The sequence below is a fragment of the Blastococcus sp. SYSU DS0619 genome (assembly GCF_054051035.1).
Window position 1 is genome coordinate 115,344 of sequence record NZ_JBJHAM010000005.1, and the last position, 55,250, is coordinate 170,593.

Sequence of the window (55,250 nt, forward strand, 5' to 3'; positions counted from 1 at the left end):
GGCAGTGCGGCGTTCGTCGCGCTCGGCTGGCAGGCCGAGTGGAACCCGCTCACCGCGGTGCCGCTGCTGGCGCTCATGGCCGCCGTCGTCGTCGTGACCGTGGCGGCGCTCGACCTGCTGGTCCGGCTGGCGGGCTCCGTCGCGCCCCGGCTGCTCGGCGCCGCACCCGAGCAGCGGATCGCCGCGCTGCAGCAGAGCAGCCGGCGGCTGGCCGACCGGAACAAGCTGGCCCGCGACCTGCACGACACGATCGGCCACGCGCTGACCGCCAGCCTGCTGCAGGCCACCGCCGCGCGCCGCACGCTGACGCCGGCCGACGACCGGCCGCTGCAGCCGGAGTTCGCCCGCCAGGCGCTCGGGCACATCGAGACCAACACCCGCACCGCGCTCGCCGAGCTCGACCGGGTGCTGACGGTGCTGCGGGACGAGGACGGCGGCCGTGACCCCGCCCCGTTCGCGGCACCCGGGCTCGCCGACCTCGACGACCTGCTGGCCGGCCTGCGGGACGGCGGCCTGCCGGTGGCGCTCGTCGTGGACGGCGACGTCGACGACGTGCCGCCGGGGGTGCAGGAGCTCGCCTACCGGGTGGTCCAGGAGGGGACGACGAACGTGCTCCGGCACGCCGGGACCCCGCTCACCGTCGCCCAGGTGGTGCGCAGCGGCGACACCCTCGACGTCCGGGTCTGCAACGAGCGGGCATCCCAGCTGGACAGCCGCCCCGGCCCCGGCGGCGGTCGCGGGCTGGCCGGCCTGCGGGAGCGGACGGCGGCCGCCGGCGGCACGCTCTCCGCCGAGCCGTCGCCGTCCGGCGGCTTCGACCTGTGCGTCACCCTGCCGTTGTCGGGCGCCGCGTGAGCGTCCTGCGGCTGATGCTCGTCGACGACGACGTCCTCGTCCGCTCCGGGCTGCGGGTGATCCTGGAGAGCGAGCCCGACCTGACCGTGGTGGGGGAGGCCGGCACCGGGCGGCAGGCGCTGGAGGTGGCCGCCCGGACCGATCCCGACGTCGTGCTCATGGACGTGCGGATGCCCGACATGGACGGCATCGCGGCCACCGGGGAGCTGGTCGCCCGTGATCCGCAGCGGCCGCGGGTGCTGGTGCTGACCACCTTCGAGGACGACGACTACCTGTACCGCTCGCTGCAGGCCGGCGCCAGCGGCTTCGCGCTGAAGCGGGCCGACCCCGACGAGCTCGTCGACGCCATCCGGGTGGTCGCCCGCGGCAGCTCGCTGGTGCTGCCCGACCTCACCCGCCGGCTGATCGCCGCGCACGCGCCCTCGCGCGCCCGGGGCAGCGCCGCGCTGCCCGAGCTGACCGGCCGCGAGGCCGACGTGCTGCGGCTGGTGGCCGGCGGGCTGTCCAACGCCGAGATCGCCACCGAGCTGTTCCTCAGCCGCGAGACGGTGAAGACCCACGTCAGCAGCGTGCTGCTCAAGCTGAGAGCCCGGGACCGCACCCAGGCGGTCATCGCCGCCTACGAGAGCGGCTTCATGACCGCCTGAGCGGGCTCGCGCGGGTCGAGCCGGGCCGGTGAGGCTTGAGCCGCGGCGGCACGCGGCTCAACCCTCCGTGGGGCGGCCGGACATGCCCGTTGCCGACCCGATGACGCCGGAGCGGCCCCGAGCTGTCGGTCTCAGGTGGCCTCAGACCAGGAAGCGGTAGGCCGTCGAGCCGGGGGCGACCAGCTGGATGCGCAGCGGGCTGGCCTCGATCCGGGCCATCAGCTCGGGCAGCCCGTCGGCGCGGCCCAGCTCGATGCCGGTCAGCGCGGCGCCGGTCTCGCGGTTGTCCCGCTTGACGTACTCGAACAGCACGATGTCGTCGTCGGGGCCGAGCACCTCGTCCAGGAAGCGGCGTAGCGCACCGGGCTCCTGCGGGAACTCGACCAGGAAATAGTGCTTGAGCCCGCGGTGCACCAGCGAGCGCTCGACCACCTCGGCGTACCGGCTGACGTCGTTGTTGCCGCCGGACAGCAGGCAGACCACCGTCTCCCCGGGCCGCACGGTCGCCAGCCCGCCGCTGAGCGCCGCCGTCGCCAGCGCGCCCGCGGGCTCGGCGATGATCCCGTCGGCCTGGTAGAGGTCGAGCATCTCGGTGCAGATCTGCCCCTCGGGCACGGCGACCAGCTCCGCGCCGGAGTCGCGCACCAGGGGATAGGTGACCGCGCCCGCCCGGCGCACCGCCGCGCCGTCGACGAACGTGTCGATCTCGGCCAGCTCCACCGGCTCGCCGGCCGCCAGCGCGGCCGCCATGTTCGCCGCGCCGGCCGGCTCAGCGCCGACCAGCCGGGTGGTGGGGGAGTGCAGTCGCAGCCAGGTACCGGCGCCGGCGAGCAGTCCGCCGCCGCCCACCGGCAGGACGACGACGTCGGGCGCGCAGCCGAGCTGCTCGAGGATCTCCACCGCGACCGTCGCCTGTCCGGCCACCGTCGACGGCGCGTCGAAGGCCGGCACCAGCGTCGCGCCGGTCGACCGGGCGGACTCCGCGGCCGCGGCCGCCGCCTCGTCGTAGGAGTCGCCGACGACGACGAGCTCCACCATGTCGCCACCGAGCACCGCGATCCGTTCCCGCTTCTGCCGCGGGGTGGTGCCCGGCACGAACACCCGGCCGTGCACCTGAAGCGCCCGGCAGGCGTAGGCGACGCCCTGGCCGTGGTTGCCGGCGCTGGCGCAGACCACCCCGGCGGACCGCGCGGCGGTGTCCAGCCGGCTGATCGTCGTGTACGCGCCGCGGATCTTGTAGGAGCGGCCGACCTGGAGGTCCTCGCGCTTGAGCCACACGTCCGCGCCGGTCAGCCCGGACAGCCGGGCGTTGCGCTGCAGCGGCGTCCGCTCGGCCACGCCGTCGAGCCGGCGGACGGCGTCGCGCACCTGGGCGGTGAAGTCGTCGGTCAGCGCGTCGTCGCCGGGAGTGGTGCTCACGAGGCCCATCGTCGACGACGTGGCCGGCCGGGCGCGCAGCAGGTCATCGATCGCGCCGTGATCTGCCCCACGTCGGCCGATCCGGGCCTACCGTCGTCGGCCCGGAAGCAGCGCGCGAGGCGGTGAACGGTCCATGGCCGGAGCCCTGGTCGTCTACGAGTCGGTGTTCGGTGACGCGAAGCGGATCGCGATGGCGGTGGCGCACGGGCTGTGCACCCGGATGCCGGTCGACGTCGCATGCGCGCGGGAGGCGCCCACCCAGGTGCCGGCCGACGTGCGGCTGCTGGTGGTGGGCGGGCCGACGCACGCCTTCGGCATGCCGCGGCCGGCCACCCGCGGGGACGCGGCCCGGCGGCACCTCGCCGTCGTCCCGGATCCGGCGTTCGGTCTGCACGAGTGGCTGGACTCGGTGAAGCTGCCGCGCGGCATCGACGCGGCCGCCTTCGACACCCGGATGGACCATCCGGCGCTGGTGACGAAGCTGGACCACGCGGCCCGGACCGAGGAGACGCTGCTGCGCCGGCTGGGCGCGACGCTGGCCGCGCCCGCCGAGCACTTCCTCGTCACCGACGTCGCCGGCCCGCTCGTCGACGGGGAGGAGGAGCGGGCCCGCCGGTGGGGGCAGGCGCTGGCCGAGCTGGTGGCACCGCACGCGATCCCGGTGCGCGGCTGACCGGTCAGTTCGGGTCGAGCAGCCGCAGATGCGGCTGGGTGGCCAGCCGCTTCTCGAAGGTCACCCGGTGCCGGCCGTCGTCGTCCTGCACGAACTGCAGCCGGTCGACCAGGGCCTGCATGAGCACCAGCCCGCGCCCCCGGTCGTCCAGCGGGAAGACCTCCGGCACGGTGGCGGCGTCGACGTCGAAGCCGGGGCCGTCGTCGAGCACGCTGATCCGGCACAGCTCGTCGTCGATCGCGACGTCGACCTGGTAGGCGGCGTGACCGGCGGCGTGGTCGACGACGTTCGCGCAGGCCTCGGTCAGCGCGAGCGTGATCTCCTCCACGACCTGCTGCGGGACGTCCAGCCGGTCGAGCGCCTCGCGGAGCAACCCGCGGACCAGCGGCACGCTGTCCGCATCGGTGGGCAGTCGCACGCTGAAGTCGATGTTCACGGCCCATCCGCCCCCTCCGGCACGGTGGCCTACCCTCGGACGCCGGGACGACGCAGCGAGGGAGGTGAACGGTGCTCTTCGACGTGGAACGTTCGACGGTCGCCGGGCGCCCGGCCCTCACCGTACGGGGCGAGCTGGACATCGCCACGGCGCCGCAGCTCGCCGACGCCGCCCAGGCGCTGCTGTCCTCCTCGCCGGAAGCGATCGTCGTCGACCTGACGCCCACGGTGTTCCTGGACTCCTCGGGCGCCCACACGCTCGTCACCATCGCCCGCCGGGCCGCCGCGGCCGGCGCCCTGCTGCACGTCGTGGCACCGCGGAACAACTGTCCCGTCCGGCTGCCGATCGACCTGCTGCAGCTGGACTCGGTGGTGCCGATCGTGGACTCGGCCGGCGAGATCCCGAGCATCGCCGCCGACCACGACGCCACCTGACGTCGCGCCGATGACCAGCCGGCCCGCCGACCCAGCGACCGCCGATCACGGGGCCGCCGACCCTGCGACCGTCGTCGATGCGGCGGTCCTGGCCCGCTGCGCCGACGAGCCGATCGCCGTCCCGGGCGCGGTCCAGCCGCACGGCGTGCTGCTGGCCGTCTCCGAGCCCGACCTGGCCGTCGTCGTCGCGTCGGCGAACGCCGCCGCCCTCTTCGGCCGGCCGATCACCGGCGCCTGCCTGGACGAGCTGCTCCCGCGGGACGACGCGGCCCGGCTGCGGACCGGGCTGCGCGGCGACCTGGCGGAGGTCAACCCGCTGCGCGTCCGCGTGGGCGGCACCGACGTCGACGTGGTGCTGCACCGGGCCGACGGGCTGCTGGTCACCGAGTGGGAGCCGGTCCCGAGCGCCGAGCAGGCCGGCGCCGCCTGGCACCGCCGCCTGCCCACGGTGCTCCAGCGGCTCTCGGCCGCCGCCACGCTCGACGAGCTGAGCGGCGTGCTGGCCCGGGACGTCCGGGCGCTGACCGGCTTCGACCGGGTGATGGTCTACCGCTTCGACGCCGACTGGAACGGCGAGGTGATCGGCGAGGACCGGCGCGCGGATCTCGAGCCCTTCCTCGGTCTCCGATACCCGGCCGGCGACATCCCGCCCCAGGCCCGCGCCCTGTACACCACCAACTGGATGCGCCTGATCCCCGACGCCGGGTACGAGCGCGTGCCGCTGGAGCCGGCGGTGACCCCCGCGACCGGCCGGCCGCTGGACCTCGCCGGCGCGATGCTGCGCAGCGTCTCCCCGGTGCACCTGGAGTACCTGGCGAACATGGGCGTGGTCGCCTCGATGTCGATCTCGCTGATCGACCGCGGGAAGCTGTGGGGCCTCATCGCCTGCCACCACTACGCCGGCCCCCATCGGCCTTCCTACTCCGACCGGATCGCCGCGGAGTTCCTCGGCCGCACCGCCTCGCTGCTGCTGCCCACGCTGGTGTCCGCCGGTGAGCAGCGCGGGGTGGTCGAGGTCGCCCAGCGGCAGGCCGAGCTCGCCGCCGCCGTCGGCAGCAGCCCACGTGCCCTCGCCGCGGCCCTCACCGAGAGCGGGACCACGGCGCTGGACCTGCTGCCCGCCGCCGGAGCCGCCGTCCGGCTGAGCGGCGAGCTGCGCCTGCTCGGCAGCACCCCGCCGGCCGAGCGGGTCGTCCCGCTCGTCCGTGCGCTGCTGGACGCCGGCACGCCGGTCACCGACGCCGTCGGCCGGGTCGTGCCGGCGGCGGCCGACCTCGCCGCCACCGCCAGCGGGGTGCTCGCCGCGGAGGTCGTCGGCGGCGGAGGCGACTTCGTCGCCTGGTTCCGGCCCGAGACGCTCCGCGAGATCACTTGGGGCGGCAACCCGTACACCGCGAAGACGGCGCCGACCGCGACCGGCCCGCGGCTGAGCCCCCGGCGGTCCTTCGCCGCCTGGAGCGAGACCGTCCGCGGGACCTCGCGGCCCTGGCGGGCGCACGAGGTGGCTGCCTCGCGCAGCCTGGCCGCCCTGCTCACCGAGACGCAGGTCAACCGGGCGGCGGAGGACAACCGGCTGGCCACCGCGCTGCAGCGCACCCTGCTGCTCGAGCAGCTGCCCGAGGTGCCCGGCGTGGAGCTCGCCGCCCGCTACCTGCCCAGCGAGCACGACGTCGTCGGTGGGGACTGGTACGACCTGGTCCCGCTGCCGGGCGGGCGGGTCTCGATCGTGCTGGGCGACGTCGCCGGCCACGGCCTGGCCGCCGCGGCGATCACCGCCCAGCTCCGGCACGCGCTGCGCGCCCACCTGCTCCGCGCGCCCGGGCCGGGTGCCGCGCTGGACGGGCTGAACCAGGTCATCGCGGCGTTGCTGCCCGGTGAGCTGGCGACCGCCGTCGTCGCCGAGCTCGACCCGGCGACCGGCGAGGTGGTCGTCGCCAACGCCGGCCACCCGCCGGTGCTGCACGCCTCGGCCGGGGACGCGAGCTACCTGCAGGAGGGACGCGGGCCGGCGCTGGGGCTGCTGGGCGTCGCCGGCTACCGCGAGACCCGGCTGACCCTCGCCGGCGACGACCGGCTGTTGCTGTTCAGCGACGGGCTGGTCGAGCGCGGCGCCGGCGGCCTGACCGCCGGGCTGGCCGAGCTGCGGGACGCCGTCGCCGCCGGGCCGGTGGCACCGCACGCCCTGATCGACGCCGTCCTCGGTGCGCTGGACCCGCCGAGCACCGACGACGTGACGCTGCTCGGGGTCGCCCGCACCTGAGCGCGGCGTGTTCCTCCCGCGCACCAGGGACATCACGACATCCTGCGGAGATGCGGACGGGGACGGCGGGACGCCGGTCACGGATGGTCCGGCCCGGTTTCCTGCCGGGAGCCGCACTGCTCCTGCTGGGCGCGCTGATCGCCGTGGGCACGTACGCCGCCGCCTGGGCGCCGGCGCTCGGCGACGGCCGCCACGAGGCCTGCACGTCACGCGGCGCGCCGTACCACCCGCCCTACGAGTCGTGGCGGGTGGCGGTCACCGCGTCCGCGGGGCCGATCGGCGTGGTCTGCACCTGGACCGACCCGGACACCGGGCACGTCGTCCGGCAGGAGCCGCCCTGGGTGCCCACGCTCGTCGCCGGGACGACTGCGCTGTTCGGCTGCGGGTGGCTCGCCGCCGCCGGCCGGAGCCGGGTAACAGGCGCGGCACGAAGCGCCAGGGGATCGGAGCGGCGGCCCGGTCCCGGCTCCGTGTCGCCCTAGCGTCGGCGGGCGGCCCCGCCCGGGACCCGCAGCGGACCCGACCCGGGAGCGTGCACGTGACCCCCAACGCCCGACGGGCCGCCGGCCGCCGTGTCCGCCGTCTCGGCGCCGCCCTGCTCGTCGCCACCGCGCTGGCCGCCTGCGGCACCGGCGCGGCGCCGACCCCGGCCGCCGCCCCATCGACGACGACCACTCCGCCGCCGCCGCCGCCGCCCCCGCCGGTGCTGTGGCCGCTGACCGGAGTGGACAGCGCCGGCGCCGGCATCGGTCACCCGGCCCTGGCCGTGAAGATCGAGAACTCGGTCACCGCCCGGCCGCAGACCGGTCTCAACGCCGCCGACATGGTGTGGGAGCAGGTCGTCGAAGGCGGCATCACCCGCTACGTCGCCGTCTACCACTCCACGGTGCCGGGCGAGATCGGGCCGGTGCGCTCGGTCCGGCCCATGGATGCGGCGATCGCCGCGCCGCTGGGCGGGCTCTTCGCCTTCTCCGGCGGGCAGCGGGCGTACGTCGACGCCGTGGCCGGGGCCGGCATGCAGGTGATCAGCCGCGACGCCGGCGCCGGCGGCTTCCACCGGCTGAGCACCCGCCGGGCGCCGCACGACGTCTACGCCGACCCGCACGCCCTCCTGGCGCAGGCCGACGCCGCGCACGCGGCGCCCCCGCCCGCCCAGTTCGCCATGGCCGCCGCGCCCGAGCAGGCCGCCGCCGTGGTCGCCGGCGCCCCCGCAGGGTTCGTGGACCTGACGCTCTCGGGCATCAGCCACCCGCGCTGGACGTGGAGCCCGCCCGACGGCCACTGGGTCCGCGCCGAGGCAGGCATGCCCGCGGTCGAGGCCGACGGCACGCCGGTGCGCGCCACCAACGTCGTCGTCCTGCGGGTCGATGTCGTGAACACCAGCGCGCTGGACCCGGCCGGCAACCCGGTGCCCGAGACGGTGATGGTCGGCGGGGGAGAGGCCCTGGTGGCCACCGGCGGGAAGACGCTGGCCGCCACGTGGGCCAAGCCGGCAATCGGCGCGCCGGTCGCCCTCACCGCCGGCGACGGCAGCCCGGTCACCCTCGCGCCCGGCACGACCTGGGTCGAGCTGGTGCCCAACCGGAACGGGTCGGTCACCGTCGGCTGAGTACGGACGTGGTCAGGCCACGCCGCGGGGTCAGGCCGTGCCGCGAGGTCAGGCGGCGTCGCGGGAGTGCACCCGGGCGTGCACCCACCCCGCGAGGCAGTGCAGCGCGGAGTGCTGCTCGGCCGAGGCGTAGCCCTGCTCGAAGGCCACGGCCTCGAGCAGGTCGGCGCTGTCGACGTCGCCGCCGCGGAAGAACCGCTCCATCACCTGGCCGGAGTCGGTGCTGCTGACGAAGAACCCGGCGATGCCCAGGGCGACGGTGTCGGGCACCGCCAGGCTGACCGGGGCGTGGGGCATGGACCCCCGGCGGTCCAGGGTCTCCTGGACGGAGGCGACGACCTGGCTCTCCGTGGCGGGCACGGCGGCCCGGCACATGATGCGCACTGCTCTCTCCTCTGCTCGGAACTCTCTGCACAGAAGAGAACGGCCGATCCTGTTCCGGACTGAACCCCCCGTCCGGGTCAGCCGGTCAGCAGGCCGGTCGGCTGCTCGGTGAGCCGGCCGCCGTCCAGGGCGAACGCCAGGGCCTTCTCGAGCACCGGGGTGACCGATGCCGCCCGGCGCTTGTAGCCGAAGACCGTGGCGGTGGCGGTCAGCAGCTCCTCGCGCCGCATCCCCGCCGCGGCCCGGCACAGCGCCGCCATCGCGTTCGCGATCTCCTCCGGCGCCACGTGCTCGATCGGCCGGTCGGTGCTCGACACCTGCCGGCGGAACCCGGTCCAGCCGGCGCGGTCGACGCCCTCGGGCCACAGGTGGTCGCCGTCGACGGCCGACGGCGGCAGCAGCGACAGGAGCATCTGCTTGCGCGCCTCGGTCGACCGGCTGAGCCCGAACGCGCCGACGGTCAGCTTGGCCAGCCGGTCGACGTGGATGGGCCCCTCCGCCTTGACACCGGCCGCCATCACCCGGCGAACCACGCGGGCGGCCTTCGACGCCGGCAGCTCGTCGAGCACCGACTTCTCACCGGCGGTCTTCGGGATCCACGGCACGAACGGCGTCTCGCCCTCCAGCGCTGCCGGGCCGGCCGGCTTCGTCGCGGCGGCCGCCTTCGGCGCCGGGCGGGCGGGGGTCGCCGGCACGGCCATCGACGTCACCGACGAGCGCAGCGCGGCGACGCCCTTGAACGACTCCACGGCCGCCGTCGGCAGCTGCAGGGGTGCGGGCACGGGGGTCGACGGGACCGGAGCGGCGTCCACCGCGGCGACCAGCCGGTCGACGACGGCGGCGGGGCCGGCCAGCCACGTGGGCAGCCAGACCCGCTCCACGACCGGCCAGCGCAGCAGGTCGCCGAGCACCTCGACCGGCACCGCGTCGCGGTCGCCGACCGTGCCGCGGCGCGCCCACGCCGGACCGTCCAGCAGCACGGCCACGAGCGGGGTCTCCGGGTCGGCGGCCCGGCTCACCGACAGGTCGATCCGGAACTCCGAGAGGCCGACGTCGGTGCGCACGACCAGCCCGCGCTCGCGCAGCGCGGCGGCGATCTGCTCCCGGTGCCGGTCGACGACGGCGGCCGACCGCGGCGAGCGCGGCAGGACGTCGGTGCCCTGCTCGGCCATGTCGAGGTAGGCGCGCAGGTGCTTGATGCCGACCGAGGAGGTCTCCTCGGCCCGCAGCTGCGCCGGGTCGAACGAGGAGAAGACGACGACCTGACGGCGCGCGCGGGTGATCGCCACGTTGAGCCGCCGCTCGCCGCCCTGCCGGTTGAGCGGGCCGAAGTTCAGCGGCAGCGTGCCGTCGGCGGTGGGGGAGAAGTTGGTGGAGAAGAGGACGACGTCGCGCTCGTCGCCCTGCACGTTCTCCAGGTTCTTGACGAACAGCCCCTCGCCGTCGGTGCGGTCGAGCGCGGCCGACAGCCGGTCGTCGTCGGCGTCGCGCAGCAGCGTCTCGATGTAGGAACGCTGCTGGGCGTTGAAGGTGACCACGCCGATCGAGGGCACGACGTCCATGCCGTCCCACTTCGACACCGCGTCGAACCGCCGGCGGATCTCGGCCACGATCGCCTTCGCCTCGACGGGGTTGGTGCGGAGCAGGCGGCCGGCGCCCGAGCGGTGGAACGTGCCCGGCACCCGCACCAGCGACACCCCGCGGCCGTCGGGCTCGGACGAGGCCCGCCCGTGCGTCGGCGCCGGGAACGACGACAGCCGGTTCTCGTAGTACTGGGCGTTGGAGAAGGCGATCAGCGACTCGTCCTGGCTGCGGTAGTGCCACGACAGCCAGTGCCGGGGCACCCGCGCCTGCACGCACTCGCTGAGGATCGACTCCTCGTCCTCGACCGCGGTCTCCACGACCTCCACGGAGTCGTCGGAGGTCGCCGGGGTCGGCTCCAGGAACGACGTCGGCGGCATCTGCCTGGAGTCACCGACGACGACGGCAGCCTTGGCCCGGCCCAGCGCGCCGACGGCGTCGGCCACCCGGATCTGCGAGGCCTCGTCGAAGACCACGAGGTCGAACTGGTCGGCCTTCGCGGGGAAGAACCGGGCCACCGAGTCCGGGGACACGAGCACGCACGGCATCACCGCGGTGATCAGCTCCCCGTACTGCGCCAGCAGCTGCCGGACGCCCAGCCCGCGGCGCTGCTTGGCCAGCTCCCGCTGCAGGGCGCCCACCTGGCCGGTGCCCATGGCGGCGTCGAACGGGCGGGAGCCCAGCACCGCGGCCGGCAGGGCCTGGGTCAGGTGCTCGCGCACCGCGCGGGAGGCGGCGGTGAACCGGGCGATGGCACGCTCGTGGGCCTCGTCGTCGAAGCCGTCCAGCCCGGTGGCGTCCAGCCGCTCGGCGACCGACGCCTCCGCCAGCCCGCGGTCGAGGGCGCGCACCGCGTCGTCGGCGGCGACGGCGCCGGTGATCAGCAGCGTCCGGGCGTCGAACAGGCCCGCGTAGCGCAGCGGCTCCAGGGTGTCGAGGAAGGACACCCAGCGGCGCAGCGACATCAGCACCGTGCCCTCGACCCCGCGCTCCGGGCGGGTCATCGACCAGCGCAGCACGAAGCCGTCGTCCCCGGCCCAGGTGGCGAGCTGGTCGGAGGAGCTGCGGCAGACCTGCAGCAGCGCGGTCACCGCGTCGCGCAGCCGCGCCACCGCAGCGGCGGTCTCCCGTGCCGACGGCATCCCGGCGACGATCAGCTTGCGCAGCGCGACGTGGAAGGCCGACGAGCCGTCGACGGCGGTGCCGGCGCGGCGCAGCCACTCGACCTCGCGCTCGAGGAGGCCGGGGTCGGTGAACGGGTTCCAGGTCTCCGGTGCGGACAGGCCGGGCACGGAGCGCACCCGGCCGGCGATGGCGGAGACCGCCGTCTGCACCCGCCAGAGGTTCTCCACCAGTGGCGGCACGTCCCTGGGCCGGACCTTCGCGCCCGGCCGCAGGCAGGAGGTCAGCTGGTCGCGGACGGCGATCAGCCGGCGCCGGCGCCCCCACCAGCCGGAGGCGGCCGCGGTCTGCGCGGACACGTAGATCTCGGCCAGGGGCAGGCCGAGGACCTCGGGCGTGGCGACGTCGAGGCCCGGGTGCCGGAAGGCGGTGAAGGCCGCCACTTCGCCGAGGACCGCGCCGGACGCCGTCGTCCACCGGCCGCTGAACGTCTCGTCCAGCACGTCGAGGCCGATCGGCGGGCCGGACAGCAGGTGCACCAGCGCGTCGAGGTCCTCGGGCGTGCGGGCGTGCCGCAGCACCCCGCCGAGCTCGGGGAAGCCGGCCAGCTCGCGCACCGCCGTGTCGACGGCGGAGGCGGCCTCGCGCGCCGCGGGCAGGTCGATCTCCGGCGAGTCGACGAACGCCCACGGGTGCCGCGGCGACGGGCGGGTGAGGTCGGCGATGTCGGGCAGCAGCGCCAGGGCCCGGCGGACCGCGGTCAGCACCTCGGCCGGGGCGTTGGCGACGAACGGCAACGGGACCGGCAGCGCGCGCACGTCGGTGCCGGCGGTCAGCTCGGCGGTGCGGGCGGTGTAGAGCGACAGGCCGGCGGCGTTCTCGGTGTGCAGCCGGTCGGCGTAGCGGGCCAGCTGGCGGCGGGCCGAGCGCAGCGTCTCGGAGTCGGCGGCCAGGCCCTGCTCGTCGACGGCGACGGCGTGCTCCAGGGCCAGCCGGACCTGTGCCCGCACCATCGAGGCGCGTGATCCCTTGTCGTGCAGGTCGAGGGCGAACATGCCCATCCCGACGGCGTCCAGCCGCCGGGCCACGACGTCCAGCGCCGCGCGCTTCTCCGCCACGAACAGCACCCGCTTGCCGTCGGCGACCGCGCGGGTGAGCAGGTTGGTGATCGTCTGCGACTTGCCGGTGCCGGGCGGGCCCTCGAGCACGAACGTGCGCCCGGCGCCCGCCTCCGCGATCGCCCGCAGCTGCGAGGCGTCGGCCGGCACGGGCAGCTCGGCGGCCAGCTCGTCGAGGTCGACGTAGGTGCCCGGGTCGCGGGCCGGGTCGACGAAGGGCTCGGTCGGCTCGTGCACCAGGTGGTGCACCAGCGGGTTCCCCGCGAAGTCGCCCCAGTGCTCGTCGAGGTCCTTCCACAGCCGGTACTTGGCGAACTGCAGGATCGCCAGGTCCGCCGTCGCCTCGACCAGATAGGGCAGGCCGTGGCCGACCAGCCCGACCCGCATGGCCTCCAGGGCCCGCTCCAGCTCGGGGGTGCTCTCCGCGGTGTCGCTCAGCGCCGGGACGACCAGGCCGTGCAGCTGGCGGAGCTTCTCCAGCAGGCAGTAGTTGGGGGTGCTGGCGCCCGACTCGTCCAGGGCCAGCCGGTAGGAGCCGGTGCGCCCGACCGGGGTGAGGACAACCGGCACCAGCAGCAGCGGCGAGCGCAGCGGCCGCCCGTCGAGCTCCCAGACCAGCGAGCCCAGGGCCAGGTAGAGGTTGTTGGCGCCGGTCTCCTCCTGCACGGTCTTCGCGCGGTAGGCGAGGTTGCGCAGGCGGGGCAGGTAGCCGCCGGAGGTGACGTCGGCGTGCACCTCGCGCCGCTCCACCAGCAGCTCGGTCAGCTGCTCGGCCGGGAGCTCCTTGGCGGTGGTGAGCCCGCGCTCCTGCTGGACGGCGGCCAGCTGGTCGCCGGGCAGCAGGGTGAGCGGGGTGCCGTCGTGGACGAAGTTGTCCAGGATCGGCAGCGCGGTGTCCGGCACGGTCAGCGGCAGGCCGGCGCGCTCGCTGTAGTTGATCAGCCGGTTCCGCAGGCTCAGGTCCAGCAGCGCGTTCTTCCACTGCTGCACCCGGGGCGGTGCCTCGGGGCGGCTAGACGGGTGCGCCGGCGCCGACGCGGTCGGGAGGGCCGGGGCGCTGTGCTCGGCCGGCCGGTACTCGACGACCTGCAGCAGCCCCTCCGGCGTCCGCGCGCGGGCGGGCAGGGGCAGGATGCCGTCGCGCCGGGCGCGGTGGACGTCGGTCACGCCGAGGATGCGCTCGAGCTCGCCGGTGAGCCACTCCGCGTAGGCGGGGCGGTGCAGGTCCTCGCCGGGCCGGTCGGCGCCGGTGAGCATCGTCGTCTCCACCAGGCCGATCAGCCCGAGGTCGACCAGGTTCACCAGCGGCGCGGCGTCGGTGGTGGCGGCGCTCTCGGAGCTGCGCTCCTCCCGCCAGTAACCCAGGAACGCGTGACCGTCGGCCAGCCACAGCAGCGGCCGGATGCCGGCCTGCTCGAGCGCCGCGGCGAGCACGACGACGGTGTCCAGCGGGGTGGCCACCCGCCAGGTGAGGACGTCGCCGGGCGAGCGCACCTGCTGGCCGAGGTCGGCCCAGCGGGCCGGCGGCTCCGAGTAGCGGACGCCCCGGCGCCGGAGGGCCTCGGCGAGCGCCTGCACGACCTCGTCCACGCGCTCGGCGGTGGCCGCGTAGCCGACCATCGCGCCGCTGCCGGTCTTCTGCTCCAGCAGCTCGGCGGCCTCGGCGACCAGCCCGGTGACCGCCGGGTGGTTGGGCATGACGTGCGCGGCGAGCATCTCCAGCGCCAGCGGCAGGGGAGTGGCCAGCCACTGGTTGGCCGCGAGGACCTGCACCGGGGCGGTGGTCTCGCCGAGCAGCTCGCCGTCCAGCTCCACCTCGACGTCGACGACGCCGGGGCGCTGCTCCTCGACGTGCAGCATCGCGGCGGGGTCCATCACCAGGCCGATGCCGGTGAGCACCGTGGTGCGGCCGGCGTCGACGTCGGCCAGCAGCTCGACGGCCTGGGCGATCGGCCCCTCCGCGTCGCGCACAGACAGGCGCACGGTCACCCCGCGCAGGGTCCGGTCGGCGGTCAGCGCCAGCCGGGAGACGACCGGCAGGCGGTTGTGCGCCAGCGCGTAGCTGAGCACCGGGGTCGAGGTGAGGTCGATGGAGACGACGGCCGGTGGCGCGACGACATCACCGAGCTCGATGTCGGCAGTGGTCTCCATGGTCACCTGTCTACCGGGTCGGACGGACTGGTCCGCCCATGGTCCCCGACGGATGGGGCGGATGTGACGGGTGCGCTCGATCGTTGCCCGGGATCACAGACCCGACCTCGTCCGGCGGTTCCGGCACCGCGGGGTCCTGCCGATGGCTCCGGGCGCGACAGGTCATCCGCGCACGCTCCGACTCTGCCCAGCCGGCCCGGGCAGAGTCGGACCGTGCGTGCGCAAGGTCGGCTGCTGCCCCCACCCTGGGGCAGCAGCCGCCTGCCGGGGCAGCTCCGTCCCGCCCGGGTTGCCGACCGGTCGTCGGCGACGCAGGTTGCAGGCATGACCGATGCGCAGCGACACGGATCCGGCCTGGTCGTCGAGGACCGCGGGCACGTCCGCGTGCTGACCCTGGACCGGCCCGATCGGCGCAACGCGCTCTCCACCGAGCTGCAGGCCGACCTGGTCGAGCAGTTCCTGCGGGTCGTCGAGGACGGTGTCCGGGCCGTGGTGCTCACCGGCACCGGCCCGGCGTTCTGCGCCGGCTTCGACCTCAAGGAGATCCGCGCGGCCGACGAGCGGGGGGAGCGGTTCCGCCCGCCGATGAACCGGCCCGCGCGGGCGGTGTTCGAGGTGGTCACCGAGACGCCGGTCCCGGTGGTCGCGGCCCTCAACGGGCCGGCGGTCGCGGGTGGCTTCGAGCTGGCGCTCGCCTGCGACCTGCGGGTCGCCTCGCCGGGGGTGCACTTCGCGTTGCCCGAGGCGGCGATCGGCATGGGCGCCAACTTCGGCTCGGTCGTGCTGCCCAAGCGCATCCCGGTGGGCATCGCGATGGAGCTGCTGTTCACCGGCGACCGGCTCGACGCGACGGAGGCGCAGCAGTGGGGGTTGCTCAACCGGCTGGTGTCGGCCGACGAGGTGCTGCCGACGGCGCTCGGGCTGGCCGACCGGATCGCCGCCAACGCCCCCGTCTCGGTACGCCGGATGAAGGAGACCGCCGTCAAGGCCCTGGAGCTGCCGCTGTGGCAGGGCCTGCGCCTGGACGTCGGGCCCAACCCCTACCTGAGCGAGGACCGCAAGGAGGGCATCGCCGCCCGCCTGGAGAAGCGGGCCCCCCGCTGGACCGGGCGCTGACCTCGGGGGAACGAGGTCAGCGGAAGCGCTGCTCCAGGTCCTGGACCTCGGGCAGGCCCACCAGGTCGGTGAACTCGCCGAAGGTCGGCACCGCGTCCAGCGCCGCGGTGGGGACGCGGTCCCGCTTGAGGGTGTCCAGCAGCGAGCGCATGCCCGCGGTCGCCGCCAGCAGGGTGCCGATCGGGTAGATCACCAGCGAGAAGCCCAGCTCGGTGATCCGCTCGTAGCTCAGCGGCGGGGTCTTGCCGCCCTCGGCCCAGTTGAAGACCAGCGGAGCGGTGCCGCGCAGCTCGCCGGCCACCCGCGCGATGTCCTCCTCCGACGTCGGCGCCTCGACGAACAGGATGTCCGCCCCGGCCTCGGCGAACGCGCGCGCCCGGGCGATGGCGTCGTCCACCCCGGACACGGCGACCGCGTCGGTGCGGGCGATCACCAGCAGGTCGGGGTCGCGCCGGGCGGCGACGGCGGCGCGGATCTTGCCGACCATCTCGTCGGTTCCGATGACCGCCTTGCCGGTCATGTGCCCGCACTTCTTCGGCGAGACCTGGTCCTCCAGCTGGAGCGCGGCGACGCCGGCCTGCTCGTACAGCTGCACGGTGCGGACGACGTTGACCGCGTTGCCGTAGCCGGTGTCGGCGTCGGCGATCACCGGGACGTCGACGGCGGAGACGATGCGCCGGGCGTTGTCGACCATCTCCGCACCGGTCAGCAGCCCCACGTCCGGCCGGCCGATGAGCGACGCCGTCGTGCCGAACCCGGTCATGTAGACGGTGCTGAAGCCGGCCTGCTCGACCAGCCGCGCGGAGAGCGCGTCGTAGGCACCGGGGGCGAGGAGCGGTTCCGGCCCGGCCAGCAGTTCGCGCAGCCGCGCCCTCGGTGCCCGTCCGTTGCTCAGCAGCTCCGCCACGTCGCCTCCTCGTTGTATGCAGTCACACGGAATTTACCGGGAGCCATTGCCTCCCGGAACGTGACGGCCCTAGGTTTGCACACAATTTACGAGAGGGTGTGACGGGTGACACGGTCCGCGACGTCGGCCGAACGGGTGCTGCAGGAGCTCCGCGAGCTGATCCTCGCCGCTTCCCTCGCCCCGGGCGCGCGGCTCGGGGAGGTGGAGCTCGCGGAGCGGCTGGCGGTGAGCCGGACCCCGGTCCGCGAGGCCCTCACCCGGCTGGCCGCCGAGGGCCTGGTCGAGGTCGTGCCCAACCGCGGCGCCCGCGTCGCCACCTGGACCGTCGCCGAGCTGGAGGGCGTCTTCGACCTCCGGCTCTCCCTGGAGCCGCAGCTCACCGGTTTCGCGGTCCCCGCCGCGAGCGCGCAGGACGTCGAGGAGCTCGACGAGCTGGCCTCCCGGATGCTCGCCGTCGGCAGCCCCGGCCCGGCGCAGGACCTCGACGCGCTGGTCCCGCTCAACCGCGCCTTCCACGACCGCCTGGTCGCGCTCGCCGGCCACCCCACGCTGGCCGCCGCCCTCGCCGCCGCCATCCACCCGCCGATCGTCCGGCGCAACTTCCACGCCTACGACGCCGAGTCGCTGCGCCGCAGCCTCGCCCACCACCTGGAGATCGTCGCCGCGCTGCGCGCCCGCGACCCCGGCTGGGCCCGCGCGGTGATGACCGCGCACATCTGCAACGCCCGCACCGTCATGGTCCGGGCCGCGACCGAGCAGGCCGGGCGAGCAGCGGCCGGTCCGCACCCCCAGGAGAAGGAGGCCTCATGAGCTACCGGCTCGGAGTCGACGTCGGAGGCACGTTCACCGACGTCCTGCTGGTGGAGGAGGGGACCGGCAGCACCTGGCGCGCCAAGACCGCCTCCACCCCGGCCGACCAGGCCGTCGGCGTCCTCACCGGCGTGGCCAAGGTCTGCGCCGAGGCGGGCATCGAGCTCGCCGAGGTCGCGCAGGTCCTGCACGGCACCACCGTGGCGACCAACGCCATCCTCGAGGGCAAGGGGGCGCGGGTCGGGCTGGTGACCACCAAGGGCTTCCGCCAGGTGCTGCAGATCGCCCGCTCCTTCGTGCCGGGCGGCCTGGCCGGATGGATCATCTGGCCCAAGCCGGAGCCGCTGGCCGCGCTGGAGAACACCGTCGAGATCGACGAGCGCATCGCCAGCGACGGCTCGGTGATCCGGAAGCTGGACGAGGACGACGTCCGCGCCCAGCTCGCCAAGCTCCAGGACGCCGGCATCCAGGCGCTGGCGGTCAGCCTGATCAACTCCTTCGCCGACCCGGCCCACGAGCAGCGGGTCGCCGCGATCGCCGCCGAGCTCCTGCCCGGCATCCCGGTGTCGCTCTCCTCCGACGTGCTGCCCGAGCTGCGGGAGTACGAGCGCACGCTCACCACGGTGGCCAACGGCTACGTCCAGCCGCAGGTGCAGAAGTACGTGCAGAACCTCGCCGGGCAGCTGCGCGAGGGCGGGGTCGCCGGCGAGCTGGCCATCCTGCGCAGCGACGGCGGGCTCTCCTCCGCCCGCAAGGCGATCGACTCCCCGGTGACGCTGCTGCTCTCGGGCCCCGCGGGCGGGGTGACCGGCGCGGTGTGGGCGGCCGAGCAGGCCGGCCACCGCGACGTGATCACCTTCGACATGGGTGGGACGTCGACCGACGTGGGGCTGGTCCAGGACCTGAGCCCGCGGATCGGCCGGGAGACGAAGGTCGGGGACCTCGTCGTCCGGTCCTCCAGCGTCGACGTGCGCACGGTGGGCGCCGGCGGCGGCTCGATCGCGCACGTGCCCGAGCTGACCCGTGCGCTGCGCGTCGGCCCGCAGTCGGCCGGCGCCGACCCCGGCCCCGCCGCCTACGGCAAGGGCGGTGCCGAACCGACGGTGACCGACGCCAACGTCGTGCTCGGCCACCTGCCCACGTCCCTGGCCGGCGGCGAGATCGGCCTGGACGTCGAGGCGGCACGGGCCGCGGTCGCCACGGTGGCCGAGGCGATGGGGCTGGAGTCGGTGGAGGCCGCGGCCGCCGGGATCGTCGACATCGTGAACGAGAACATGCTCGGTGGACTCCGGCTGGTCTCGGTGCAGCAGGGCTTCGACCCCCGCGACTTCGCCCTGGTCGCCTTCGGTGGCGCCGGCCCGCTGCACGCCAACGCGCTGGGGAAGCTGACCGGTGCCTGGCCGGTGATCGTGCCGCCCGCGCCCGGCATCCTCAACGCCCTCGGCGACGCGACCACCAGCCGGCGCGACGAGTCCGCGCGCACGGTGCTGCGCCGGTTCGCCGAGCTCTCCGGCGGCGACGTCGTCGGGATCCTCCGCGGGCTCGCCGAGGACGCCGGCCGACGGCTGACCGAGCAGGGGCTGCCGCCCGAGGAGCAGACCGTCGGCTACCAGGTCGACGTCCGGTACCACGGGCAGGGCTTCGAGATCCCGGTCGACGTCGACCCGGCCTGGCTCGACGACACCGACGGCGCGCTGGACGCCGTCGCCCGCACCTTCGACGCCGAGCACGAGCGGCTGTTCAGCTTCCTGCTCGACGTCGACCACGAGATCGTCAACGCGCGGGCCACGGTCACCGGACCGAAGCCCGACGTGGCGCCGGTGACGTTGCCGGAGGGGGACGGCGACCCGGCCGGCGCCCTCGTCCAGGAGCACCGGATCTACGTCGGCGGCGAGTACCTGCCCGCCGGCGTCTACGACCGGGCGAAGCTGCGCGCCGGTGACGTGGTGACCGGTCCCGCGATCGTCACCGAGATGGACTCCACCACCCTCGTCCTGCCCGGCCACGTCGCCACCGTGCACCCGGCCGGCAGCCTGCTGATCACCCCCCTGGAGGGCTGAGCCATGGCGACGATCGTCGAGACCGCGACCGGCACCGTCGAGAAGGTCGACGTCGACCCGGTCACCCTCGATCTCATCGAGAACGGGCTGCGCAACGCCCGCTTCGAGATGGACGAGGTGCTCTTCCGCACCGCGCTGTCGCCGGGCATCCGCGAGCAGCACGACGAGTTCCCGCTGATCGCCGACCCCGACGGGAAGATGGTCGTCGGCCAGTTCGGCCTGTCGATCCCCGACTTCCTCGAGGGCTTCTCGGACACCGTCGAGGAGGGCGACGTCCTGCTGACCAGCGACCCGTACTCGTGCGGCGCCGCGATCAGCCACGCCAACGACTGGCTGGTCGTCGTCCCGATCTTCCACGAGGGCCGGCTGGTCGGGTGGTCGTCGATGTTCGGGCACATGTCCGACGTCGGCGGCAAGACGCCGTCGTCCATGCCGACGGACGCCACCACGATCTTCGAGGAGGGCGTGATCATCCCGCCCTTCAAGCTCTACCGGGCGGGCGTGCTCAACGACGACGCGCTGCGCATCGTGCTCAACCAGGTGCGCAAGCCCGACTGGAACCGCGCCGACCTCAACGGGCTGGTGGCCGCATGCCGCACCGCTGCCCGGCGGGTGGTGGAGATGTGCGAGCGGTTCGGCACCGACACCTACCTGTCGGCCCTGGACGCGCTGCTGCAGCGCAACTACGACGCCATGAAGGTGCTGCTGGCGGCGGTGTTCGAGGAGGGTCGCACGCTCTCGTTCACCGACTACATCTGCGACGACGGCGTGGGGTACGGGCCGTACCAGCTGACGATGTCGCTGACCCGCACCGGCGACAAGGTGCACATCGACTTCACCGGCTCCTCGCCCCAGGCGGTCGGGCCGATCAACTACTTCATCAACGAGAACCTCACGCGGATGTTCTTCGGGATCTACATGATCACCGTGGCCGATCCGCAGATCCTCTGGAACGACGGCTTCTACCCGCTGGTCGACGTCACGATCCCGGAGGGCTCGTACTGGCGGCCGAAGTTCCCCGCCGCGCTCAACGGCCGCAACCACGGCATCGGCCGGGTCTTCGACCTGTTCGGCGGGCTGCTCGGCCAGACCAACCCGGCGCTGCTCAACGCCGCCGGCTTCTCCTCCTCGCCACACTTCATGTACTCCGGCACCTACTCCTCCGGCGAGCGGAAGGGCGAGTGGTTCCAGCTGTACTCGATCGGCTTCGGCGGGATCCCCGGGCGGCCGCTGGGCGACGGCCCGGACGGGCACTCGCTGTGGCCCAGCTTCACCAACATCCCGTGCGAGTACCTGGAGTCCTACTACCCGCTGCGGATCGAGCAGTGGGTGACCGTGCCGGACACCGGGGGCGCCGGGCTGCACCGCGGGGGCAACGGCGTCGACGTCGCCTACGTCTTCGAGGAGCCGAGCACGATCGCCATCCACGACGACCGCTGGCTCACCTACCCGTGGGGCGTGAACGGCGGCCACCCCGGTGCCCGGGGCACCAAGTGGATCGAGCGCGCCGACGGCACCCGCTCGGTGCTGCCCAGCAAGTGCCACGACGTCCCGGTGCAGCCGGGGGACGTGCTGCACTTCGTCACCTGGGGCGGCGGCGGGTGGGGCGACCCGCTGGAGCGGGAGCCCGAGCTGGTGGCCCTGGAGGTGCGGCGCGGGCTGGTGACGCCGAAGGGTGCCGAGCGGTACGGCGTCTGCGTCGACGAGGACGGCACGGTGGACGCCGCGGCGACCGCGGAGCTGCGGGACCGGATGCGCGTCGACCGGCCCGCCGAACTCCCCGTCTTCGACATGGGCCCGCCGGTCGAGGAGCTGCTGGCCCGGTGCGAGGAGGAGACCGGGCTGCCCGCGCCGAAGCGGCCGGTGTGGGCCGGGTGAGCGAGCCGGAACCGGCGCCCGGCCCGCACGGGTCCGCCTTCTCCGGCCGGGTCGGCTGGGGCAGGCGGCCCGCGGTGCTGGTCATCGACCTGGTCCGGGCCTACACCGAGCCGGAGGGGCCCTTCGCGCTGCCGGAGCCGGCGACGGCGGTCGTGGCGGTCACCGCGCTGGTGGACGCGGCCCGCGCCGCCGGCTACCCGGTGCTGTGGACCGGGGTCCGGTACGGCGCCGACCTCGCCGACGGCGGGTTGTTCGTGCGCAAGGTGCCGGCGCTGGCCGCGTTCGCCGCCGGGGCCGAGGGGCGCTGGGGCGACCTCGCGCTGGAGCCGGGGCCGGGCGAGCCGGTGCTGTTCAAGCAGTACGCGTCGGCGTTCTTCGGCACTCCGCTGGCCACCACCCTGCACACCCTGGGCGTGGACACCCTGGTGATCGGCGGGGTGTCCACGTCCGGCTGCGTCCGGGCGACCGCGATGGACGCGCTGAACAGCGGGTTCCGGCCCCAGGTGGTGCGGGAGGCCTGCGCCGACCGGACGGCGCAGGTGCACGCGGCCAACCTCGCCGACCTGGACGCCAAGTACGCCGACGTGGTCGAACTGGACGAGGCGCTCGCCCGGCTCGGCGGACCGGTTGCGGAACGCAATAGTTCATGACGGTCGGGTAACGGCTCGTCACTCCCGCCCGATCGGCTCCAGCCGGCGGCCGGCGCCTGGCAGGGTCCGGCTGACCGTGTCGTCGGACCCCGAGGAGTCGTCATGAACTGCGCGCACTGCGGAGCCGTGCACCAGCGAGGCCGCTACTGCGTCGGCTGCGGCAAGACCATGCCGCCGTCCCCGCTGCCGCCCCGCCCGGTCCGCCTGGCCCCCCGCCCGCCGTACGAGGTCACCGACGACATGACCCAGCCGGTGCTGCGCTTCGACGTCCGCCCGCGCCGGGCGCACGAGGCGGTGCCGGCCGAGGTCGGCTGAGACGTGGCACGAGCCTGGTCACCCGAACGGGTGACCAGGCTCACTGCTAGCAATCTGCTTGCAGGAGTTAGCACTCCCGGTGTGCGGGGCATGTAATGGAGCGACAGATCATCCCCGATCTCTGGAGCTGCACCCCCATGAGCGACAACGCCAAGATGATCAACCAGCTGCGCGCCCTCGTCCTCCTCACGCAGACCGAGGAGCAGGTCGCACGGACCCGCATCAGCCAGGCTCGCACCGACGCCGTCCGTCGGGAGCTCACGCAGAACGCCGACAACGCCGCTGCCCGCACCATCGAGATCACCGAGCAGCTGCGCTCGCTCGGTGGCGTGCCCGACGTCGTCACCCCGGCCGTCGGCCGGCTCTCCGCGGTCCTCAAGGCCACCTTCGAGCAGGCCACCCCGCTGGAGGAGGCGCTGCTCACCGACCTGCAGCTCGAGCACCAGCTGCTCGACCGCGCCACCTACCTCAAGGTGCTCGCCCAGACCGCCGGTCAGGCCAAGACGCGGCAGCTGGCCGAGAAGCTCATCGACGCCCACAAGGCCACCGTCGAGTGGCTGACCGTGGTCCTCGCCGAGGAGGCCCTGGGTGGCCCCGCCGCCCTGCAGCCCACCCCGGTGCAGAAGGTCGCCGGCGGCGTCGCCCGCGCGGTCAACGCGCCGGTCCGCTTCTGGGCCAACACGGTGAACAACGCCGTCGACTCGGTGCGCCACGCCGGCGAGGAGACCTCCGAGCGTGTCTCCGCCGCAGGTGACCGCGCGTCCGCACTCGGCGACGCCGTCCGCGAGACCTTCACGGTCGGGCGCGCCGCCTCGCTGCGCCGCGCCGAGCGGATCGCCCAGCGCGAGGGCAACAAGGACGCGGCCGAGGTCGCCCGCGACGCCCGCGAGGAGCTCGGCGACGTCAACGCCGACGAGCTGCCCATCAAGGGCTTCGACTCGCTGACGAACCAGGACGCCATCAAGGCGATCAAGCAGCTGAAGACCCCGCACGACATCAACGTGATCATCCGCTACGAGGAGACCCACAAGAACCGGGCGAACGTGGTCAGCGCCGCGCAGACCCAGTTCGCCGCCCTGGCCAAGGAAGCGGTCGGCGTCGACAGCTGATCGCACCGGCCCCGATCCGGGGTCCGTCCACGCGGAGGGCCCGCATCCCCACGGGGGTGCGGGCCCTCCGCGTGTGCGATATCGCGCCGCGGCCGGGTTTGGCGCGCCGACGAGGAAGGGGAAGCTGGTACCCATGACCATCACACCCGAGGTCCTCGAGGCGGAGTTCTCGCTGACGACGGCCGCCACCCGGCTGGACTTCCTCAGTCGCCGCGACAACGGCGACACCGCCCTGAACACCGTCCAGGACGTCGACCCCGACTCGTGGGCCTCCCTCCGCGCCACCGAGACCCAGCTCGACGTCTACGAATCGCTGGAGCTGCTGGCCCTCGGTGAGGTCGTCGCGCGGAAGGCGCACGACAGCCAGCTGGTCGGCATCCGGGCCGCGCTGCGCGGCGGAGCCGACTGGGAGCAGATCGCCGCCGCCCTGGGCACGACCCCGGAGCAGGCGTGGGACTCCTTCAACGCCTCCGTCGCCCGCCAGCTCGACGACGACGCCGCCGCCTCGGCGCGCGAGCTCGCCGGCAGCCGCCCCGGCCGCTGACCGCGGCCGGTCAGCGGACCTCGACGCCCTTCCAGAAGGCGACCCGCCCGGTGATCTCCCGGGCCGCGTCCTTCGGCTCCGGGTAGTACCAGGCGGCGTCCGGGTTCGCCTGGCCGTCGACCTCCAGGGTGAAGTACGAGGCCGTGCCCTTCCACGGGCAGACCGTGTGCGTGTCCGAGGGGCGCAGGACGTCGTCGCGGACGGCGTCCCGCGGGAAGTAGGCGTTGCCCTCGACGGTGACGATGTCGTCGGACTCCGCGACGACGGTGCCGTTCCAGGTGGCAGTGGTCATGCCCCGATGGTCCTCGCCGGCGGACGCCCGCGCCGCCCGGAGCGGCCGGACCGGGCGTGGCTCCCGGCCCGTCTGGGCATGGAGCGGAGAGGCGGCCGCCCGGCCGCCACCCCGTCCGGACCCAGGAGGCCGCACAGATGGCGCACCCCCACGACGACCGCGAGCAGGACCCGGCGAACGCGGAGGGAACCCCCAAGGGCCGGCGCCTCGGCCGCATCCTGATCCCGCTGGTGCTCCTGCTGATCGCCGCGGCGGTCATCACCTACATGCTGGTGATCGGCTCGATCGGGACCGACGACTCGACGACCGAGGACATCGAGGGTGCGGCGGCCGCCGTCATCGGGACGTCGGCTCCGGCGCAGGTCTGACCCCCGGCCCGCGGACGGGCGTCAGCGGTCCAGCAGGGCGAACGTCGCAACCGCGTGGGCCAGGGCCTTGCCGCTCTGCTCGACGTCCGCCTCGCACACCGTGAGGTGCTCACCGCGGGTGCGCAGGCGGGCCGTCACCTCCAGCGGCCCGGGCTTCCCCGGCCGCAGGTAGGTCACCGTCAGCTGGCTCGTGGCGGGCACCTCGCCCTCGCCGGTGGTGGTCCGCACCGCGAGGCCCATGGCGGTGTCGACCAGCGTGGCCAGGACGCCGCCGTGCAGCGTGCCGGCCGGGTTGAGGTGCTCCTCGGTCACCTCGAAGCTCATCCGCGCCGAACCGTCCTCGGCCGTCTCGGGGCGCGCCCCCAGCCGACCGGCGAACCCACCCGTGCTTCCCTCGTCGCTCATCGCCCGCCCCTACCCCTGTGCGAACGCGGGCACGCCCCTGGGCCGGCTGTAGGGGCGGCCGGGGCTGCTGGGGTGGGCGCAGCGGTTCGTTGCGCACCGGCAGCGAGGCGGGCGGCCCCAGGGGCGTGGCACGTCGGCCGGGTGCGACAGGATCGCCGGCGACGCACGACGCCCCGCGACGCACAGGAGCTGCCATGAGCCACCCCGGACCCGACGGCACGCCGGAGGGCCAGCAGCCCGGCCAGCCCGGTCCCCACGGCCAGGTCGGTCAGCCCGGTGCCTACGGCCAGCAGCCCGGTCAGGCGGGGCCGTACCAGCCGTTCGACCAGCAGCCGGGTCAGCCGGCCGGTGGCTGGGTTCCGCCGCAGGGCGGCGCCACGCCCGTGGGGCAGCCGGAGCAGAAGGGTGGCGCCGCGAAGAAGGTGCTGCTCGCCGTCGGTGGCGTCCTGGTCGCGCTCGTCGTGGTCGGGCTGCTCGTCAGCATGCTGGGCCGGACCGAGCCGGAGGTCGGCGACTGCCTGCGGAACGCCGTCGGCGAGAACGTCGAGTTCGTCGACTGCGACTCGGCGGACGCCGAGGCCCGGATCGTCGGCATCGACGAGCAGGAGCTGGACTACGCCGAGTTCAACAACCCGGAGACGCTGGTCTGCGCCGATTTCCCGGAGGCGCTGGACGCCGTCTGGGTCGGTGAGGACCAGGAGGAGCCCGGCACGGTCTACTGCGCCGCGCCGGTCTGACCCCACCCCCCTCCGAATGCCCCGCCGGCCCGCCGGCGGGGCATTCGCCGTTCCTGCGCGTCAGGCGCCCGGCGCGCCCGCTCCGGCCCGCGACCCGGCGTCGCGACGCTCGGTCTCGCGGCGGTCCAGGTAGTAGGCGCCGAGCGCGCCGGCCACCGTGGCGAACACCGCCACCGAGTAGGTGGCTAGGACGATGTCGAGGACCCGCGCCAGCCCACCCTCGGCGGACAGCGGCTGACCGCTCACGGTGGCCAGCGCGGCGTCGTAGAGCGCCGTGCCGTAGTCGTCGTAGGCGCCGAGCACGTAGAGCAGCTGGCTCACGCCCAGCACCACCACGACCGTCACCGCGCCCAGCCAGCCGATCCGCCCGCTGAGCAGCCGGCCGGCCGAACGGGAGCCACGGACGGCGGCGGAGACGACGCCGCCGACGCGCGCGGCCCGGAGCAGGGTGAGCGCGCGGGCGAAGCGCAGGAACGGGATCGCGAGGAAGACCAGCTGCCACCAGTTGCGGGTCCAGAACCGCCGCTTGTCGCGGGCGGTGATGGCCCGGTGGGCGAACTCGGCGACGAAGACGACCCACAGCACCCAGCCGGTGATGCTGAGCGTGGTCACCAGCCACGGCTCCTGCGCCAGCGACTGGCCGAGGACGACGAGGACGAACACCAGCCCCAGCGCCCCCATCGGCTTGTCCAGCCGCCGAGCGAGCCCTTCCTTCTCGGGGGCGTCGGCGGCCTCCGGGAGCTCCTGGGCACGATCGCCGGGCGCGGGTCGCTGCTGCATCCCCCGCGACTACCCAGTTCGGCCGGTGCATCCCCGGGAGCCGGTGCGCGCGCGGTGCCGGCGTCAGGGCAGGCGGTCGGCCAGCTGCCGGGCGACCGCGACGGCGGCGGGGGAGGCGGGTCCGTCGGCCGCCGCCCGGAGCCAGGCGGCCAGCGGCGCGGCGAGGCCGGGGGAGAGCGCGGCGATCCACGCGGCGCTGCGGGTCCGCGCCTCGGCGACGTGCTCGGTGCCGCCGTCCGCGCCGTGGGAGACGACCTCCGGCCGGCTGGCCAGCAACCCGGCCAGGCGCCAGTCGCCGGGGGTGGTCCGCTCGGCCAGCGCCTCGAGCCGGTCGGCCACCGCCCGCAGCAGGGCGGCGTCGCCGCCGGGAGCCGGGTCTGCCGCGTCGGGGGAGCCGGGGTCGGTCATGCCTGTCGTTGTAGCGCACGGCACGCGGGGTGGGCGGCTGGTCGAGGCGGGGCTCGGGCATGCTTAGGTGTGCCTCGCCTATCTCCAGGAGGATCCACGTGACCAGGCTCGGGCGCACGACCGTCGGCGTCGTCTCCACCTTCACGCTCGCGGCGTCGCTGGCCGCCTGCGGCTCGGACGCCGACACGCTCACCGTGTACAGCGCCCAGCACGAGAGCCTGGTCCGCACGATGCTCGAGGACTTCACCGCGGAGACCGGCATCGAGCTGGAGTTCCGCGACGCCAACGACTCGGAGCTGGCCAACCAGATCATCGAGGAGGGCGAGGCCTCGCCGGCCGACGTCTTCCTCACCGAGAACAGTCCTGCCATCGCCGCCGTGGACGAGGCCGGGCTGCTCGCGCCCCTGGCGGAGGGGACGCTGGCCCAGGTCGGGGAGCAGTACCGGCCGTCCTCGGGCAACTGGGTCGGTTTCGCCGCCCGCTCGACCGCGCTGATCTACAACCCCGCGGAGGTCGCCGAGGACGAGCTCCCCGCCTCCATGCTCGACCTGGCCGACCCCGCGTGGGAGGGCCGGGTCGGCATCGCGGCCGGCGGCGCGGACTTCCAGGCGATCGTCAGCGCCGTCCTGGAGCTGGAGGGCGAGGACGCGACCCGGGAGTGGCTCGCCGGGCTGGAGCGCAACGCCGAGATCTACGCGAGCAACACCGCGATCATGAAGGCCGTCGACGAGGGCGAGGTCCCGGTCGGCATCACCTACCACTACTACTGGTTCCGCGACCAGGCCCAGAACGGCCTCATCGGCGACGACGCCGAGCTGCACTACTTCCGGAACCAGGACCCGGGCGCCTTCCTCAGCACCTCGGGGGCCGGGGTGCTCGCCTCCTCGGACCAGCCCGAGCAGGCCCAGCAGCTGGTCGAGTACCTGACCAGTCGTGCGGCCCAGGAACGGCTGGCCGACAGCAGCGCCCTCGAGTACGCCGTCGGCACCGACGTTCCCTCCGCCGAGGCGCTGCCGCCGCTGGCGGACCTGCAGGCCCCCGCCGTCGATCCGGGGACGCTCAACGCACCGCAGGTCACCGCGCTGATGCAGGAAGTTGGCCTGCTCTGACCCCTCCCGCGCTCCGCGTCCCGAGCCCCGGAGCGCCGGCCCTGCCGGCGGCCCGGGGCTCCGGCGCGTCCGCGGGCCGGGACCGGCGACCGCTGCGGCGCTCGCCGGTCACCCTCGCGCTGGCCGCCTGCGTCGCCGCGCTGGCCCTCCTCCCGTTGCTCTACATCGCCGGGTACACCCTCGACCTCGGCTGGTCGGGCATCCGCGAGCTGGTGTTCCGGCAGCGGGTCGCCGAGCTGTTGTGGAACACCACCCGCCTGGCCCTGGGCACGGTCGCGGTCTGCGCCGTCCTGGGCGTCGGCGCGGCCTGGCTGGTGGCGCGCTCCTCGGTCCCCGGACGGCGCCTCTGGCACGTGCTGCTGGTGGCGCCCCTGGCGGTGCCGGCCTTCGTCAACAGCTTCGCGTGGATCTCGCTGCTGCCGGGGCTGGACACCTACGCGGGCGCGCTCCTGGTCGTCTCGCTGTCGTACTTCCCGTTCGTCTACCTGCCCGTGGTGGCCGCGTTCCGCGGCCTGGACCCGGCGCTGGAGGAGACCGCCCGCGGGCTCGGGCTGTCCGGCTGGGCGGTCTTCCGGCGGGTGCAGCTGCCGCAGCTCCGCGTGGCCCTGCTCGGCGGCGGCCTGCTCGTGGCGCTGCACGTGCTGGCCGAGTTCGGGGCGCTGCAGATGCTGCGCTACCCGACCTTCACGACTGCCATCTACGACCAGTACCGGGCCACCTTCAACGGCCCGGCGGCCACCGTGCTGGCCGGCGTGCTGATCCTGCTCTGCCTGCTCCTGCTGCTGGCCGAGGTCCGGTTGCGCGGGCACCGCGGCTACGCCGGCAGCGGGCGCGGCGCGGCCCGTCCGGTCCGGCCGGTGGAGCTGCGGGCGCTCACCGTGCCGATGCTGCTGGTGCTGGCCGGACTCGTCGGCCTGGCGCTGCTGGTCCCGCTGGGGGCGCTGGCCTACTGGCTGGCCGGGGGCGCGTCGGCGGGCCCCGAGTGGGGTGCCCTCGCCGCGACGACCGGGAGCACGCTCGCCCTGGCCGCCGGCGCAGCCGCGGTCACCACGGCCATGGCCGTGCCGACCGGGTGGCTGGCGGTCCGCGCCCGTGGGCGGGTCGCGACGCTCCTGGAGCGGGCCACCTACCTGGGCAGCTCGCTGCCCGGCATCGTCGTCGCGCTGGCCCTGGTCACGCTGAGCCTCCGGGCCACCCCGTGGCTCTACCAGACCGTCCCGGTGCTGCTGGCCGCCTACGCGATCCTCTTCCTGCCCCGGGCCATCGTGACCGTGCGCGCGGCCGTCGAGCAGTCCCCACCCCTCTACGACGACGTCGCCGCCTCGCTCGGGTCGGCCGGCGTCGACCGGCTGCGCCGGATCACGCTGCCGCTGCTGGCGCCCGGCCTGGGCGCCGGCGCGGCCCTGGTCTTCCTCGCGGTGGTCACCGAGCTCACCGCCACGCTGCTGCTCGCCCCCACGGGAACGGCCACGCTGGCCACCGCGTTCTGGTCGGCCAGCAGCGCCCTCGAGTACGGGGCCGCCGCCCCGTACGCGGTGGTCATGGTGCTGCTCTCGGCACCGGCCACCGTGCTGCTCTCCCGCGACACCCGACGAGGACCATCCGCATGAGCGCTCTCACCGTCATCGGCCTCACCAAGGCGTTCGGCGCCACCCCCGTCCTCGCCGGTGTGGACCTGCACGTGCCGGCCGGTGGGCTCACCGCCCTGCTCGGCCCCTCGGGCTGCGGCAAGACGACGCTGCTGCGGCTGGTGGCCGGCTTCGACGACCCCGACAGCGGCACGGTCGCCCTCGACGACCGCATCGTGGCCGGTGCCGGGCGCGGCGTGCCCGCCCGCCGCCGGGGGATCGGCTTCGTGCCGCAGGAGGGCGGCCTGTTCCCGCACCTGAGCGTCGCCGGGAACGTCGCGTTCGGCCTGCCCCGCCGGCTGCGCACCGACCGCGGACGGGTCCGGGAGCTGCTGGCCCTGGTGGGCCTGGACGCCGAGCTGGCCGACCGGTCGCCGCACCAGCTCTCCGGTGGCCAGCAGCAGCGGGTCGCCCTCGCCCGGGCGCTGGCGCCCGAGCCCGCGCTCGTCCTGCTCGACGAGCCGTTCTCCTCGCTGGACGCGGGGCTGCGGGAGGAGACCCGGCGGGCCGTCGTCGCGGCGCTCACCGCCGCCGGTGCCACCGCCGTGCTGGTGACCCACGACCAGGCCGAGGCGCTGTCGACGGCCGACCAGGTGGCGGTCCTGCGCGACGGGCGGCTGGTCCAGCTCACCGATCCGCGGACGCTCTACCGGCGCCCGGCCGACCTCGACGTGGCCGCGTTCGTCGGCGAGTCGGTGGTCCTGGACGCCGAGATCCGGGACGGCAGCGCGCACTGCGTCCTGGGCGCGCTGCCGGTCACCGGGGCGGTGGCCGACGGGCCGGCCCGCGTCCTGCTGCGGCCGGAGCAGCTGCGGCTCGGCCCGCCGCTGGGCGCGGGAGCCCGGGCGCGCGTGCGCGAGGTGGACTTCTACGGGCACGACTCGCGTGTCTGGCTGGCCCTGCCCGACGGCGGCACGGTGACCGCCCGGCTGGAAGGGGCGGAGCTGCCCGCGGTCGGGCAGGAGGTCACGATCGAGGTGGCCGGCGCGGCGCTGACCTTCCCGGCCTCCGGGCGCGCCGCGCGCGCCGGCGTGGCCGGTCCGGCCGTCTGAGCCGACGCGCCGCGACCCGGTCGTGGGCGTTGGTTAGGAAAGCCTAAGCTGCCGCGCATGGATCTGTTCCTCTTCACCGTCGACCCGCAGTGGGGGCACGACGTCGTGGCCGCCGGCGCGGCCGGGATCGTCGTCGACTGGGAGCGGCGCGGCAAGCTGCGGCGCCAGGCGGGCGAGGGGACCCAGATCAACCGGGACACCCCCGAGGACCTGTCGCGGGTACGCGCGGCGACCCCCGGCCGCGTGCTCTGCCGGATCAACGGCTTCGGGCCCTGGACCGCCGGCGAGGTGGCCGACGCGGTCGACCGCGGGGCGGACGAGCTGCTGCTGCCCATGGTGCGTGGCACGGAGGAGGTCGACCGGACCCTCGACCTCGTCGCCGGGCGCTGCGGTCTCGGCATCCTGGTCGAGACCCAGGACGCCGTCGACCGGGTGGCCGAGCTCGCGTCGCGGCCGCTCTCGCGGATCTACGTCGGCCTCAACGACCTGCGCATCGACCGCGGGTCCGCCGAGCTGTTCCGGCCGCTGATCGACGGGACGGTCGACGGCGTGCGCGCGCAGGTGCCCATGCAGTTCGGGGTGGCCGGCCTGACCCTCCCGGGTCGGGGGTTCCCCGTCCCCGGTGACCTGCTGGCCGCGGAGCTGGTCCGGATCGACACCCGGTTCACGTTCCTGCGCCGCGCCTTCACCGCGGACATGGCCGGGCGCGACCCGTTCGTGGAGGTGCCCCGGCTGCTCGGCGGTCTCGACGCGCTGCGCCGCGCCGGTGCCGAGCGCTCCGCCGAGCACCGCCGCGCCTTCGTCGCCGCCGTCACGGCCGTGGGTCAGGAGGCCGCGGCGCGGGTGGCGCAGCCGGCGTGAGGGCGGTCGTGACCGGCGCCGGCGGGTTCGTCGGCCGGCACCTGGCGGAGCGGCTGGAACGGGACGGGTGGCACGTCACCGGCCTGACCCGCCGGAACGTCGACCTCGCCGATCCCGTGGCCGGCGCGGCCGCCGTGCGGGCCGCCGACCCCGACGTCGTGTTCGCCCTCGCCGCCGGCCGGTCCAAGGCCACGCCCGCCGAGCGCGCCGCCACGACGGCCGTCAACACCAGCCCGTGGCTGGTCGACGCGCTGCCCGACCGCTGCCGTGCCGTCGTCCGGCTGGGCTCCTCGACCGAGTACGCCGCCGCGGGGCACCCGCTGGCCGAGGATGCCGCGCTGGAGCCGCGCGGCTTCTTCGGTGCCACCAAGGCCGCCGGCTCGCTGCTCCTGCAGGCGGCGGCGGCCGAGCGCGGGGTCCGGGCGGCCGTGCTGCGCGCCTTCCAGGTCTACGGGCCGGGCGACCACCCCACCCGCCTGGTCCCGGTGGTGATGGCCGCCGCCCGCACCGGCGGCACGGTGGCGCTTCCCGCGCGGCTGAGTCGGCGGGACTGGGTCTGGGTGGGGGACGTCGTCGACGCCTGCGTCCGTGCCGCGGTCGACGACGAACTGCCCCCGGGCGTCGTGCTCAACATCGGCACCGGCGTCCAGACCAGCACCGAGGAGCTCGTGGCCACCGCCGAGCGGGTGACCGGCCGCCCGATCGCGACCGCGCCGGGGGCGCACCCCGGGCGCGGCTGGGACACCGCCGACTGGGTCTGCGACCCGGCGCGGGCCCGGCGGCTGCTGGGCTGGACGCCGACGGTCGACCTCGCCGACGGCCTGGCCCGGACCTGGGCAGCCGGATGACCGGCGGCGGGGGCGCGGGCCCGCGGGTGGCGGTCGTCGTCCCGGTGTACGGGAACGAGGCGACGCTCCGGGAGCTCGCCGACCGGCTCGGTGCGGCGCTCGCCGGCCGGCCGTGGCGGCTGCGGCTGGTCGTCGACGCCTCGCCGGACGACAGCCTCGCCGTGGCGCTCGCCCTCGCCGCCGGGGACCCCCGGATCGCGGTGACCGGGCTGACGGTCAACGTCGGCCAGCACGGCGCACTGGCCTGCGGCCTCGCCGCGGAGACGGCCGCCGATGCGTGGGTGTGCCTGGACGCCGATTTGCAGGACCCGCCGGAGGCGGTGCCGCTGCTGCTGGACCGGCTGGCCACCGGCGACGTGGCGGCGGTGTTCGCCGGGCGGCGGGGCCGCTACGAGTCCCCGCTCCGGCGGCTCACCGGCACGCTGCACCGCCGCGTGGCGGGACGGCTGACCGGGCTGCCCCCGGACGCCGGGGCCTTCCTGGCCATGGGGCCGGCGGTGCGGGCCGACGTCGTGACCGCCGTCCAGGAGCGGGGGGCGCCCAGCGTGGTCCTCGCCGTCGGCCGGTCGGGCCGGCCGGTCGCGAGCGTGCCGGTCGTCCGGGACCGGCGCCCGGTGGGCCGGTCGGCCTGGACCGCGCGCGCCCGGGTGCGGCAGTCGCTGCGGTCGCTGTCCTGGGCGGTGCGGGCAAGCCGCTGAGCGCGCGGTCAGCGGGTCCAGAGCTGGAGGACCAGGTCGGTCTTGCCCGCCGGGAACTCGTACTGGTCGGTCATCCGGAGGCCGGCGGACCGGAGGATCGCGTCGTCGTCGGTGGGTTCGGGCTCCCCGCCGAGGAGCCGGCGCACCAGCCAGACCCGGTCCTCGCCCGCGGGCGCGTCGTCCGGGGGGAGGACGACGTCCGGCCGCAGCCGGGGGGCCAGGGTCCGCACGTAGTGGTCGAGGCCGGTGGCCGAGCGCTGGTCGGCGGCGACGACCGGCTCGCCGGGCCGGTGCACCTCGGCCAGCACCGTCACCAGGTCGTCGGCCCGCTCGCGCGGTCCGCGGTCGGCGAGCGGCGCCGACGCCAGCAGGGAGCAGCCCAGCAGCAGCGCCGCCACCGGGACCCGCGCCGGCCGCGGCAGCGCCATCGCACCGGCCGCGGCCAGCACGCCCAGGCCGAGCAGGCCGGCCAGCAGGTAGCGGGGCAGGAAGACCGGCCGCACCAGCTCGGCGGTCACCAGCAGCAGCAGGGGCACGACCAGCCAGCAGGCGCCGACCACCCGGGCGCCGGCCGCGCGGAACACCCCGACCAGGGCGAGCCCCAGAGCGAGGTAGAGGAGCGGGTTCCGCCCGCCCGCCCACGCCTCGGCGGCGAGGGCGACCAGCCGGCCGTCGGTGTCGCGCAGGTGCTCGGCGTTCCGCGCCCCGGTCCCGTTCAGGACGGCGAGGCCCACGAAGCCCACGGCCGGCAGGGCGGCCAGCGCCCCGGTGAGGACGACCGGGAGCGCCCGCCGTCCCCGGAGCAGCACCGCGGCGACGACGAAGGCGGCGAGCACGGTGACCGCGTACCAGTGCGCCAGGCCCATGCCCGCTCCGGCCAGGCCGAACAGCAGCAGGCCGCGCGGCGGGGACTGCAGCCAGCGGACGAGCCCGAGCGCCGTGGCGCCGGTGGCCAGGACCGCCAGGCCGTAGCTGCGGGCCTCGACGGACTGCTCCAGGACCAGCGGGTTGGCTGCCAGCACCAGCCCGGCCAGCACGCCGGTGCCCCGGCCGGCGAGGCGGGTCAGAGCCCGGGTGATCAGCGAGAGCCCTCCCGCCGTCGCCAGGAGCGAGAGGACGCGGAGCGAGGTGTCCCCGCCCAGCCCCGGCACGGCGGTCCACAGGTACGTGACGAGGTAGTAGGGGGCGTTGTAGGACGGCGGTACCCCGGCCAGGTAGCTGGTGGTGCCCTCGCCGCTGGCGATCGCCGTGAGGATGTCGCTCAGCGGCAGGCGGGCCACCTCGGCGGTGAAGAGCTCGTCGAACCACAGGCCGTGCCCCGGGAGCAGCAGCCAGCCGCCGAGGAGCGCGACGAGCACCGCGGGCAGCAGCTCCGCCGGCAACCAGCGCAGCGGTGCTGCGGCGTTCCCGTTCGGGCTGCCCGGGGAAGCGGCGGCCGGGGGCACCTCCGTCGCCGTCGTCACCCCTGCAGGTTAGGCGACCCTGTGCGGTCTCCCGGGTACGGCGGTGGGGACCGGCCGGTGGGAGCGGCCCCGGGTCACGCGGGTTCGCGCCGCATCGGCACGTGCGGGATGCCGTCCTCGACGTAGCCCGGCCCGCTGCGGCGGAAGCCGAACCGCGCGTACCAGGACTCGAGGTGGGCCTGGGCGCCCAGCGTGAGCGGGCCGTCGCCGTAGCTGCCCAGCGCCGCGTCGATCAGTTGCGCGGCCAGTCCCCGGCCGCGTGCGCCGGCCGCGGTGGCCACCCGGCCGATGGCCCGCGTGGCGCCGTCGTCGAGCACCCGGATGGTGGCCAGCACCGCGCCGTCAGGCGCCTCCAGCCACAGGTGCTCGGTGGCCGGCTCCACGTCCCGGCCGTCGAGCTCCGGGTACGGGCACTCCTGCTCCACCACGAAGACGTCGACCCGCAGGCGGCACAGCGCGTAGACCTCGAACGGGGTCAGCTCGGCGAACCGGGCGCGGCGCAGACGGAGTTCGGCGGAAGTCACGCGGGATTTGTAACCCGGCGACCTCCAGCACCCGACGTCCGGGGGGCGGGCCGGGAAACTCCCGGTGGCCGACGGGAGGATCCGGACGGGGCGGGGTAGGAGGGGGGCATGTCGATGATGGATCCCTTGGACCCCTTCTCCGGTCGAGCCGACGACGACGGCATCCCCGCCGCCGACCCCGGCGCGGGTGCGCCGGCGCCGGCCGAGGGGTTCGGCATCGAGGGCGAGGACCCCGACCGCGCCGAGGAGACCGATCGGCCGCCCGCCGGTGCCGGCGGTCAGCACGCCGACCCGCCGGACGACCCGCCGTTCCGCACGCCGGACCCGCACGACGTCGGCCCGGCGACGGAGGACTGACCGACGCCGACCGGTCAGATGCCCAGAGCGGTGACGGCCTTGTCGACCAGCTGGAAGTGGCCGACGGCCCAGAAGGCGACGCCCGCCGCGACGAGCCCGCCGACGGTGACGGTGATCGAGCTGACGGGGTGCTGGCGGGCGTGCCGCCAGGCGTCCAGCGCCTTGCGGCGGAAGGTCGCGAAGAAGCGGCGGGCCCAGTCGAACTCCGTGGACCAGACCCACAGCCCGGCCAGCACCGGCGGGATGGTGAGCGGTCCCGGGAGGACGGTGAGCGCGATGCCGATGAGGACCAGCAGCAGCCCGGCGGTGAAGACGGCGATCCGGTAGGCGATGGCGACGCTCGGGTTGCGGTGCACCCGCTCGCGGAAGGACCCGGGCTCCACCGGGCGGGGCTTGCCGAGCCCGTCGGTGCAGTGCGCGCACCGGGTGGCGCCCCGGTCGCCGGCGGCGGGCTGCCCGGCGGCGCGGTTGCCGGTCATCCGGTAGCCGGCCGGGCGGGTGGTCGGCGGCGTGGAGGGCAGGGGGGCACCCATGGCGGAGGCTCCTCGGGACGGCGAGGAGGGCACTCCTCGGGCGGAACGGCGTGCGCGAGCTCTACCCGGTCCGCCCGAGGTCCATGCCGGTTGTGCACTACTCGGCTGCGAACAGCCGGATCAGCTCCGGGCGACGCCGCGCGCGACCTCGCCGGGGCGCTGCTGCTCCCCGGCGTAGGAGCTGAGCGCCACCAGCGCGCCGGTGAGCGCCGGGATCACCCACTGCAGCCGGTCGAGCTGCTCCTGGGCGGCGGCCACCTCGGCCTTCGTCCGCTTGGTCGGCTTAGTGCCCGAGCGGGACGGCGCGCCACCGGCGCCGGACACGACCTGCCCGAGCACGCGGCTGTACGCGGTGACGCCCAGGGCGGCGGCGGTGAGCAGGGTCTTGAGGGCCGACGTCGAGGCCACGCCCTCCTGCTGGGCGAGGCGGCCGCGGTTGGCGCGGAGCTGCCCCACGCTGCCGACCAGGTGGGCGCCGATGGCGACCGCGTTCACCGGCGTCCACCGGTCCCAGCCGGCGTTGGCGACCCGCCCGGTGCTCCGGGCGCCGGCGGCCTCACCGGCCGCGGCGTTCAGGGCCACGGCGTTGGCGAGCGTGCCGCCGAACCAGGCGGACAGGCCGAGGTCGTGCAGGGAACGGGACAGGGTGTTGCGGGCCATGACCTGGCTCCTCGTGTCGGGGCCCGACCCGTACCCGTTGTGCCGGTGATCACTCCGGGACACGGGAGGACGCGCCGTCCGGCGGGGGCGATCAGCTGCCGTAGCGGGCGGCGGACCGGGCGCGCGCCTTCGCGGCCTCGGTCTCGCGGTCCTTGGGCGGGGCGGTGGTGACCAGGGCGTCGAGGAGCCGGGCCGATGCGGCGGCCACCTCGGCCACCGCCCGGTCGAACACCTCGGCGTTGGCGCGCGACGGCTTCACCGTCCCGCTGATCTTGCGCACGTACTGCAGCGCGGCGGCCTGGATCTCGTCGTCGGCCGCGGGCGGCGCAAAGTTCGCCAGCGGGCGGATGTTGCGGCACATGCCGGCAGCGTAGGAGCCTTCAGGTGGGTCCGGGGCCCTCGTCGTCGGCGGACGGGCCGGGGAGCCACGGGAGCGGGAGGGGGCGCGGTGACGGTGCTCGTCGTGGACGTCGCGAACGTCGTCGGCTCCCGTCCCGACGGCTGGTGGCGCGACCGCGCGGGCGCGGCGGGCCGGTTGCTGGGCCGGCTGGCGGCCCTGCCCGGGGCAGAGGTGGCGCGTCCGGACGGCGGGCCGCTGGGCTGCACCGAGGTGGTCGCCGTCGTCGAGGGGGCGGCCCGGGACGTCCCGGCACCGGACGGCGTGCGGGTCGTCCGGGCGCGGGGGAGCGGCGACGACGCCCTCGCCGAGACCGTTCGCGACCTGGCCGGCGACGGCGCCGACGTGCTCGTGGTGACCGCCGACCGGGGGCTGCGCGCCCGGCTGCCCGACGGCGTCGCCGTCACCGGGCCCGGCTGGCTGCTGGGCGAACTCGACCGCATGACCGCCGGGGGGCAGGGGTAGTCGGTCGTGGACAACCGGTCTCCCCGGACACCGGCCCGGCCCCACCCCAGGCGAGGAGTTCTCCGTGCCGATCCCCGACTCCGACGGGTCACCGCTCACCGCGCTGATCACCGGCGCGTCCAGCGGCATCGGCCGGGCGACGGCGGTGCAGCTGGCCGGCCGCGGCGCCCGGCTGGTCCTCGTCGCCCGGGGGCCCGAGCCCCTGGAGGCCACCGCCGCCGAGGCCCGCGCCGCCGGCGCGGCCGCGGTCACCGTCTGCCCGGCCGACGTCCTGGACGAGGACGCGATCCACGCCGTCGTCTCGTCCGCCGTCGCCGAGTTCGGCCGGCTCGACGTCGTGGTGCACTCGGCCCAGGTGATGGCCTACGGCCGGATCGAGGACGTGCCCAAGGAGGTTTTCGAGCGGGTCGTCGACACCTCGCTGCACGGCACCGCCACGGTGGCCCGGCACGTCCTCCCGGTCTTCCGCCGGCAGCGCGGCGGGCACCTGGTCATCGTCAACTCGCTGCTCGGCAACGTCACGACCCCGGTGCTGGGCAGCTACGCCGTCGCGAAGTGGGGGCAGCTGGGCCTGGCGCGGGTGCTGCAGCAGGAGACCCGCGACGAGCCGGGCATCTCCGTCTCGATCGTCCAGCCCGGCGGTGTGGACACCCCGATCTACTACCAGGCGGCCACCTGGGCCGGCAGCACCGGCCGGCCGCCGCCGCCGGTGTACTCACCGCAGCGGGTGGCGCGACGGGTGCTGTCCACCCTCGAGAACCCGCGGCGGATCGTGCAGGCCGGTGTCGCGAACCACCTGATCACCGCCGGTTTCCGGCTCCTGCCGGGGCTCTACGACGTCCTCGTCGAGCCGCTGCTGCGCAGCGTCGCCCTGTCCGGCGACGACGCGCCGCCGACCGAGGGCAACGTGTTCGAGTCCCGGCCGGAGGGGAACGCGGCCGAGGGCCGCTGGCGCAGCATCTGAGCGGCCGCGTCGGGCGGGTCCGCCGGCCCGGTTGGCGACGGCCGGCCCGGGTAGGGGCCCGGCGCCGTCCGGGGTACCGGGCGCGGAGACGACGGACCGTCCGGGAGTCGTCGTGGCGCGACATCCAGGAGTTGGCATGGACACCCCCGCCCCGGAACTGCAGGCGATGCCCCTGGGTCTCTACGACGTCGTCCAGCTGGCGCTCCTCGGCGCCGGTTTCGCACTGTTCGCCTACTTCCTCTACGCGCTCACCAGCCGCGAGGAGGTGTCGGCCCGGTACCGCCCGTCGGCCTACGCCGGTCTCTGCCTCGCCGCGGTCGCGGCTCTCGCCTACGCCCGCCTCGTCAGCAACTGGGACGCCGGCTTCACGCTGCAGGGCGACGTCTACGTGCCGAACCAGGAGGCGCGGCACACCATCAGCAGCCGCTACATCGACTGGTCGATCACCGTGCCGCTGCTGGTGGTCGAGCTGCTCGCGGTGTGCTCCCTCGCCGGCGCCAGGGCGCGCAACCTGCGCTTCTCGACCATGGCCGCGGCCTTCCTCATGATCGTCACCGGATACATGGGATCCCAGGTGATCGCCCAGGGCCGCGACACCACGGCGCTGGTCGTGTGGGGGCTGATCAGCACCGCCTTCTTCGTCTACCTCTACGTCGCACTGATCGGTGCGGTCCGGGCCTCCCTGCCGACCATGGGCGCGGAGGCCGCCACCAGCCTCCGCAACGCGACGATCGTGCTGCTGGGCAGCTTCGGCATCTACCCGCTGATCTACGCGATCCCAGTCTTCGCCGACGTCACCCCGGCCTGGCTGACCGCCATGCAGGTCGGCTACTCGGTGACCGACGTCGTCGCCAAGGTCGGGTTCGGCGTGCTGATCCACAAGGTCGCCAAGCTCCGCACGGCCGAGGACGTCAGGGAGGGGGTCGACGTCCACACCGAGCCGGTGTGGTCCAGCAACGTGCACAAGAGCGACGCCGTGCTCCCCGAGCTGGGCCGGGTCTCCCCGGCGGTGCTGTCCCGGGTCCGGAACGGGGACGTCCGCCCCGACCGCGGCTGACGGTGTGGGTCCCGGCGTCGCCGCGTCGGCGGCCGGCCGCGCTGCCGGGGTCCCGATCGAGGCCCCGGCCCGGGCAGCGACCCGGTGGTCGTGCGCGGCCGCCGGTGCGGTGCTGGCGGTCGAGGTGGTCGTCCCGGGTGGCTGGGGGACCACCGGCTCGGCGACCGTGCTGGTGGCCGGACTCCTCCTGGGCCTCCCGCACGGTGCCGTCGACCACCTCGTCCCCGCGTGGCGGCTCGGCTGGCCGCTGACCCGGCGGCTGCTCTTCGGGGCGGGGTACGCCGGTCTGGCCGCCGGGGCGTACGTGGCCTTCAGGACCGCGCCCGGCCCGGCGCTGCTGCTCTTCGTCCTGGTCTCGGCCTGGCACTTCGGCACGGGGGAGACGGCCTTCGCCGACCTGCGCGCCGGCCGGCCCGTGCGGACGCGGCCGGTGCCGGCGCTGGTGCTCGGTGGTCTCGTCCTCCTGGTGCCGCTGCTCCGCGGCCTGGGCGCGCCCGGCAGCGACACCGGCGCCCTCGCGGCGGCCGTGGCTCCCGGCTGGGGCGGCGTGCCCCCCGCGGCCGCGACGGCAGCCGTCGCGGTCCTGACCGGGGCCGGGGGAGTGCTCGCGATCGTCCTCGCCCGTCGCCACCGGTGGCTGGAGGTGGGGGAGACCGTCCTCGTGGCTGCGGTGGCGCTCGTGGTCCCGCCGTTGGCCGCCTTCGGCGTCTACTTCGGCGCCTGGCACTCGGTGCGGCACGTGGCGAGGGTGGTCGCCGAGGACCCGGCGAACGGTTCCGATCTCGTCGCGGGGCGGCTGGCGCGACCGCTGCGCCGGTTCGCGCTGGCGGCCGGTGCGCCGACCGCCGCGGTCCTGCTCGTGCTCGCGGTGCTCTGGTCCGCGGCGGGGGGCTGGCGCGGGCTCGTCGCCACGGACCTGCCGCTGCTGGCGGCTCTGACGTTGCCGCACGTCCTCGTCGTCGGCTGGGTCGACCGCACCCAGGCGAGGAGCTCGACGGGGTGAGCCCGGGAGCCGGGGCCCGGGCGATGGGGCGACCGTGTGAACAGCACGTTCCGTTGCGTCGCAGCCGGTTGTGCCCGCGTCGGGGGAGGGCCAGGCTGGCCCTCCCCGGCTCCGCGGGGACCAGCTGGAGAGGGCCTCGCCATGTCCGCCGAACCCCGACTCGACCGTGCCCGCACCGGGACGCACCACGCCGGTATCGAGGTCGAGACCGTCGACCCCGGCTACCACCGGAAGCGGCAGCTGCGTACCGGGACCGCCGGGTGGGTGCTGCTGGCCGGGCTCGGGGTCGCCGCCGTCATCTCCGGTGACTACGCGGGCTGGAACTTCGGCCTGGCCCAGGGCGGTTTCGGTGGGCTGCTGATCGCCGTCGCCCTGATGGCGGTCATGTACTCGGCGATGGTCTTCGGCCTGGCCGAGCTCGGGTCGGCGCTGCCGACCGCCGGCGGCGGCTACACCTTCGCCCGTCGCGCGCTCGGGCCCTGGGGCGGCTACGCGACCGGCGTGGCGGTGCTCATCGAGTACGCCATCGCCCCCGCGGCGATCGCCACCTTCATCGGCGCCTACGTGGAGTCCCTGGGGCTGTTCGGCATCACCGACGGCTGGTGGGTCTACCTGGCCGCCTACGCGCTGTTCGTCGGCATCCACCTGATGGGGGTCGGCGAGGCGCTCAAGGTCATGCTGGTCATCGCGGCCGTCGCCGTCGCGGGGCTGGTCGTCTACCTGGCCGGCGCGATCCCGGCGTTCGACCCGGCGAACCTGCTCGACATCGCGCCCACCGACGCCGCCGGCGCCTCGGACTTCCTGCCGTTCGGGCTGATGGGCATCTGGGCGGCGTTCCCGTTCGCGATCTGGTTCTTCCTCGCCGTCGAGTGCGTGCCGCTGGCCGCCGAGGAGGCCCGCGACCCCGCCCGGGCCATGCCGCGCGGCATCGTCGCAGCCATGGGCCTGCTGCTGGTGCTCGCGGTGCTGATGCTGGTCTTCACCGCGGGGGCCGGCGGCTCGGAGACCATGTCGGCCAGCGGGAACCCGCCGGTCGAGGCGCTCGAGGTGGCCGGTGCCTCGTCGGCGCTGACCTCCGTGGTCAACTACGCCGGCCTGTTCGGGCTGGTGGCCAGCTTCTTCTCGATCATCTACGCCTACTCGCGGCAGACCTTCGCGCTCTCCCGCGCCGGCTACCTGCCCCGCGCCCTGTCGGTGACCAACAGCCGCAAGGCGCCGGTGCTCGCGCTGCTGGTGCCCGGCGCCATCGGGTTCGTGCTCTCGCTGACCGGGCAGGGCGCGATGCTGCTCAACATGGCCGTCTTCGGGGCCACGGTCTCCTACGTGCTGATGATGGTCAGCCACATCGTGCTGCGCCGCCGGGAGCCGGAGCTGCCGCGCCCGTACCGGACGCCGGGCGGCACGGTCACCACCGGCATCGCGCTCGTGCTCGCCGCCGCTGCCGTCGTCGCCACCTTCCTCGTCGACGAGGTGGCCGCGCTGTGGACGCTGGGCGCGTACGCGCTCTTCCTCGGGTACTTCGCGCTCTACAGCCGCCACCACCTGGTGGCCTCGGCCCCGGAGGAGGAGTTCGAGCTGCTCGCCGCGGCCGAGGAGGAGGTGCGATGACCGTCCGCCGGACGACGCTGGGCGGGCGCACGTACGAGTTCCCGTCCCTGTCGGACCTGCTCGCCCGGGCGACGCCGGCCCGCTCCGGCGACGTGCTGGCCGGGTGCGCGGCGGAGTCGGCGGCGCAGCGGGTCGCCGCGCAGACGGTCCTGGCCGACCTGCCGCTGGCCACCTTCCTCGCCGAGCAGGTGGTCGGTTACGAGGAGGACGACGTCACCCGGCTGATCCTGGACACCCACGACCCGGTCGCCTTCGCCCCCGTCGCCGGGCTGACCGTGGGGGAGTTCCGCGACCGGCTGCTGGCGTGGTCGGCGGCCGGCGACGAGGCGGCGATCACCGGGCTGGCCCGCGGGCTCACCCCGGAGATGGTGGCCGCCACCTCGAAGCTGATGCGCAACGCCGACCTGATCGCGGTGGGGCGGCGGGCCCGGGTGGTGACCGGGCTGCGCAGCACCCTCGGGCTGCCCGGGCGGCTGGCGTCGCGGCTGCAGCCCAACCACCCGACCGACGACCCGGTGGGGGTGACGGCGTCCATCGTCGACGGATTGCTGCAGGGGTCCGGGGACGCGGTGATCGGCATCAACCCGGCCACCGACTCCCCGGGCCGGACCATCGCCCTGCTCGAACTCGTCGACGCGGTGATCCGGCGGTACGACATCCCGACCCAGTCCTGCGTGCTCGCCCACGTGACGACGACGCTGCGGGCGCTGGAGAAGGGCGCGCCGGTGGACCTGGTGTTCCAGTCCGTCGCCGGCACGCAGGCGGCCAACCGGGGGTTCGGTGTCACCCTCGACCTGCTCGCCGAGGCGCGGGCCGGCGCGCTGGCGCTGGGCCGCGGCACCGTCGGGCGCAACGTCACCTACTTCGAGACCGGCCAGGGGTCGGCCCTGTCGGCGGACGCGCACCGCGGCGTCGACGGGCGGCCGGTGGACCAGCAGACGCTGGAGGCCCGGGCCTACGGGGTGGCCCGGCACTTCGAGCCGCTGCTGGTCAACACCGTCGTCGGCTTCATCGGGCCGGAGTACCTCTACGACGGCAAGCAGGTGATCCGGGCCGGGCTGGAGGACCACTTCTGCGGCAAGCTGCTCGGCCTGCCCATGGGCGTCGACGTCTGCTACACCAACCACGCCGAGGTCGACGGCGACGACACCGACATCCTCACCCTGCTGCTGGGCGCGGCCGGCTGCTCGTTCGTCATCGCCGTCCCGGGCTCGGACGACGTGATGCTGCACTACCAGTCGCTGTCGTTCTCCGACGTGCTCACCGCCCGGCAGGTGCTCGGCCTCCGGCCGGCGCCGGAGTTCGAGGCGTGGCTGGCCCGGATGGACCTGCTGGACGACGACGGGCGGGTGCGGTCGCTGACCCCGGACGCGCCGGCGGCGAAGGCGCTGCTCGCGGCGGCGCGGTCGTGAGCGCCGTCAGCGGCCGGGTGGCCGACGACCCCTGGGCGGCGCTGCGGGCGGCGACCCGGGCCCGCGTGGCGCTGGGCCGGGCGGGGGACGGGCTGCCCACCGCGCGGGAGCTGGAGTTCCGGCTGGCGCACGCGGTGGCCCGCGACGCCGTGCACACGGCCCTGGACCCCGATCTCGTGCGGGCCGGGCTCGACGGGCTGCCGGTGATCGAGGTGCACTCGGCGGCCGCCGACCGCGCCGAGTACCTGCAGCGCCCCGACCTCGGGCGGCGGCTGGCGCCCGGGTGGACGCTGCCGCGCCCGGAGGCCGACGTGGCGATCGTGCTGGCCGACGGGCTCTCCCCGCGGGCGGTGCACGAGCACGGGGCGGCGCTGGTGACGGCGCTGCTCGACCGGCTCGCCGACTGGTCGGTGGGCCCGGTGGTCCTCGCCGCCCAGGCGCGGGTGGCGCTCGGTGACCAGATCGGCGCGGCGCTCGGCGCCCGCGTCGTCCTGGTGCTCATCGGCGAGCGGCCGGGGCTCTCCTCCGCGGACTCGCTCGGCGTCTACCTGACCTGGGCGCCGCGGCCGGGCCGGGCCGACTCCGAGCGCAACTGCGTCTCCAACGTGCGGCCGCCGCACGGGCTCGGCTACGCGGAGGCGGCCGACCTGGTCGTCCGGCTCCTGGGCGCCGCGCGGGAGCTCGGCGCCTCTGGCGTCGCGCTCAAGGACGAGGGGCCGACGCTGCCCGGATAGCGCTCAGCCGACCCAGCGGTAGCCGTTCTCCGGCCGGCCCGTCCCGCCGTACCGGGGGAGGACCGCGGCCCGGCCGGTCCGCTCGAGGTGCTCCAGGTACCGGCGGGCGCTCACCCGGGCCAGGCCGCACCGCTCCGCCACCTCGCCGGCGGACAGGTCCACGGCGGGGTTGCCGCGCAGCGTGCGCGCCACCGCCTCGAGGGTGCGGGGCGAGAGCCCCTTCGGCAGGTCGGAGACCGTTCCCGGGCCGCCGGTGCGCCGGCGGCCGCCCAGCATCCGGTCCACGTCGCTCTGGTCGAGGCCGCCCGGCGGGTCCTCGCTGCGGCGCAGCAGCTCGGCGCGGTGGGAGCGGTACAGCTCCAGCCGCTCCCGGAAGGTGGCCAGGGAGAACGGCTTCACCAGGTAGTCCACGACGCCGCCGGTCATCGCCTGCCGGACGGTGTCGGCCTCCCGCGCGGCGGTGATCGCCAGGACGTCGGGCTGCGGTCCCGGCGTCGAGCGGATCCGCCGCAGCACCTCCAGGCCGGAGATGTCGGGCAGGTAGACGTCGAGCAGCACCAGGTCCGGCCGCAGGACGCGCACCGCCTCCACCGCCTGGGTCCCGCGGTGCACCTCGCCCACCACCTCGAACCCGGGCAGCGACTCGACGTACCCGCGGTGCACCGAGGCGACGGCGAAGTCGTCGTCGACCACGAGCACGCGCACCGGGCCGGCGCCGGTCACGGGGCGACCAGCGCGTCCGGCGCGGGCTGCCGCGACCCGGGCAGCCGCACCGAGACCCGGGCGCCGCCGGCGGGGGAGTCGGTGACCGTCGCCGTGCCGCCCCGGCGGGCCGCGATGCGGGCGACGAGGGCCAGGCCGATGCCGCGGCCGTGGTTGCCGTCCGGCCGGCCCTTCGTGGTCACGCCCACGTCGAAGACCCGGTCCCGGTCGGCCGGCGCGACGCCCGGCCCGTCGTCGTCGACCTGCACCAGCACGGTGCCGTCGTCGTCCTGGCGCACGAACACGTGCACCTCGCCGCCGTGGCCGGCGGCGTCGACCGCGTTGTCGACGAGGTTGCCGACCACCGTCACGACGTCGTCGCCGAGCCCGGCCGGCAGCCGGCTGCCCGCGCCCAGCACCAGCCGGACGCCCTGCTCGCGCGCCACTGCGGCCTTGGCCAGGAGGAGCGCGGTCACGCCGGGATCGGCGACGTCGGTCAGCGGTGCCCCGCCGAGCAGCCGGCCCCCGCCGATGCGCTCGATGAAGGAGACGGCGTCGTCCCGCCGGTCGAGCTCGATCAGCCCCTGGACGACGTGCAGCTGGTTGCTGAACTCGTGCGCCTGGGCCCGCAGCGTGTTGGTGAGGTTGCGCTGGCCGTCGAGCTCCCGCATCGCGCTGAACAGCTCGGTGCGGTCGCGCAGGGTGAGCACCTCGGCGATCCGGCGGCCACCGACGACGGCGGGCGTGCGGTTGGCGACCAGCAGGCGCTCGCCGGAGAGCACCAGCTCGTCGGTGACGTCCCGGTCCCCGAGCACGAGCGGGAGCATGGCCGTGTCGAGCACCTCGGCGGCCGGCCGGCCGGCGACGTCCGGCGGCAGGTCCAGCAGCCGCGACGCCTCGTCGTTGACCAGGACGACGCGGCCCTTCTCGTCGACCGCGACGAGGCCCTCGCGGATGCCGTGCAGCATCGCCTCCCGGGTCTCCAGCAGCCGGGCGATCTCCTCGGGCTCCAGGCCGAAGATGCGGCGGCGCAGCAGCCGGACGAGCAGCACCGACCCCAGCGCGCCGACCAGCGCGGCACCGCCGAGCCAGGCGACGAGCACCGGCGCCTCGCGGTCGAACTCCGCGGCCAGCTCGCGCTCCAGGATGCCGACCGACACGGCGCCGATGACCGCGCCGTCCGGGCCGCGCACCGGCACCTTCGCGCGCAGCGACTCCCCGAGGGTGCCGGTCTCGGTGCCGACGAACACCTCGCCGGCCAGGGTGGTGCTCGGGTCGGTCGACACCCGCTCGCCGATGCGGGCCGGGTCGGGGTGGGACAGCCGGATGCCGGTCGCGTCGGTGATGACGACGAAGGTGACCGCGGAGGCCTCCCGGATGAGCTCCGCGAGCGGCTGCAGCGTCTCGCTGGGGTCGGCGGTGCCGTAGGCGTCCACCACGCTGGGCAGCCGGGCGGTGCTGTTGGCGACGGTGAGGACCTGCTGCCGGTAGGCGTCGCGGATCTGCTCCTGCTGGTAGTGGACGGCGACGGCGCCGGCGAGCAGCAGTGTCACGAGCACGATGCCCACCTGGAGCAGCAGCAGCTGCGCTCCGAGGGTCATGGTCCGGCGCACCCGCCCATTGTCACCGCACGGCCGCCGGATGTGACTGCGACCACAACGACCAATACGACCGCTACGACCGCAGCATGTCCCTGCCGTCCCGGCGCTCCTAGCGTCCGTCGCACCACGAGCCACCCGGCTCCGGGACGAGGAGGTCTCCATGACAGTCGCCCATCGAGCGGTCCACCGGCCGGTCCGCCGGCGCATGCGCTCGGCATCGGTCGCGGTGGCCGCCGCGGTCGCCGTCGTCGCCACCGGCTGCAGCAGCGACAGCGGCGGCGGCAGCGGCTCGGCGTCGGGGGAGGCCGAGCGGATCGACCGGCTCGCGGTGATGGCACCGGCCGACCCCGGCGGCGGCTGGGACCAGACGGCCCGCGCCATGGCCGCGGCCCTGGAGAGCGAGGAGCTGGTCGGCAGCACGCGCGTGACCAACGTCGGCGGCGCCGGCGGGACCGTCGGTCTCGCGGAGCTCGCCAACGAGCGCAGCGAGGACTTCCTCATGGTGATGGGGCTGGTCATGGTCGGCGCCGTCGAGACCAACCAGTCGCAGGCCACCCTCGACGACGTGACGCCGCTGGCCCGGCTGACCACCGAGGACGAGGTGATCGTCGTCCCGGCGGGTTCGCCGTACCAGAGCGTCGACGACCTGGTCGAGGACGTCCGCACCGAGGGCCGTGGCGTCTCGATCGCCGGCGGCTCGGCCGGTGGCACCGACCACATCGCGGCCGGGCTGCTCTTCCAGGCCGCGGACCTGCCGATCGAGGACCTCAACTACGTGGCGTTCTCCGGCGGCGGCGAGTCGCTGGCCGCGCTGCTCGGTGGCCAGGTGGACGCTGGCATCTCCGGCGTCGGCGAGTACGCCCAGCAGATCGAGGCGGGGGAGCTGCGGGCCCTGGCGGTGACCGGCTCGGAGCCCGTCGAGGGCATCGACGCGCCCACCCTCACCGAGGCCGGGTACGACGTCGAGCTGACCAACTGGCGCGGTGTCGTGGGTCCGCCGGACATCTCGGACGAGGCGCGGGAGCGGCTGCTCGCCCTGGTGGCGGAGATGCAGGAGTCCGAGGCCTGGCAGAGCGAGGTCGAGGAGCGCGGCTGGTCCGACGCCTACCTCGCCGGTGACGAGTTCGAGACCTTCCTGGCCGAGGAGCGCCAGCGCGTCCGTGGCGTGCTGGAGGACATCGGGCTCGTCCAGTGAGCACCGCCTCCGGCTCCGGCGCCGCCGCCTCCTCCGGGGGAGCGGCGCCGGAGCGGGGCGGTCGCGCTCGGACCTGGTCCTGGGGCGAGGCCGCCATCACCGCGGGGCTGTTCGCCGTGGGGGTGTTCACCCTCGTGGAGACGACGTCGATCACCGTTCCCGGCTCGGCCAACGTGCTGGGGCCGCGGGCCTTCCCGTACGCGGTCGGCGTGCTGCTGATCGGCGCGTCCCTGGCGCTCGCGGTCAGCCTGGCGCGCGGGGAGCACGGGCACGCCGAGGAGGGCGAGGACGTCGACGCGGGCGCCCGCACCGACTGGGTCACCGTGGCCAAGCTGGTCGCCTCGTTCGCGGCGCTGGTGCTGCTGATCGAGCCGCTCGGCTGGCCCATCGCCGCCACCCTGCTGTTCGCGGGCACGGCGTGGGCCCTCGGCGCCCGCATCGTCCGCGCCGCCGTCGTGGGCGCGGTGCTCAACGTCGCCGTCCACGTGCTGTTCGTGCAGGTCCTCGGGCTGTTCCTGCCCGCGGGACCGCTGGAGGGGGTGCCCTTCTTTGGGTGACATCGGCCTGCTGATGGACGGCTTCGCGGCCGTCCTGCAGCCGCTCTACCTGCTGTACGCGCTGCTCGGCGTCACGGTGGGCACCGCCGTCGGCGTGCTCCCGGGCATCGGCCCGGCCATGACCGTGGCCCTGCTGCTGCCGCTGACCTACAGCCTGGAGCCCGCAGCCGCCCTCATCCTGTTCGCCGGCATCTACTACGGCGGCATGTACGGCGGGTCGACGACGTCGATCCTGCTGAACACCCCCGGCGAGGCGGCGTCCATCGTCACCGCGCTGGAGGGCAACGCGATGGCCCGGGCGGGGCGGGGGGCATCGGCGCTGGCGACGGCGGCGATCGGCTCGTTCGTCGCGGGCACCATCGCCACGATCGCGCTGACCTTCCTGGCGCCCGTGGTGGCCGACCTCGCCGTCCAGCTGGGCCCGCAGGACTTCGTGGCGCTCACGGTGCTGGCCTTCCTCACCGTGGCCGCGATGTTCGGCGCCTCGCCGGCGCGCGGGATCGCCGCCCTGGCGGTCGGGCTGCTCCTGGCCATGGTCGGCACCGACTCGCTCACCGGGCAGCAGCGCTTCACCTTCGGGCTGCCGGCGCTGGCCGACGGCATCGACGTCGTCGTGGTGGCGGTCGGCATCTTCGCCGTCGGCGAGGCGCTCTACGTCGCCTCCCGGATGCGGAAGGGGCCCCTGCCACTGGTGCCCATCGGCGGCAGCTGGATGAACCGCGAGGACTTCCGGCGCTCGTGGAAACCGTGGCTGCGCGGCGCCGCGGTCGGTTTCCCCATCGGGACCATCCCGGCCGGCGGCGCGGACGTCGCGACGTTCCTCTCCTACTCCATGGAGCGGAAGCTCTCGAAGCGGAAGGAGGAGTTCGGCCACGGCGCGATCGAGGGCGTGGCCGGCCCGGAGTCGGCGAACAACGCGGCGGCCGCCGGCGTGCTGGTGCCGCTGCTGACCCTCGGCCTGCCGACCTCCGCGACGGCCGCGATCATCATCGTGGCCTTCCAGAGCTACGGCATCCAGCCCGGCCCGCTGCTCTTCGAGCAGGAGGCGTCGCTGGTCTGGACGCTGATCGCCAGCCTCTACATCGGCAACCTGCTGCTGCTGGTGCTGAACCTGCCGCTGGTGGGGGTCTGGGTGAAGCTGCTGCAGATCCCGCGCCCGTACCTGTACGCCGGCATCCTCACGTTCGCCGCGCTCGGCAGCTACGCGGTGGGCGCCTCGACCGCCGACATGATCCTGCTGTTCGCGGTGGGCGTCCTCGGCTGGGGCATGCGGCAGTTCGGCTTCCCCGTCGCGCCGGCCGTCGTCGGTCTCATCCTGGGGCCGATCGCCGAGGAGCAGCTGCGGCGGACCCTGGCGATTAGCCAGGGCGACCCGAGCGCGCTGATCACCAGCCCGTTCGCCGCGATCGTCTACACCCTGCTCCTCGTCTTCCTGGCTGCCGGCGTGTACGTCAAGCGCCGGCAGGCGCGGGTCGAGGCGGAGCTCGGCGAGGCCCGGTCCGAACCCGTGACGTCAGAAGGGAACCGCTCGTGACCATCGTGGTCGGATACGTGCCCAAGCCGGAGGGGCGTGCGGCCTTGCGCGCCGCGGTGGAGGAGGCGGACCTGCGCAACCAGCCGCTGCACGTGCTCAACACGTCGCGGGGGGACGCCTACGTCGACCCGTCCTACGCGACCGCCGAGGACCTGGCGGAGGTCCGGCGGCTGCTCGAGGAGTCCGGCGTCCCCTTCGAGCTCGAGCAGCACGTCGGGGGCCGGGACGGCGCGCAGGAGGTGGTGGCGGCGGCCGAGCGCCTCGGCGCCTCGCTGATCGTCATCGGCCTCCGGCGGCGGTCGCCGACGGGCAAGCTGCTGTTCGGATCCGACGCGCAGCGGATCCTGCTGGACGCCGAGTGCCAGGTGCTGGCCGTCAAGGCGGCGGAGGCCGACGGCGCCGGGTGAGGCCCGGTCGCTCAGGGCCGGTCGCTCAGGGCGGGTGGCTCAGGGCGGGTGGCTCAGCGGCGGCGCAGGACCCGGGCCAGCCGGTGGGTCCGGCCCGCGGTGAGCTCGGCGGCGGTCGCCGGGGCCGGCTCCTCCGGTTCCGGGGCCGCCGCCGCCGCGCGTTCGTGCAGGCGGGCGCGCACGTCGTCGGGGGTGTAGGCGCGGCGCTGCCGCTCGTCGCGGGCGAGCACCACACCGCCGGCGGTGACTCCCGCGAGGCCGGCCAGTCCGAGCAGCTTCCAGAGGCGCACGTCCGTAACGTAGCCGCCCGTGCCCGATCTCTCCCTGGACGCCGCGGTCGACCTGACCCGCACCGGTGACGTCTGGGTCTTCCGCGGACCCTCCCTCGCCGACCGCGCGATCCGTGCGCTCACCAACGCGCCGGTGAACCACGTCGGCATGGCCGTCGTCCTGGAGGACCTGCCCCCGCTGCTGTGGCACGCCGAGCTCGGGAAGTCGCTGCCCGACGCGTGGAGCGGCGCGCACCAGCGCGGCGTCCAGCTGCACGACCTGCGCGACGCGGTGCTCACCTGGCGGCAGCGCTACGGCCAGCGGGCGTGGCTGCGCCAGCTGGTCGGCCCGGCCGAGGACGGCGGGGTGACCCCGGCCATGGAGGACGCCGTGCTGCGCACCATCGCCCGGCTCGACGGGCGGCCGTTCCCGACCACCCGCGGACTCGCGCGCGGCTGGGTCAACGGCCGGCTGCGGCGGCGGACCGCCGCGGAGACCGTGTTCTGCGCGGAACTGGTCGCGGCCACCTACACGGCCATGGGGCTGCTGCCCGACGACCGCCCGCTCAACGCCTACGACCCCGGCAGCTTCTGGTCCGGCGACGACCTCGAGCTGCTGCAGGACGCCCGGCTCGGACCGGAGATCCCGGTGGACGTCCCGGCCGGCTGACCCGGACCGGTCACCGCTCCCGGCGCACCCGGTAGGTGCTCTGCACCATGCCGCCGGCGAAGGAGCGGGTGGCCACGTGCTCCAGCGGGACGTCGGCCGGCAGCTCGCCGAACGGCGTGTGCCCCGTCCCGATCAGCACCGGCACCCGCGAGAGCGTGAGGTCGGCGATCAGCCCGGCGCGGAGGAAGGCGTGCACCGTGCGGCCGCCGTCGACGTAGACCCGGCGGTACCCGGCCTCGTCCAGCGCCCGCACCGCCTCGTCGAAGGAGCGGTGCACGGTGGCGCGCGGATCGGCGCCGGGCTCCAGCGTCGTGCTCAGCACGTGCACCGGCCGGCCCTGGTAGGGCCACTCGGCGAACGGTGCGATGACCTCGTAGGTCGACCGGCCCATGACCAGGGCGTCGACGCCGGAGACGAACTCGCCGAACCCGAAGTCGCCGCCGCCCCCGTCGTCCGGCGGACCGACGGCGTCGTCGCCGCCGGTGAGCCAGGAGATGTCGTGGTCGAGCCGGGCGATGAACCCGTCGACGCTCATGCCGAGGAAGACCGAACCGGTGAAGGACACGTCCATGCCGGCAGGGTGCCGCACCGGTACGACAGGTGGGCCGCTCCCGAAGCTGTTCCCCGGACAGTCGGACTCTGCCCATCCCGGCTGGGCAGAGTCGGACTGTCCGCAGAGCACCTCAGGCGGCGGCGCGGGCCGCCGTCCCGCCGAGGTGCAGGACCGTGTCGCCGGGGCGCTCCAGCTCGTCGTGGGTGACGCAGACGACCACCCGGCCGGCCAGGGCCGCGCGCAGGTCGCGCACCAGCGCCGCGGCCGTCGGGGCGTCGAGGTGGGCGGTCGGCTCGTCGAGCAGGACGACGTCCCGGTCGGCCAGCAGGGCGCGGGCGGCGGCCAGCCGCCGGCGCTCGCCACCCGAGAGCGCCGTGCCGCCGGCGCCGACGGGGGTGTCCAGCCCGTCGGGCAGCGTGGCGAGCAGGCCGCTCAGCCCGGTCGCGGCGAGGGCCGCGCGCATCCGCGCCTCCCCGGCCGGGCCGGCGAACTCGCCCCGCGGCGCCGCCATGGCGAGGTTGGCCCGGATGGAGGAGGCGAACACGTGGGCCTCCTGCGGCAGCCAGGCCAGGCGGGCGCGCAGGTCGTCGCCGGGGATCCGGTCCGTGGCGACGTCGTCGACCGTGTACCTGCCGCCGCGGGGCCGCAGCGCGGCCATGAGCACCGCCAGGAAGGTGGACTTGCCCGTTCCCGACGGCCCGCGCACGACCAGCCAGCCCTCGCCGGCCTCCGCCCGCGCGGCCACGCCGCGCAGCACGTCGGGCCCGCCCGGCCAGCCCGCGACGAGGCCCTGGGTGCGCAGCACGGAGACGCCGGCGGGCGCCGGCAGCGGCTCGGCCGGGTCGGCGGCGACCGGGGCGGTGAGCACGGCGTCGAGGCGGGCCCGCGCGTCGGCGAGCGCTCCCCGCCGCTGGAGTGCGGCCACGAGCCCGGTCAGCGGCTCGACGAGGGCCAGCGGCGCGAGCGCGACGACGGCGAGCACCGGCCCGGACAGGTCGCCGGCGGCGGCCGCCGCGGTACCGAGCACCGCGGCCAGGCCCGTGCCGAGGACGACCAGGCCGTCGCCCAGGGCGGCGGCCCGGTCGCGGGTGCCGGCGGTGACCGCCTGGCGGGCGGCGAGCGCGGCGAGGTCGTCGGCGGCCCGGCCGGCCAGCCCGTGCGCCCGCAGGTCGGGCAGCCCCTCGAGGGTGGTGCTGGTCTCCCGCAGCGCCGTGATCCGCAGCGTGCTCTCCGCGCGCGCCGCACCGGCGTCCACCCCGCGGTGCACGAGGAGGACGGCGCCCGCGGTGAGGGCCAGCACCGCGGCCACCACGGCGGCGGCAGCGGGGTCGATCAGCGCGAGCACCGCGACGGTGAGCGTGGGCACCGTGGCGGCGACCAGCAGCGGCGGGCGCACCCGCACGGTGAGGTCCTGCACCACGCCGACGTCGCCGATCACCCGCGCCAGCGCCGATCCCGGGGTCCGGTCGGCGGCCACGCCCTGCGCGGCGAGTGCCCGCCAGACCCGCACCCGCAGGTCGGCGGCCTGCCGCAGCGCGGCGTCGTGCGCGGTCATGCGCTCCAGCCAGCGCAGCAGCGCCCGGCCCAGACCGAAGAAGCGCACGCCCACGATGGCGACCATCAGGGTGAGCACCGGCGGCATCTCCGCCGCGCGCACGATGAGCCAGCCCGAGACCGCGGTCAGCGCGACCCCCGCGGCCGAGGACAGCGACCCGGCGGCCACCGCCCGCCGCAGCGCGCGGCGGATCGCGGTGCCGGTCTGCTCGGCCGGGCGCTCGGCGGCCCCGGGGACGACCGCCGTCGCCGAGGTGGGTGCGGCGGACCGGGCGGCCGGGGTCGGGGGCGCGGGCGCGGCGAGGGGTGCCCGAGCCGCCGCGGGCGGGGAGGGGAGGTCGACGGTGCGGTCGGCGAGCTCGGCGAGGACCGGGTCGTGGGTGACCAGCAGGACGGTGACGGTGCCCCGCAGGGTGGCCAGGACCGCGGCCACCAGCCCGCGCGCGTCGTCGTCCAGGTGGGCGGTCGGCTCGTCGAGCAGCAGCAGCCGGGCGCCGCGGCGGATCCGCACCAGGGCCCGGGCGAGCGCCACCCGCTGCAGCTCGCCGGGGGACAGGGACTCCGGCGAGCGCCCGGCCAGGGAACCGGCCTCGACCCGGCCCAGCGCCTCGATGACGAAGGCCTCGGCGGCGATCTCGTCCAGCCCCGGCTCCGCGGCCGCGTGCCGGCGCAGCTCGTCGGCGACGGTGGCGCCCGTCGTGCGCGGGAACTGCGGCACCACCGCCACCGCGCCCACCCCGGTCACCGAACCGCCGACCACGGCCGCCGGGTCGGTCAGGCCGGCCAGCGCCGCCAGCAGCGTGGACTTGCCCGAGCCGCTGGCGCCGCGCAGGGCGACGAGCTCCCCGGGGCGGACGACCAGGTCGGTGGGCGGCAGCGCAGCCGTGGCGCGGCCGGGGTAGGAGACGGTCAGCCCGGTGACGGCGACGTCGGCGCCGCGGGGGTCGTCGTCGACCGGGGGCGCGGCGGACGTGGCTCCGGCGGGCGCGGCGAGCACGGCCCGGGCCTCGGCGGCGGCGAGCGCGGCGTCCTCGGCCGCGTGGTGGGCCGCCCCGAGGGCGCGCAGCGGGGCGAACGCCTCCGGTGCGAGCAGCAGCGCGGTGAGCCCCAGGCCCAGGGCCAGGTGGCCTTCGATCAGGCGCAGCCCGACCGTGACCGCGACCAGGGCGACCGACAGGGTGGCGATGAGCTCGAGGACCAGCGCGGAGAGGAAGGCGGTCCGCAGCGTGGTCAGGGTCCGGGTGCGGTGGGCCTCGCCGAGGGCGGCCAGCGCCGCGGTCTGCTCGGCCGCCCGCCCCAGCCCGACCAGGACGGGCAGGCCCCGCACCAGCTCGGCGACGTGCGCGGCGATGCGGTCCAGCGCCCGCGCGGAGTCCGCCGTCGCGGCCTGCGTGTGCTTGCCGACCAGGACCATGAACAGCGGTACGAGCGGCAGGGTGATCCCCACCAGCACGGCCGAGAGCAGGTCGGTCCAGGCCAGGACCAGCAGGAGGGCCGGCGGGACGACGATCGTCTGCCCCAGCGCCGGCAGGTAGGAGGCCAGGGCCGGCCCGAGGTCGTGCAGCCGGGTGGTGGCCAGCACCGCGGCCGGAGCCGGGCCACCGGCCGCGGCCACGGCGGCGGGGGAGGACGCCAGGCGGTCGAGCAGGTCACGGCGGAGCCGGTCCTCGGCCCGGCGGGCGTCGCGGGCCGCGAGCGCCTCGCCGGCGCCCGCGGCCCCGGCGCGCAGCGCGACCCCCGCCGCCGCGAGCAGCAGCGGGAGCGTCG

55 protein-coding genes (2 of these 55 cut by a window edge) are annotated in these 55,250 nt (G+C 75.5%); 36 read left to right on the forward strand and 19 right to left on the reverse strand.

Going from position 1 to position 55,250, the window contains the following annotated elements:
- Both ACI79T_RS09060 and ACI79T_RS09065 read left to right on the forward strand, forming a co-directional pair.
- Window positions 1-855, forward strand: the 3' portion of a protein-coding gene (locus ACI79T_RS09060) for a sensor domain-containing protein (RefSeq protein WP_456609724.1). Its footprint begins 426 nt before the window's first position; the window shows 855 of its 1,281 coding nt (coding positions 427-1,281); its start codon lies off the left edge, out of view; the stop codon is at window positions 853-855.
- A complete protein-coding gene (locus tag ACI79T_RS09065) occupies window positions 852-1,502 on the forward strand; it encodes a response regulator (RefSeq protein ID WP_456609725.1) in 651 nt (216 codons plus the stop codon). The genes ACI79T_RS09060 and ACI79T_RS09065 overlap by 4 nt, the downstream gene beginning before the upstream one ends.
- A gap of 141 nt (window positions 1,503-1,643) precedes the next feature.
- Here ACI79T_RS09065 and ilvA read toward each other — a convergent pair whose 3' ends face one another.
- On the reverse strand, window positions 1,644-2,930 hold the full coding sequence (gene ilvA / locus ACI79T_RS09070; protein WP_456609726.1) for a threonine ammonia-lyase IlvA: 1,287 nt from the start codon (window positions 2,928-2,930) through the stop codon (window positions 1,644-1,646).
- A 124-nt stretch (window positions 2,931-3,054) separates the two neighbouring features.
- Between ilvA and ACI79T_RS09075 the strand changes: the two genes are divergently transcribed.
- Window positions 3,055-3,594 (forward strand): hypothetical protein, encoded by a 540-nt coding sequence (locus tag ACI79T_RS09075; protein WP_456609727.1) that lies wholly within the window; start codon window positions 3,055-3,057, stop codon window positions 3,592-3,594.
- A gap of 4 nt (window positions 3,595-3,598) precedes the next feature.
- On the opposite strand, the gene ACI79T_RS09080 is transcribed toward ACI79T_RS09075, so the two are convergent.
- A complete protein-coding gene (locus tag ACI79T_RS09080; protein WP_456609728.1) occupies window positions 3,599-4,030 on the reverse strand; it encodes an ATP-binding protein in 432 nt (143 codons plus the stop codon).
- Between the two features lie 83 nt (window positions 4,031-4,113).
- Here ACI79T_RS09080 and ACI79T_RS09085 point away from each other — a divergent pair, with 83 nt between their 5' ends.
- Genes ACI79T_RS09085 through ACI79T_RS09100 form a run of 4 tightly spaced genes read left to right on the forward strand, consistent with a single transcriptional unit; the run spans window position 4,114 to window position 8,333 of the window.
- A complete protein-coding gene (locus ACI79T_RS09085; RefSeq protein ID WP_456609729.1) occupies window positions 4,114-4,464 on the forward strand; it encodes an STAS domain-containing protein in 351 nt (116 codons plus the stop codon).
- A gap of 10 nt (window positions 4,465-4,474) precedes the next feature.
- Window positions 4,475-6,724, forward strand: coding sequence for a SpoIIE family protein phosphatase (locus ACI79T_RS09090; protein WP_456609730.1), 2,250 nt, complete (start codon window positions 4,475-4,477; stop codon window positions 6,722-6,724).
- A 50-nt stretch (window positions 6,725-6,774) separates the two neighbouring features.
- Window positions 6,775-7,206: a hypothetical protein gene (locus ACI79T_RS09095; RefSeq protein ID WP_456609731.1), complete on the forward strand. Its 432-nt coding sequence runs from the start codon at window positions 6,775-6,777 to the stop codon at window positions 7,204-7,206.
- Between the two features lie 56 nt (window positions 7,207-7,262).
- A complete protein-coding gene (locus ACI79T_RS09100) occupies window positions 7,263-8,333 on the forward strand; it encodes a DUF3048 domain-containing protein (protein ID WP_456609732.1) in 1,071 nt (356 codons plus the stop codon).
- Window positions 8,334-8,381: 48 nt separating this feature from the next.
- Here the strand turns inward: ACI79T_RS09100 and ACI79T_RS09105 are convergent, their stop codons facing one another.
- Window positions 8,382-8,708 carry a hypothetical protein gene (locus ACI79T_RS09105; RefSeq protein ID WP_456609883.1) on the reverse strand — a complete coding sequence of 109 codons (327 nt, stop codon included), beginning with the start codon at window positions 8,706-8,708 and terminating at the stop codon, window positions 8,382-8,384.
- Between the two features lie 86 nt (window positions 8,709-8,794).
- A complete protein-coding gene (locus tag ACI79T_RS09110) occupies window positions 8,795-14,689 on the reverse strand; it encodes a DUF4011 domain-containing protein (RefSeq protein WP_456609733.1) in 5,895 nt (1,964 codons plus the stop codon).
- Between the two features lie 324 nt (window positions 14,690-15,013).
- Here ACI79T_RS09110 and ACI79T_RS09115 point away from each other — a divergent pair, with 324 nt between their 5' ends.
- Window positions 15,014-15,805, forward strand: a complete 792-nt coding sequence (locus ACI79T_RS09115) for an enoyl-CoA hydratase/isomerase family protein (RefSeq protein WP_456609734.1) — start codon at window positions 15,014-15,016, stop codon at window positions 15,803-15,805.
- Between the two features lie 16 nt (window positions 15,806-15,821).
- Here the strand turns inward: ACI79T_RS09115 and ACI79T_RS09120 are convergent, their stop codons facing one another.
- A complete protein-coding gene (locus ACI79T_RS09120; protein WP_456609735.1) occupies window positions 15,822-16,712 on the reverse strand; it encodes an isocitrate lyase/PEP mutase family protein in 891 nt (296 codons plus the stop codon).
- 105 nt (window positions 16,713-16,817) lie between these two features.
- Between ACI79T_RS09120 and ACI79T_RS09125 the strand changes: the two genes are divergently transcribed.
- The 7 genes from ACI79T_RS09125 (at window position 16,818) to ACI79T_RS09155 (ending at window position 24,078) form a co-directional block, all read left to right on the forward strand.
- The gene (locus ACI79T_RS09125; RefSeq protein WP_456609736.1) at window positions 16,818-17,522 is read left to right on the forward strand and encodes a GntR family transcriptional regulator; all 705 of its coding nucleotides are present in this window, start codon (window positions 16,818-16,820) and stop codon (window positions 17,520-17,522) included.
- The gene (locus ACI79T_RS09130; RefSeq protein ID WP_456609737.1) at window positions 17,519-19,582 is read left to right on the forward strand and encodes a hydantoinase/oxoprolinase family protein; all 2,064 of its coding nucleotides are present in this window, start codon (window positions 17,519-17,521) and stop codon (window positions 19,580-19,582) included. Before ACI79T_RS09125 ends, ACI79T_RS09130 begins: the two co-directional genes overlap by 4 nt.
- A 3-nt stretch (window positions 19,583-19,585) precedes the next feature.
- Window positions 19,586-21,460, forward strand: a complete 1,875-nt coding sequence (locus ACI79T_RS09135) for a hydantoinase B/oxoprolinase family protein (RefSeq protein WP_456609738.1) — start codon at window positions 19,586-19,588, stop codon at window positions 21,458-21,460.
- Entirely contained in the window at window positions 21,457-22,110 is a 654-nt protein-coding gene (locus ACI79T_RS09140; RefSeq protein WP_456609739.1) for an isochorismatase family protein, read from the forward strand. Before ACI79T_RS09135 ends, ACI79T_RS09140 begins: the two co-directional genes overlap by 4 nt.
- Before the next feature lie 102 nt (window positions 22,111-22,212).
- On the forward strand, window positions 22,213-22,425 hold the full coding sequence (locus ACI79T_RS09145; RefSeq protein ID WP_456609740.1) for a hypothetical protein: 213 nt from the start codon (window positions 22,213-22,215) through the stop codon (window positions 22,423-22,425).
- Between the two features lie 137 nt (window positions 22,426-22,562).
- Window positions 22,563-23,534, forward strand: a complete 972-nt coding sequence (locus tag ACI79T_RS09150) for a ferritin-like domain-containing protein (protein ID WP_456609741.1) — start codon at window positions 22,563-22,565, stop codon at window positions 23,532-23,534.
- A 133-nt stretch (window positions 23,535-23,667) separates the two neighbouring features.
- Window positions 23,668-24,078 carry a hypothetical protein gene (locus tag ACI79T_RS09155; RefSeq protein WP_456609742.1) on the forward strand — a complete coding sequence of 137 codons (411 nt, stop codon included), beginning with the start codon at window positions 23,668-23,670 and terminating at the stop codon, window positions 24,076-24,078.
- 10 nt (window positions 24,079-24,088) lie between these two features.
- On the opposite strand, the gene ACI79T_RS09160 is transcribed toward ACI79T_RS09155, so the two are convergent.
- On the reverse strand, window positions 24,089-24,370 hold the full coding sequence (locus tag ACI79T_RS09160) for a DUF427 domain-containing protein (RefSeq protein WP_456609743.1): 282 nt from the start codon (window positions 24,368-24,370) through the stop codon (window positions 24,089-24,091).
- 137 nt (window positions 24,371-24,507) lie between these two features.
- Here ACI79T_RS09160 and ACI79T_RS09165 point away from each other — a divergent pair, with 137 nt between their 5' ends.
- Entirely contained in the window at window positions 24,508-24,738 is a 231-nt protein-coding gene (locus ACI79T_RS09165; protein ID WP_456609744.1) for a hypothetical protein, read from the forward strand.
- A 21-nt stretch (window positions 24,739-24,759) separates the two neighbouring features.
- Here the strand turns inward: ACI79T_RS09165 and ACI79T_RS09170 are convergent, their stop codons facing one another.
- Window positions 24,760-25,143 (reverse strand): PaaI family thioesterase, encoded by a 384-nt coding sequence (locus tag ACI79T_RS09170; protein WP_456609745.1) that lies wholly within the window; start codon window positions 25,141-25,143, stop codon window positions 24,760-24,762.
- A 194-nt stretch (window positions 25,144-25,337) separates the two neighbouring features.
- On the opposite strand from ACI79T_RS09170, the gene ACI79T_RS09175 reads away from it, so the two are divergent.
- Window positions 25,338-25,880, forward strand: a complete 543-nt coding sequence (locus tag ACI79T_RS09175; RefSeq protein WP_456609746.1) for a hypothetical protein — start codon at window positions 25,338-25,340, stop codon at window positions 25,878-25,880.
- Between the two features lie 60 nt (window positions 25,881-25,940).
- Here ACI79T_RS09175 and ACI79T_RS09180 read toward each other — a convergent pair whose 3' ends face one another.
- Both ACI79T_RS09180 and ACI79T_RS09185 read right to left on the reverse strand, forming a co-directional pair.
- Entirely contained in the window at window positions 25,941-26,660 is a 720-nt protein-coding gene (locus ACI79T_RS09180; protein ID WP_456609747.1) for a hypothetical protein, read from the reverse strand.
- Between the two features lie 63 nt (window positions 26,661-26,723).
- Window positions 26,724-27,068 (reverse strand): hypothetical protein, encoded by a 345-nt coding sequence (locus ACI79T_RS09185; protein ID WP_456609748.1) that lies wholly within the window; start codon window positions 27,066-27,068, stop codon window positions 26,724-26,726.
- A 98-nt stretch (window positions 27,069-27,166) separates the two neighbouring features.
- On the opposite strand from ACI79T_RS09185, the gene ACI79T_RS09190 reads away from it, so the two are divergent.
- From ACI79T_RS09190 to ACI79T_RS09215, 6 genes are all read left to right on the forward strand, one after another.
- A complete protein-coding gene (locus tag ACI79T_RS09190) occupies window positions 27,167-28,177 on the forward strand; it encodes an iron ABC transporter substrate-binding protein (protein WP_456609749.1) in 1,011 nt (336 codons plus the stop codon).
- A 155-nt stretch (window positions 28,178-28,332) separates the two neighbouring features.
- Window positions 28,333-29,787, forward strand: coding sequence for an ABC transporter permease (locus ACI79T_RS09195; protein WP_456609750.1), 1,455 nt, complete (start codon window positions 28,333-28,335; stop codon window positions 29,785-29,787).
- Window positions 29,784-30,857: an ABC transporter ATP-binding protein gene (locus ACI79T_RS09200; protein ID WP_456609751.1), complete on the forward strand. Its 1,074-nt coding sequence runs from the start codon at window positions 29,784-29,786 to the stop codon at window positions 30,855-30,857. Before ACI79T_RS09195 ends, ACI79T_RS09200 begins: the two co-directional genes overlap by 4 nt.
- Window positions 30,858-30,914: 57 nt before the next feature.
- Window positions 30,915-31,718 carry an aldolase/citrate lyase family protein gene (locus ACI79T_RS09205; RefSeq protein WP_456609752.1) on the forward strand — a complete coding sequence of 268 codons (804 nt, stop codon included), beginning with the start codon at window positions 30,915-30,917 and terminating at the stop codon, window positions 31,716-31,718.
- Complete coding sequence (locus ACI79T_RS09210; protein ID WP_456609753.1) at window positions 31,715-32,566, forward strand: NAD-dependent epimerase/dehydratase family protein; 852 nt, start codon at window positions 31,715-31,717, stop codon at window positions 32,564-32,566. The genes ACI79T_RS09205 and ACI79T_RS09210 overlap by 4 nt, the downstream gene beginning before the upstream one ends.
- On the forward strand, window positions 32,563-33,264 hold the full coding sequence (locus tag ACI79T_RS09215) for a glycosyltransferase (RefSeq protein WP_456609754.1): 702 nt from the start codon (window positions 32,563-32,565) through the stop codon (window positions 33,262-33,264). The genes ACI79T_RS09210 and ACI79T_RS09215 overlap by 4 nt, the downstream gene beginning before the upstream one ends.
- Before the next feature lie 8 nt (window positions 33,265-33,272).
- On the opposite strand, the gene ACI79T_RS09220 is transcribed toward ACI79T_RS09215, so the two are convergent.
- Both ACI79T_RS09220 and ACI79T_RS09225 read right to left on the reverse strand, forming a co-directional pair.
- Complete coding sequence (locus tag ACI79T_RS09220; RefSeq protein WP_456609755.1) at window positions 33,273-34,727, reverse strand: hypothetical protein; 1,455 nt, start codon at window positions 34,725-34,727, stop codon at window positions 33,273-33,275.
- Between the two features lie 74 nt (window positions 34,728-34,801).
- The gene (locus ACI79T_RS09225; protein ID WP_456609756.1) at window positions 34,802-35,251 is read right to left on the reverse strand and encodes a GNAT family N-acetyltransferase; all 450 of its coding nucleotides are present in this window, start codon (window positions 35,249-35,251) and stop codon (window positions 34,802-34,804) included.
- Window positions 35,252-35,359: 108 nt separating this feature from the next.
- Between ACI79T_RS09225 and ACI79T_RS09230 the strand changes: the two genes are divergently transcribed.
- The gene (locus ACI79T_RS09230; protein WP_456609757.1) at window positions 35,360-35,608 is read left to right on the forward strand and encodes a hypothetical protein; all 249 of its coding nucleotides are present in this window, start codon (window positions 35,360-35,362) and stop codon (window positions 35,606-35,608) included.
- 14 nt (window positions 35,609-35,622) lie between these two features.
- Here ACI79T_RS09230 and ACI79T_RS09235 read toward each other — a convergent pair whose 3' ends face one another.
- The 3 genes from ACI79T_RS09235 to ACI79T_RS09245 form a co-directional block, all read right to left on the reverse strand.
- Window positions 35,623-36,141, reverse strand: a complete 519-nt coding sequence (locus tag ACI79T_RS09235) for a PGPGW domain-containing protein (protein WP_456609758.1) — start codon at window positions 36,139-36,141, stop codon at window positions 35,623-35,625.
- 120 nt (window positions 36,142-36,261) lie between these two features.
- Window positions 36,262-36,801 (reverse strand): hypothetical protein, encoded by a 540-nt coding sequence (locus tag ACI79T_RS09240; protein WP_456609759.1) that lies wholly within the window; start codon window positions 36,799-36,801, stop codon window positions 36,262-36,264.
- Window positions 36,802-36,892: 91 nt separating this feature from the next.
- Window positions 36,893-37,162 carry a DUF2277 domain-containing protein gene (locus ACI79T_RS09245; protein WP_456609760.1) on the reverse strand — a complete coding sequence of 90 codons (270 nt, stop codon included), beginning with the start codon at window positions 37,160-37,162 and terminating at the stop codon, window positions 36,893-36,895.
- An 87-nt stretch (window positions 37,163-37,249) separates the two neighbouring features.
- Here ACI79T_RS09245 and ACI79T_RS09250 point away from each other — a divergent pair, with 87 nt between their 5' ends.
- From ACI79T_RS09250 to eutC, 7 genes are all read left to right on the forward strand, one after another.
- On the forward strand, window positions 37,250-37,663 hold the full coding sequence (locus ACI79T_RS09250) for a hypothetical protein (protein ID WP_456609761.1): 414 nt from the start codon (window positions 37,250-37,252) through the stop codon (window positions 37,661-37,663).
- Window positions 37,664-37,727: 64 nt separating this feature from the next.
- Complete coding sequence (locus ACI79T_RS09255) at window positions 37,728-38,627, forward strand: SDR family NAD(P)-dependent oxidoreductase (protein WP_456609762.1); 900 nt, start codon at window positions 37,728-37,730, stop codon at window positions 38,625-38,627.
- A gap of 136 nt (window positions 38,628-38,763) precedes the next feature.
- Window positions 38,764-39,684 (forward strand): bacteriorhodopsin, encoded by a 921-nt coding sequence (locus ACI79T_RS09260; protein WP_456609763.1) that lies wholly within the window; start codon window positions 38,764-38,766, stop codon window positions 39,682-39,684.
- 4 nt (window positions 39,685-39,688) lie between these two features.
- The gene (locus ACI79T_RS09265; protein ID WP_456609764.1) at window positions 39,689-40,687 is read left to right on the forward strand and encodes a beta-carotene 15,15'-dioxygenase, Brp/Blh family; all 999 of its coding nucleotides are present in this window, start codon (window positions 39,689-39,691) and stop codon (window positions 40,685-40,687) included.
- A 141-nt stretch (window positions 40,688-40,828) separates the two neighbouring features.
- Window positions 40,829-42,295 carry an ethanolamine permease gene (gene eat / locus ACI79T_RS09270; protein WP_456609765.1) on the forward strand — a complete coding sequence of 489 codons (1,467 nt, stop codon included), beginning with the start codon at window positions 40,829-40,831 and terminating at the stop codon, window positions 42,293-42,295.
- Window positions 42,292-43,707: an ethanolamine ammonia-lyase subunit EutB gene (locus ACI79T_RS09275; RefSeq protein WP_456609766.1), complete on the forward strand. Its 1,416-nt coding sequence runs from the start codon at window positions 42,292-42,294 to the stop codon at window positions 43,705-43,707. The genes eat and ACI79T_RS09275 overlap by 4 nt, the downstream gene beginning before the upstream one ends.
- Window positions 43,704-44,441 carry an ethanolamine ammonia-lyase subunit EutC gene (eutC, locus tag ACI79T_RS09280; RefSeq protein ID WP_456609767.1) on the forward strand — a complete coding sequence of 246 codons (738 nt, stop codon included), beginning with the start codon at window positions 43,704-43,706 and terminating at the stop codon, window positions 44,439-44,441. The genes ACI79T_RS09275 and eutC overlap by 4 nt, the downstream gene beginning before the upstream one ends.
- A 3-nt stretch (window positions 44,442-44,444) precedes the next feature.
- Here the strand turns inward: eutC and ACI79T_RS09285 are convergent, their stop codons facing one another.
- Both ACI79T_RS09285 and ACI79T_RS09290 read right to left on the reverse strand, forming a co-directional pair.
- A complete protein-coding gene (locus ACI79T_RS09285) occupies window positions 44,445-45,164 on the reverse strand; it encodes a response regulator (RefSeq protein WP_456609768.1) in 720 nt (239 codons plus the stop codon).
- Window positions 45,161-46,744 carry an ATP-binding protein gene (locus ACI79T_RS09290; protein ID WP_456609769.1) on the reverse strand — a complete coding sequence of 528 codons (1,584 nt, stop codon included), beginning with the start codon at window positions 46,742-46,744 and terminating at the stop codon, window positions 45,161-45,163. Before ACI79T_RS09290 ends, ACI79T_RS09285 begins: the two co-directional genes overlap by 4 nt.
- A gap of 160 nt (window positions 46,745-46,904) precedes the next feature.
- Between ACI79T_RS09290 and ACI79T_RS09295 the strand changes: the two genes are divergently transcribed.
- The 4 genes from ACI79T_RS09295 to ACI79T_RS09310 are packed head-to-tail and all read left to right on the forward strand — an operon-like array spanning window position 46,905 to window position 50,437.
- A complete protein-coding gene (locus tag ACI79T_RS09295; protein WP_456609770.1) occupies window positions 46,905-47,939 on the forward strand; it encodes a Bug family tripartite tricarboxylate transporter substrate binding protein in 1,035 nt (344 codons plus the stop codon).
- A complete protein-coding gene (locus tag ACI79T_RS09300; RefSeq protein WP_456609771.1) occupies window positions 47,936-48,496 on the forward strand; it encodes a tripartite tricarboxylate transporter TctB family protein in 561 nt (186 codons plus the stop codon). Before ACI79T_RS09295 ends, ACI79T_RS09300 begins: the two co-directional genes overlap by 4 nt.
- A complete protein-coding gene (locus tag ACI79T_RS09305; protein ID WP_456609772.1) occupies window positions 48,489-50,030 on the forward strand; it encodes a tripartite tricarboxylate transporter permease in 1,542 nt (513 codons plus the stop codon). The genes ACI79T_RS09300 and ACI79T_RS09305 overlap by 8 nt, the downstream gene beginning before the upstream one ends.
- Window positions 50,027-50,437, forward strand: coding sequence for a universal stress protein (locus tag ACI79T_RS09310; protein ID WP_456609773.1), 411 nt, complete (start codon window positions 50,027-50,029; stop codon window positions 50,435-50,437). Before ACI79T_RS09305 ends, ACI79T_RS09310 begins: the two co-directional genes overlap by 4 nt.
- A gap of 53 nt (window positions 50,438-50,490) precedes the next feature.
- On the opposite strand, the gene ACI79T_RS09315 is transcribed toward ACI79T_RS09310, so the two are convergent.
- The gene (locus ACI79T_RS09315; protein ID WP_456609774.1) at window positions 50,491-50,727 is read right to left on the reverse strand and encodes a hypothetical protein; all 237 of its coding nucleotides are present in this window, start codon (window positions 50,725-50,727) and stop codon (window positions 50,491-50,493) included.
- 19 nt (window positions 50,728-50,746) lie between these two features.
- On the opposite strand from ACI79T_RS09315, the gene ACI79T_RS09320 reads away from it, so the two are divergent.
- A complete protein-coding gene (locus ACI79T_RS09320) occupies window positions 50,747-51,376 on the forward strand; it encodes a hypothetical protein (RefSeq protein ID WP_456609775.1) in 630 nt (209 codons plus the stop codon).
- A 10-nt stretch (window positions 51,377-51,386) separates the two neighbouring features.
- Here ACI79T_RS09320 and ACI79T_RS09325 read toward each other — a convergent pair whose 3' ends face one another.
- Window positions 51,387-51,947, reverse strand: a complete 561-nt coding sequence (locus ACI79T_RS09325; RefSeq protein ID WP_456609776.1) for a dihydrofolate reductase family protein — start codon at window positions 51,945-51,947, stop codon at window positions 51,387-51,389.
- 112 nt (window positions 51,948-52,059) lie between these two features.
- Window positions 52,060-55,250: the 3' portion of a thiol reductant ABC exporter subunit CydC gene (gene cydC / locus ACI79T_RS09330; RefSeq protein ID WP_456609777.1), read on the reverse strand. 181 nt of this gene lie beyond the right edge of the window; 3,191 of the gene's 3,372 nt are visible here — the last part of the coding sequence; its start codon lies beyond the right edge, outside the window; the stop codon is at window positions 52,060-52,062.

Bases quoted from the DNA above. Each gene is read 5' to 3' on its own strand.
- ACI79T_RS09205 (WP_456609752.1), top strand. From the start codon at position 30,915: ATGGATCTGTTCCTCTTCACCGTCGACCCGCAGTGGGGGCACGACGTC.
- ACI79T_RS09185 (WP_456609748.1), bottom strand. From the start codon at position 27,068: ATGACCGACCCCGGCTCCCCCGACGCGGCAGACCCGGCTCCCGGCGGC.
- ACI79T_RS09215 (WP_456609754.1), top strand. From the start codon at position 32,563: ATGACCGGCGGCGGGGGCGCGGGCCCGCGGGTGGCGGTCGTCGTCCCG.
- ilvA (WP_456609726.1), bottom strand. From the start codon at position 2,930: ATGGGCCTCGTGAGCACCACTCCCGGCGACGACGCGCTGACCGACGAC.
- ACI79T_RS09105 (WP_456609883.1), bottom strand. From the start codon at position 8,708: ATGTGCCGGGCCGCCGTGCCCGCCACGGAGAGCCAGGTCGTCGCCTCC.
- ACI79T_RS09325 (WP_456609776.1), bottom strand. From the start codon at position 51,947: ATGGACGTGTCCTTCACCGGTTCGGTCTTCCTCGGCATGAGCGTCGAC.
- ACI79T_RS09110 (WP_456609733.1), bottom strand. From the start codon at position 14,689: ATGGAGACCACTGCCGACATCGAGCTCGGTGATGTCGTCGCGCCACCG.
- ACI79T_RS09145 (WP_456609740.1), top strand. From the start codon at position 22,213: ATGAACTGCGCGCACTGCGGAGCCGTGCACCAGCGAGGCCGCTACTGC.
- ACI79T_RS09130 (WP_456609737.1), top strand. From the start codon at position 17,519: ATGAGCTACCGGCTCGGAGTCGACGTCGGAGGCACGTTCACCGACGTC.
- ACI79T_RS09295 (WP_456609770.1), top strand. From the start codon at position 46,905: ATGACAGTCGCCCATCGAGCGGTCCACCGGCCGGTCCGCCGGCGCATG.
- ACI79T_RS09135 (WP_456609738.1), top strand. From the start codon at position 19,586: ATGGCGACGATCGTCGAGACCGCGACCGGCACCGTCGAGAAGGTCGAC.
- ACI79T_RS09115 (WP_456609734.1), top strand. From the start codon at position 15,014: ATGACCGATGCGCAGCGACACGGATCCGGCCTGGTCGTCGAGGACCGC.
- ACI79T_RS09095 (WP_456609731.1), top strand. From the start codon at position 6,775: ATGCGGACGGGGACGGCGGGACGCCGGTCACGGATGGTCCGGCCCGGT.
- ACI79T_RS09150 (WP_456609741.1), top strand. From the start codon at position 22,563: ATGAGCGACAACGCCAAGATGATCAACCAGCTGCGCGCCCTCGTCCTC.
- ACI79T_RS09075 (WP_456609727.1), top strand. From the start codon at position 3,055: ATGGCCGGAGCCCTGGTCGTCTACGAGTCGGTGTTCGGTGACGCGAAG.
- ACI79T_RS09180 (WP_456609747.1), bottom strand. From the start codon at position 26,660: ATGCAGCAGCGACCCGCGCCCGGCGATCGTGCCCAGGAGCTCCCGGAG.
- ACI79T_RS09260 (WP_456609763.1), top strand. From the start codon at position 38,764: ATGGACACCCCCGCCCCGGAACTGCAGGCGATGCCCCTGGGTCTCTAC.
- eat (WP_456609765.1), top strand. From the start codon at position 40,829: ATGTCCGCCGAACCCCGACTCGACCGTGCCCGCACCGGGACGCACCAC.
- ACI79T_RS09160 (WP_456609743.1), bottom strand. From the start codon at position 24,370: ATGACCACTGCCACCTGGAACGGCACCGTCGTCGCGGAGTCCGACGAC.
- ACI79T_RS09290 (WP_456609769.1), bottom strand. From the start codon at position 46,744: ATGACCCTCGGAGCGCAGCTGCTGCTGCTCCAGGTGGGCATCGTGCTC.
- ACI79T_RS09230 (WP_456609757.1), top strand. From the start codon at position 35,360: ATGTCGATGATGGATCCCTTGGACCCCTTCTCCGGTCGAGCCGACGAC.
- ACI79T_RS09165 (WP_456609744.1), top strand. From the start codon at position 24,508: ATGGCGCACCCCCACGACGACCGCGAGCAGGACCCGGCGAACGCGGAG.
- ACI79T_RS09175 (WP_456609746.1), top strand. From the start codon at position 25,338: ATGAGCCACCCCGGACCCGACGGCACGCCGGAGGGCCAGCAGCCCGGC.
- ACI79T_RS09090 (WP_456609730.1), top strand. From the start codon at position 4,475: ATGACCAGCCGGCCCGCCGACCCAGCGACCGCCGATCACGGGGCCGCC.
- ACI79T_RS09235 (WP_456609758.1), bottom strand. From the start codon at position 36,141: ATGGGTGCCCCCCTGCCCTCCACGCCGCCGACCACCCGCCCGGCCGGC.
- ACI79T_RS09240 (WP_456609759.1), bottom strand. From the start codon at position 36,801: ATGGCCCGCAACACCCTGTCCCGTTCCCTGCACGACCTCGGCCTGTCC.
- ACI79T_RS09245 (WP_456609760.1), bottom strand. From the start codon at position 37,162: ATGTGCCGCAACATCCGCCCGCTGGCGAACTTTGCGCCGCCCGCGGCC.
- ACI79T_RS09275 (WP_456609766.1), top strand. From the start codon at position 42,292: ATGACCGTCCGCCGGACGACGCTGGGCGGGCGCACGTACGAGTTCCCG.
- ACI79T_RS09200 (WP_456609751.1), top strand. From the start codon at position 29,784: ATGAGCGCTCTCACCGTCATCGGCCTCACCAAGGCGTTCGGCGCCACC.
- ACI79T_RS09170 (WP_456609745.1), bottom strand. From the start codon at position 25,143: ATGAGCGACGAGGGAAGCACGGGTGGGTTCGCCGGTCGGCTGGGGGCG.
- ACI79T_RS09155 (WP_456609742.1), top strand. From the start codon at position 23,668: ATGACCATCACACCCGAGGTCCTCGAGGCGGAGTTCTCGCTGACGACG.